General features: G+C 64.6%; 55 protein-coding genes (1 of these 55 running past the window's edge). 29 read left to right on the forward strand and 26 right to left on the reverse strand.

All coding sequences use genetic code 11. The features are described from left to right. The 7 genes from JQ580_RS21255 to JQ580_RS21285 all read left to right on the forward strand — a co-directional run. Positions 1-766: the 3' portion of an ABC transporter permease gene (locus JQ580_RS21255; protein ID WP_162307607.1), read on the forward strand. It extends 176 nt beyond the left edge of the window; 766 of the gene's 942 nt are visible here — the last part of the coding sequence; its start codon lies beyond the left edge, outside the window; it ends in the stop codon at positions 764-766. A gap of 20 nt (positions 767-786) precedes the next feature. Beyond that, positions 787-1674 (forward strand): ABC transporter permease, encoded by an 888-nt coding sequence (locus JQ580_RS21260; RefSeq protein WP_212282179.1) that lies wholly within the window; start codon positions 787-789, stop codon positions 1672-1674. Positions 1675-1827: 153 nt separating this feature from the next. Then, positions 1828-3477: an ABC transporter ATP-binding protein gene (locus JQ580_RS21265; RefSeq protein WP_212282180.1), complete on the forward strand. Its 1650-nt coding sequence runs from the start codon at positions 1828-1830 to the stop codon at positions 3475-3477. 253 nt (positions 3478-3730) lie between these two features. Continuing rightward, entirely contained in the window at positions 3731-5236 is a 1506-nt protein-coding gene (locus JQ580_RS21270; protein WP_212282181.1) for a M81 family metallopeptidase, read from the forward strand. A gap of 13 nt (positions 5237-5249) precedes the next feature. Continuing rightward, positions 5250-6422, forward strand: coding sequence for a M20 aminoacylase family protein (locus tag JQ580_RS21275; protein WP_212282182.1), 1173 nt, complete (start codon positions 5250-5252; stop codon positions 6420-6422). Continuing rightward, positions 6415-7836 carry an amidase gene (locus JQ580_RS21280; RefSeq protein ID WP_212282183.1) on the forward strand — a complete coding sequence of 474 codons (1422 nt, stop codon included), beginning with the start codon at positions 6415-6417 and terminating at the stop codon, positions 7834-7836. The genes JQ580_RS21275 and JQ580_RS21280 overlap by 8 nt, the downstream gene beginning before the upstream one ends. Before the next feature lie 180 nt (positions 7837-8016). After that, a complete protein-coding gene (locus JQ580_RS21285; protein ID WP_212282184.1) occupies positions 8017-8907 on the forward strand; it encodes a crotonase/enoyl-CoA hydratase family protein in 891 nt (296 codons plus the stop codon). Between the two features lie 158 nt (positions 8908-9065). On the opposite strand, the gene JQ580_RS21290 is transcribed toward JQ580_RS21285, so the two are convergent. The 3 genes from JQ580_RS21290 to JQ580_RS21300 all read right to left on the reverse strand — a co-directional run bounded on the left by JQ580_RS21290 (position 9066) and on the right by JQ580_RS21300 (position 11491). Further along, positions 9066-10043, reverse strand: coding sequence for an NADPH:quinone oxidoreductase family protein (locus tag JQ580_RS21290; protein WP_212282185.1), 978 nt, complete (start codon positions 10041-10043; stop codon positions 9066-9068). Continuing rightward, complete coding sequence (locus JQ580_RS21295) at positions 10043-10651, reverse strand: 2-hydroxychromene-2-carboxylate isomerase (RefSeq protein WP_212282186.1); 609 nt, start codon at positions 10649-10651, stop codon at positions 10043-10045. The genes JQ580_RS21290 and JQ580_RS21295 overlap by 1 nt, the downstream gene beginning before the upstream one ends. A gap of 138 nt (positions 10652-10789) precedes the next feature. Next, a complete protein-coding gene (locus JQ580_RS21300) occupies positions 10790-11491 on the reverse strand; it encodes a glutathione S-transferase N-terminal domain-containing protein (protein WP_212282187.1) in 702 nt (233 codons plus the stop codon). A gap of 131 nt (positions 11492-11622) precedes the next feature. Here JQ580_RS21300 and JQ580_RS21305 point away from each other — a divergent pair, with 131 nt between their 5' ends. The 3 genes from JQ580_RS21305 to JQ580_RS21315 are packed head-to-tail and all read left to right on the forward strand — an operon-like array spanning position 11623 to position 13542. Next, positions 11623-12645, forward strand: coding sequence for a methionine synthase (locus tag JQ580_RS21305; protein ID WP_212282188.1), 1023 nt, complete (start codon positions 11623-11625; stop codon positions 12643-12645). Further along, positions 12645-12818 (forward strand): hypothetical protein, encoded by a 174-nt coding sequence (locus tag JQ580_RS21310; protein ID WP_212282392.1) that lies wholly within the window; start codon positions 12645-12647, stop codon positions 12816-12818. Before JQ580_RS21305 ends, JQ580_RS21310 begins: the two co-directional genes overlap by 1 nt. 4 nt (positions 12819-12822) lie before the next feature. Then, on the forward strand, positions 12823-13542 hold the full coding sequence (locus JQ580_RS21315) for a hypothetical protein (RefSeq protein ID WP_212282189.1): 720 nt from the start codon (positions 12823-12825) through the stop codon (positions 13540-13542). On the opposite strand, the gene JQ580_RS21320 is transcribed toward JQ580_RS21315, so the two are convergent. From JQ580_RS21320 to JQ580_RS21330, 3 genes are all read right to left on the reverse strand, one after another. Then, complete coding sequence (locus tag JQ580_RS21320) at positions 13487-14113, reverse strand: hypothetical protein (protein ID WP_212282190.1); 627 nt, start codon at positions 14111-14113, stop codon at positions 13487-13489. The genes JQ580_RS21315 and JQ580_RS21320 overlap by 56 nt on opposite strands. Positions 14114-14220: 107 nt before the next feature. Next, the gene (gene gpt / locus JQ580_RS21325; RefSeq protein WP_212282191.1) at positions 14221-14748 is read right to left on the reverse strand and encodes a xanthine phosphoribosyltransferase; all 528 of its coding nucleotides are present in this window, start codon (positions 14746-14748) and stop codon (positions 14221-14223) included. A 36-nt stretch (positions 14749-14784) separates the two neighbouring features. Beyond that, the gene (locus JQ580_RS21330; protein WP_212282192.1) at positions 14785-15522 is read right to left on the reverse strand and encodes a competence/damage-inducible protein A; all 738 of its coding nucleotides are present in this window, start codon (positions 15520-15522) and stop codon (positions 14785-14787) included. 222 nt (positions 15523-15744) lie between these two features. On the opposite strand from JQ580_RS21330, the gene JQ580_RS21335 reads away from it, so the two are divergent. From JQ580_RS21335 to JQ580_RS21360, 6 genes are all read left to right on the forward strand, one after another. Continuing rightward, positions 15745-17163: a circularly permuted type 2 ATP-grasp protein gene (locus tag JQ580_RS21335; protein WP_212282193.1), complete on the forward strand. Its 1419-nt coding sequence runs from the start codon at positions 15745-15747 to the stop codon at positions 17161-17163. Positions 17164-17167: 4 nt separating this feature from the next. Next, on the forward strand, positions 17168-18112 hold the full coding sequence (locus JQ580_RS21340; RefSeq protein WP_106951947.1) for an alpha-E domain-containing protein: 945 nt from the start codon (positions 17168-17170) through the stop codon (positions 18110-18112). A 167-nt stretch (positions 18113-18279) separates the two neighbouring features. Beyond that, positions 18280-19128, forward strand: a complete 849-nt coding sequence (locus JQ580_RS21345) for a transglutaminase family protein (protein ID WP_212282194.1) — start codon at positions 18280-18282, stop codon at positions 19126-19128. A 68-nt stretch (positions 19129-19196) separates the two neighbouring features. Beyond that, positions 19197-19604, forward strand: a complete 408-nt coding sequence (locus tag JQ580_RS21350) for a carboxymuconolactone decarboxylase family protein (RefSeq protein WP_212282195.1) — start codon at positions 19197-19199, stop codon at positions 19602-19604. A gap of 135 nt (positions 19605-19739) precedes the next feature. Continuing rightward, entirely contained in the window at positions 19740-20498 is a 759-nt protein-coding gene (locus tag JQ580_RS21355) for a proteasome-type protease (RefSeq protein WP_015685167.1), read from the forward strand. A 24-nt stretch (positions 20499-20522) separates the two neighbouring features. Then, on the forward strand, positions 20523-21281 hold the full coding sequence (locus JQ580_RS21360) for an SDR family oxidoreductase (RefSeq protein ID WP_212282196.1): 759 nt from the start codon (positions 20523-20525) through the stop codon (positions 21279-21281). Between the two features lie 243 nt (positions 21282-21524). Here JQ580_RS21360 and JQ580_RS21365 read toward each other — a convergent pair whose 3' ends face one another. After that, positions 21525-22763: an MFS transporter gene (locus JQ580_RS21365; RefSeq protein ID WP_212282197.1), complete on the reverse strand. Its 1239-nt coding sequence runs from the start codon at positions 22761-22763 to the stop codon at positions 21525-21527. Between the two features lie 153 nt (positions 22764-22916). On the opposite strand from JQ580_RS21365, the gene JQ580_RS21370 reads away from it, so the two are divergent. Then, complete coding sequence (locus JQ580_RS21370) at positions 22917-24185, forward strand: NupC/NupG family nucleoside CNT transporter (RefSeq protein ID WP_212282198.1); 1269 nt, start codon at positions 22917-22919, stop codon at positions 24183-24185. Between the two features lie 96 nt (positions 24186-24281). On the opposite strand, the gene JQ580_RS21375 is transcribed toward JQ580_RS21370, so the two are convergent. The 3 genes from JQ580_RS21375 to JQ580_RS21385 form a co-directional block, all read right to left on the reverse strand. After that, positions 24282-25415: a rhomboid family intramembrane serine protease gene (locus JQ580_RS21375; protein WP_311982472.1), complete on the reverse strand. Its 1134-nt coding sequence runs from the start codon at positions 25413-25415 to the stop codon at positions 24282-24284. A 439-nt stretch (positions 25416-25854) separates the two neighbouring features. Next, entirely contained in the window at positions 25855-26277 is a 423-nt protein-coding gene (locus JQ580_RS21380) for an MgtC/SapB family protein (protein WP_212282199.1), read from the reverse strand. Positions 26278-26597: 320 nt separating this feature from the next. Beyond that, positions 26598-27125, reverse strand: coding sequence for a cupin domain-containing protein (locus tag JQ580_RS21385; RefSeq protein WP_212282200.1), 528 nt, complete (start codon positions 27123-27125; stop codon positions 26598-26600). 219 nt (positions 27126-27344) lie between these two features. On the opposite strand from JQ580_RS21385, the gene JQ580_RS21390 reads away from it, so the two are divergent. Continuing rightward, complete coding sequence (locus JQ580_RS21390) at positions 27345-29474, forward strand: O-linked N-acetylglucosamine transferase, SPINDLY family protein (RefSeq protein ID WP_212282201.1); 2130 nt, start codon at positions 27345-27347, stop codon at positions 29472-29474. 8 nt (positions 29475-29482) lie between these two features. On the opposite strand, the gene JQ580_RS21395 is transcribed toward JQ580_RS21390, so the two are convergent. Beyond that, positions 29483-29770: an usg protein gene (locus tag JQ580_RS21395; protein WP_212282202.1), complete on the reverse strand. Its 288-nt coding sequence runs from the start codon at positions 29768-29770 to the stop codon at positions 29483-29485. Positions 29771-30146: 376 nt separating this feature from the next. Between JQ580_RS21395 and JQ580_RS21400 the strand changes: the two genes are divergently transcribed. Together JQ580_RS21400 and groL are read left to right on the forward strand one after the other, a co-directional pair. Continuing rightward, the gene (locus JQ580_RS21400) at positions 30147-30461 is read left to right on the forward strand and encodes a co-chaperone GroES (RefSeq protein WP_212282203.1); all 315 of its coding nucleotides are present in this window, start codon (positions 30147-30149) and stop codon (positions 30459-30461) included. Positions 30462-30504: 43 nt separating this feature from the next. Beyond that, positions 30505-32145: a chaperonin GroEL gene (gene groL, locus JQ580_RS21405; RefSeq protein ID WP_100176750.1), complete on the forward strand. Its 1641-nt coding sequence runs from the start codon at positions 30505-30507 to the stop codon at positions 32143-32145. A 77-nt stretch (positions 32146-32222) separates the two neighbouring features. Here groL and lepB read toward each other — a convergent pair whose 3' ends face one another. Further along, positions 32223-32972, reverse strand: coding sequence for a signal peptidase I (gene lepB, locus JQ580_RS21410; RefSeq protein ID WP_212282204.1), 750 nt, complete (start codon positions 32970-32972; stop codon positions 32223-32225). Positions 32973-33145: 173 nt separating this feature from the next. Next, positions 33146-33985 carry a LysR family transcriptional regulator gene (locus JQ580_RS21415; RefSeq protein WP_212282205.1) on the reverse strand — a complete coding sequence of 280 codons (840 nt, stop codon included), beginning with the start codon at positions 33983-33985 and terminating at the stop codon, positions 33146-33148. Positions 33986-34114: 129 nt separating this feature from the next. On the opposite strand from JQ580_RS21415, the gene JQ580_RS21420 reads away from it, so the two are divergent. The 3 genes from JQ580_RS21420 (at position 34115) to JQ580_RS21430 (ending at position 36808) form a co-directional block, all read left to right on the forward strand. Further along, positions 34115-34708: a cysteine hydrolase family protein gene (locus JQ580_RS21420; RefSeq protein WP_212282206.1), complete on the forward strand. Its 594-nt coding sequence runs from the start codon at positions 34115-34117 to the stop codon at positions 34706-34708. Between the two features lie 11 nt (positions 34709-34719). After that, positions 34720-35349, forward strand: a complete 630-nt coding sequence (locus JQ580_RS21425) for a glutathione binding-like protein (protein ID WP_212282207.1) — start codon at positions 34720-34722, stop codon at positions 35347-35349. Between the two features lie 109 nt (positions 35350-35458). Next, a complete protein-coding gene (locus tag JQ580_RS21430) occupies positions 35459-36808 on the forward strand; it encodes a caspase family protein (RefSeq protein WP_249134333.1) in 1350 nt (449 codons plus the stop codon). Positions 36809-36948: 140 nt separating this feature from the next. Here JQ580_RS21430 and JQ580_RS21435 read toward each other — a convergent pair whose 3' ends face one another. From JQ580_RS21435 to JQ580_RS21465, 7 genes are all read right to left on the reverse strand, one after another. Beyond that, positions 36949-38385 (reverse strand): NAD-dependent succinate-semialdehyde dehydrogenase, encoded by a 1437-nt coding sequence (locus JQ580_RS21435; RefSeq protein ID WP_212282208.1) that lies wholly within the window; start codon positions 38383-38385, stop codon positions 36949-36951. Between the two features lie 95 nt (positions 38386-38480). Beyond that, positions 38481-39146 (reverse strand): ATP-binding cassette domain-containing protein, encoded by a 666-nt coding sequence (locus JQ580_RS21440; RefSeq protein ID WP_106951930.1) that lies wholly within the window; start codon positions 39144-39146, stop codon positions 38481-38483. Then, entirely contained in the window at positions 39147-39848 is a 702-nt protein-coding gene (locus tag JQ580_RS21445; protein ID WP_212282209.1) for an ABC transporter ATP-binding protein, read from the reverse strand. After that, a complete protein-coding gene (locus tag JQ580_RS21450; RefSeq protein ID WP_212282210.1) occupies positions 39845-40588 on the reverse strand; it encodes an ABC transporter ATP-binding protein in 744 nt (247 codons plus the stop codon). Before JQ580_RS21450 ends, JQ580_RS21445 begins: the two co-directional genes overlap by 4 nt. Continuing rightward, on the reverse strand, positions 40585-41628 hold the full coding sequence (locus JQ580_RS21455; protein ID WP_212282211.1) for a branched-chain amino acid ABC transporter permease: 1044 nt from the start codon (positions 41626-41628) through the stop codon (positions 40585-40587). Before JQ580_RS21455 ends, JQ580_RS21450 begins: the two co-directional genes overlap by 4 nt. Positions 41629-41631: 3 nt before the next feature. Next, positions 41632-42576: a branched-chain amino acid ABC transporter permease gene (locus JQ580_RS21460; protein ID WP_249134334.1), complete on the reverse strand. Its 945-nt coding sequence runs from the start codon at positions 42574-42576 to the stop codon at positions 41632-41634. An 83-nt stretch (positions 42577-42659) separates the two neighbouring features. Beyond that, a complete protein-coding gene (locus JQ580_RS21465; RefSeq protein ID WP_249134335.1) occupies positions 42660-43955 on the reverse strand; it encodes an ABC transporter substrate-binding protein in 1296 nt (431 codons plus the stop codon). A gap of 134 nt (positions 43956-44089) precedes the next feature. On the opposite strand from JQ580_RS21465, the gene JQ580_RS21470 reads away from it, so the two are divergent. Further along, complete coding sequence (locus JQ580_RS21470; RefSeq protein WP_106951925.1) at positions 44090-44923, forward strand: MurR/RpiR family transcriptional regulator; 834 nt, start codon at positions 44090-44092, stop codon at positions 44921-44923. Between the two features lie 22 nt (positions 44924-44945). Continuing rightward, complete coding sequence (locus JQ580_RS21475) at positions 44946-45770, forward strand: SDR family NAD(P)-dependent oxidoreductase (protein WP_212282212.1); 825 nt, start codon at positions 44946-44948, stop codon at positions 45768-45770. Between the two features lie 61 nt (positions 45771-45831). Here the strand turns inward: JQ580_RS21475 and JQ580_RS21480 are convergent, their stop codons facing one another. Continuing rightward, positions 45832-46923, reverse strand: coding sequence for a DUF2778 domain-containing protein (locus JQ580_RS21480; protein WP_212282213.1), 1092 nt, complete (start codon positions 46921-46923; stop codon positions 45832-45834). A gap of 658 nt (positions 46924-47581) precedes the next feature. On the opposite strand from JQ580_RS21480, the gene JQ580_RS21485 reads away from it, so the two are divergent. Then, entirely contained in the window at positions 47582-48100 is a 519-nt protein-coding gene (locus JQ580_RS21485) for a FecR domain-containing protein (RefSeq protein ID WP_212282214.1), read from the forward strand. 131 nt (positions 48101-48231) lie between these two features. Further along, positions 48232-50118 (forward strand): CHASE2 domain-containing protein, encoded by a 1887-nt coding sequence (locus JQ580_RS21490; protein WP_212282215.1) that lies wholly within the window; start codon positions 48232-48234, stop codon positions 50116-50118. Between the two features lie 8 nt (positions 50119-50126). Here the strand turns inward: JQ580_RS21490 and JQ580_RS21495 are convergent, their stop codons facing one another. The 4 genes from JQ580_RS21495 to JQ580_RS21510 all read right to left on the reverse strand — a co-directional run bounded on the left by JQ580_RS21495 (position 50127) and on the right by JQ580_RS21510 (position 53710). Then, the gene (locus JQ580_RS21495) at positions 50127-51629 is read right to left on the reverse strand and encodes a glycosyltransferase family 39 protein (RefSeq protein WP_212282216.1); all 1503 of its coding nucleotides are present in this window, start codon (positions 51627-51629) and stop codon (positions 50127-50129) included. A 6-nt stretch (positions 51630-51635) separates the two neighbouring features. After that, the gene (locus JQ580_RS21500) at positions 51636-52769 is read right to left on the reverse strand and encodes a glycosyltransferase family 2 protein (protein ID WP_212282217.1); all 1134 of its coding nucleotides are present in this window, start codon (positions 52767-52769) and stop codon (positions 51636-51638) included. Positions 52770-53011: 242 nt separating this feature from the next. Then, positions 53012-53215 carry a hypothetical protein gene (locus tag JQ580_RS21505; protein WP_094895576.1) on the reverse strand — a complete coding sequence of 68 codons (204 nt, stop codon included), beginning with the start codon at positions 53213-53215 and terminating at the stop codon, positions 53012-53014. Positions 53216-53329: 114 nt separating this feature from the next. Continuing rightward, entirely contained in the window at positions 53330-53710 is a 381-nt protein-coding gene (locus JQ580_RS21510) for a hypothetical protein (RefSeq protein WP_212282218.1), read from the reverse strand. Positions 53711-53811: 101 nt separating this feature from the next. Here JQ580_RS21510 and JQ580_RS21515 point away from each other — a divergent pair, with 101 nt between their 5' ends. Together JQ580_RS21515 and JQ580_RS21520 are read left to right on the forward strand one after the other, a co-directional pair. Next, complete coding sequence (locus JQ580_RS21515) at positions 53812-54648, forward strand: DUF72 domain-containing protein (protein WP_212282219.1); 837 nt, start codon at positions 53812-53814, stop codon at positions 54646-54648. A gap of 8 nt (positions 54649-54656) precedes the next feature. Further along, positions 54657-55118: a DUF488 domain-containing protein gene (locus JQ580_RS21520; RefSeq protein WP_212282220.1), complete on the forward strand. Its 462-nt coding sequence runs from the start codon at positions 54657-54659 to the stop codon at positions 55116-55118. A gap of 107 nt (positions 55119-55225) precedes the next feature. Here the strand turns inward: JQ580_RS21520 and JQ580_RS21525 are convergent, their stop codons facing one another. Beyond that, on the reverse strand, positions 55226-56140 hold the full coding sequence (locus JQ580_RS21525) for a PhzF family phenazine biosynthesis protein (RefSeq protein WP_212282221.1): 915 nt from the start codon (positions 56138-56140) through the stop codon (positions 55226-55228). Positions 56141-56241: the final 101 nt, after the last annotated feature.

The following is a 56241-nucleotide window of genomic DNA, read 5'->3' on the forward strand; positions in this document are numbered from 1 at the left end:
GCCCCTGATCGTGCAGTTCATCACCTGGGTGAACAAGCTGCTGCACGGCGATCTCGGGACCTCGCTGATCTCCAACCTGCCCGTCATGAAGATGATCGGCCAACGCGTCGAGCCCTCGATCTCGATCGCGCTGTGCACCATCATCCTTGCCGTGATCGTGGCGGTGCCGCTGGGCGTGATCGCGGCATGGAAGCACGGCACCTGGATCGATCGCTTCGTGATGGGGCTATCGGTGCTCGGCTTCTCGGTGCCGGTGTTCGTGGTCGGCTATGTCCTGATCGAGGTGTTCGCGCTCGAATTGCGCTGGGTGCCGGTGCAGGGCTTCAAGAGCATCAGCGCAGGCTTCGGCGCGTTCTTCGAACGCATGATCCTGCCGACCTGTGCCCTCTCTTTCATCTATATTGCCCTGATCGCGCGCATGACGCGCGCGGCGATGCTGGACGTGCTCGGCGAAGACTACGTCCGTACCGCACGTGCCAAGGGCATCAACGAGGTCGCCGTGATGATGCGGCATGCGCTGCGCAATGCCGCCGTGCCCGTCATCACCGTGATCGGCACCGGTTTTGCGCTTCTGATCTCGGGCGTCGTCGTCACCGAGAGCGTGTTCAACATCCCCGGCATCGGCCGTCTCACCGTGGATGCGGTGCTGGCGCGCGATTATCCGGTGATCCAGGCGATGATCCTGCTGACGTCGCTGATTTATGTCGTCGTCAATCTTCTCATCGACGTCGCCTACACCCTGCTCGATCCCCGGATCCGGTACTGAGGCAAGGATTAAGGACAACCATGTCGGTCGATACCCTTCCCCAGTCGTCCATCCCGATCACGTCGCCGCTGCGGCCGCGCTTCGGATTCCTGACCTCGACGCCGATCATCGCCACGGCGACGGTCCTGCTCACGCTGATCGTGCTGATCTCGATCCTCGCGCCGCTGATCGCGCCCCATGATCCGATCCAGCTGGCGCCATCGCAGCGATTGAAGCCGGCGTCCGCGCAGTTCCTGCTCGGCACCGACGCCTATGGCCGTGATCTGGCCTCGCGCGTCCTCTATGGCGGCCGCATCTCGCTTCTGATCGGTATCGGCTCGGCAATCCTCTCGATCGTCATCGGGCTCGCGATCGGCCTCGTCTCCGGCTTCTTCAAGCTGGTCGATGCGGTGCTGATGCGGGTCATGGACGGCTTGATGGCGATGCCCAGCATCCTGCTCGCGATCGCCGTGGTCTCGCTGTCCGGCGCCAGCATCTGGACGGTGCTGATCGCGATCACCATTCCCGAGATCCCGCGCGTGGCCCGCCTGGTCCGCTCGGTCGTGCTGTCGGCGCGCGAGGAGCCTTATGTGGAAGCCGCGATCTCGGTCGGCTCGTCCCTGCCGAAGATCATGTGGCGCCATCTGGTGCCGAACACCATCGCGCCGCTGATCGTCCAGGGCACTTATGTCTGCGCCAGCGCGATCCTGACCGAGGCGATCCTCTCCTTCCTCGGCGCCGGCATCTCGCCGGAAACGCCGACCTGGGGCAACATCATGGCCGAGGGCCGTCAGTACTTCCAGATCAAGCCGTCGCTGATCTTCTGGCCGGGCCTTCTGCTCTCGATCGCCATCCTCAGCATCAACCTGATCGGCGATGCCGCCCGCGACGCCCTCGATCCGCGCATGAAGCAGCGGGAAGGCAAGTGAGACAATCCAACATTGTCATTCCGGGTGCGCCTCCTGGCGCGAACCCGGAATCCATTTCATCACGTGTGCTGCGGCCCGATGGATTCCCTGGTGCGCAATTGCGCACCGTAGCTCGCGACTTTGTCGCGCCCCGGGATGACGGAGAAAATTGACGTGACCAACACCATCCTCGACATCAACAACCTCGTGGTCTCCGTCGGCAAGAAGCCGGGCGGACCGAAGATCATCGACGGCATTTCGATCCAGGTCCGCGAGCGTGAAACGCTGTGCCTCGTCGGCGAAAGCGGCTCGGGCAAGTCGGTGACCTCGCTCACCACGATGGGCCTGTTGCCGAAGGGCACGCTGGTGCCCACCGCCGGCAGCGTCAAGCTGGTCGGCGAGGAGATCCTCACCGCGACCGACCGCCGTCTGCGCCAGCTTCGGGCCACGCAGATGGCGATGATCTTCCAGGAGCCGATGACCGCGCTCAATCCGGTGGTGCCGGTCGGCCGCCAGATCGACGAGGTGCTGCGCGCGCACACCAGTCTCGACGCCAGGGCGCGCAAGAAGCGCATCCTCGACATGATGGAGCAGGTTCGCCTGCCCCAGGTCGAGCGCATCTTCGCCTCCTATCCGCACCGCCTCTCCGGCGGCCAGCGCCAGCGCATCATGATCGCGATGGCACTGGTGCTGGAGCCGAAGCTGCTCATTGCCGACGAGCCGACCACCGCGCTCGACGTCACCACGCAGAAGCAGATCCTGACCCTGATCCGCGACCTCCAGCGCGATCACGGCACCGCGGTGCTGTTCATCACCCACGACATGGGCGTGGTGGCCGAGATCGCCGACCGCGTCGCCGTGATGCGGCAGGGCCGGCTGGTCGAGACCGGCCCGCTCGAGACCGTGCTGCGCAACCCGACCATGGAATACACCCGCAATCTGCTCGCGGCGGTGCCGAGCCTGGTGCCGCGGGCGCCGCGCGAGGACAGCCGCGAGCCCGTGGTGCTGGAAGCCAACGAGCTCAGCAAGGTCTACAAGGAGCGCGCGTTCTTCGGCAAAGGCCGCGAGGTCGTCGCCGCCGACAAGGTGACGCTGACGCTGCGCAAGGGCCGCACGCTCGGCATCGTCGGCGAAAGCGGCTCCGGCAAGTCGACGGTGGCGCGCTGCATCGTCCGCCTGATCGATCCGACCTCCGGCGGTGTGCGCCTCGCCGGCCGCGAGATCGCCGACATCTCGCGTCGCCTGCTGCAGCCGCACCGGCAGAAGATCCAGATCGTGTTCCAGGATCCCTACCGCTCGCTCAACCCGCGCATCACCGTCGGCGAGAGCATCGCCGAAGGCCCGATCAATTATGGCGTCTCGCATGCCGACGCGATGAAACGCGCCCGCGAACTGCTGGAGCTGGTCGGCCTGCCGGCCGACGCCGTGTCGCGCTATCCACACCAGTTCTCTGGTGGCCAGCGCCAGCGTATCGCCATCGCGCGCGCTCTCGCGCTCGATCCCGACGTGCTGGTCGCGGACGAGGCCGTCTCGGCGCTCGACGTGTCGGTGCAGGCACAGGTGCTGGAACTCCTGGACGAGATCCAGAATCGGCTCGGCATCGCGATCCTGTTCATCACCCACGATCTGCGCGTCGCAGCACAGATCTGCGACGAGGTCGTGGTGATGCAGCACGGCCGCGTGGTCGAACAGGGCCCCGCCGCCGAAGTGCTGACGCATCCGAAAGAGGACTATACAAGGGCTCTGCTGGAAGCAGCACCGGGCCGCGGCTGGGACTTCGCGAACTTCCGGCCGGTGTCGGAAGGTGTGGCGGCGAGCGCCTAAATCTCAGTCGTCATTCCGGGGCATCGCGAAGCGATGCGCCTGGCATCCATCGAACCGCAGAGTTTGCTGGACATGGATTCTCGGGTGCGCAATTGCGCACCCGAGCGCGCGCCGAGGGGTGAACGCCGGAATGACGGCGGAGCAGCATTCCTAAAACGTCTTGACCCTATGCGCGGCGCGAGTGCGTCCCGCCTTGCTCTCTCCGCAGGGCCAAGGCTAACGTCCCCCCTCTTTGCTCACCGGACCAGAATTGATGACACGCATCGCCGTCGGCGGCTTCCTGCACGAGACCAACACCTTCGCCCCGACCAAGGCAACCTTCGCCGATTTCCAGCACGGCGGCGGCTGGCCGGCGATGACGGAAGGTGCCGACGTCCTGAAGGTGATGCGCCGCATCAATGTCGGCCTCGCCGGCTTCGTCGACAGCGCAGAGGCCAACGGCTGGGAACTCGTTCCGACGATCGCCTGCGGCGCAAGCCCGTCGGCACACGTCACCAGGGATGCCTTCGAGCGTATCGTCAAGGTGATGGTCGACGGCATCGCAGCCGCCGGCCCGCTCGATGCGGTCTATCTCGACCTGCACGGCGCCATGGTGACCGAGCATCTCGATGACGGCGAAGGCGAGATCCTGGCGCGGGTGCGCCGCGTCATCGGCAAGGACGTTCCGCTGGTCACCAGCCTCGACCTGCACGCCAACGTCACGCCCGAGATGATGGAGCACGCCGACGCGCTGATCGCCTACCGTACCTATCCCCATGTCGACATGGCCGAGACCGGCCGCGCCTCGGCGCGGCATCTCGCTCTGTTGCTGAATACGAAGCAGCGCTTCGCCAAGGCGTTCCGGCAATTGCCGTTCCTGATCCCGATCAGCTGGCAGTGCACCAACGACCAGCCGACCAAAGGCATCTACGAAAAGCTCGCCGCTCTGGAGACCGACGCGGTTCCGACGCTGTCTTTCGCACCGGGCTTTCCCGCCGCCGATTTTCGCGACTGCGGCCCGAGCGTGTTCGCCTATGGCAGGACGCAAGCGGACGCCGATCGCGCGGCCGATGCGATCGTCGAGCTGATCGAAAGCCACGAAGACGATTTCGACGGCAAGATCTGGTCGCCCGACGATGGCGTGCGGCACGCCATGGAGCTTGCGAAGGGCGCGAGCAAGCCGATCATCATCGCCGACACCCAGGACAATCCCGGTGCCGGCGGCGATTCCGACACCACGGGCATGCTGCGCGCACTGGTCCGCAACAGAGCGAGTGCGGCGACCGGCGTGATCTACGATCCGGCCTCCGCCAAGGCCGCGCATGACGCCGGCGTCGGTGCCACCGTGACGCTGTCGCTCGGCGGCAAGTCCGGCATTCCCGGCGACGAACCCTATACCGAGACCTTCGTGGTCGAAAACCTCTCCGACGGCCGCTTCATCGCGCCCGGCCCGTACTATGGCGGCCGCGAGATGGAGATGGGCCCCTCCGCTTGCTTGCGCATCGGCGACGTCCGCGTCGTCGTCTCCTCGCACAAGGCGCAGCTGGCCGACCAGGCGATGTACCGCTATGTCGGCATCGAGCCGACCGAGCAGAAGATTCTGGTCAACAAAAGCTCGGTGCATTTCCGCGCCGATTTCGAGCCGATCGCTGCGAGCCTGATGATCTGCGCCGCGCCCGGCGCAATGCCGGCCGACACCGCCACCCTGCCCTGGACGCGCTTGCGGCCGGGCATCCGCATCAAGCCGAACGGCTCCGTTTTCACGCCTCCCTCACGCTAACTGGACAGAACACATGCCCACGATCGATCGCATCGACGGCTACGCCGACGAGCTCACCGCCATCCGCCGCGACCTGCACGCCCATCCCGAGATCGGCTTCGAGGAAGTGCGCACCTCCGGCATCGTCGCCGACAAGCTGAAGAGCTGGGGCATCGAGGTGCATCGCGGCCTCGGCGGCACCGGCGTGATCGGCGTCATCAAGGGCAAGGGTTCCGGGAGCAAGCGTATCGGCCTTCGTGCCGACATGGACGCGCTGCCGATGGAAGAGAACACCAATCTCAAATGGAGCTCGAAAATCCCCGGCCGCTTCCACGGCTGCGGCCATGACGGCCACACCACCATGCTGCTCGGCACGGCGCGCTACCTCGCCGAGACCAGGAATTTCGACGGCACCGTGCACCTGATCTTCCAGCCGGCCGAGGAAGGTCTCGGCGGCGCCCGCGCGATGATCAAGGACGGCCTGTTCGAGAAGTTCCCCTGCGACGAGCTGTACGGCCTGCACAACGCGCCCGACCTCAACCACGGCGAGATCGCGATCCTGCCGGGACCTGCGATGGCCAGCGCCGACTTCTTCGACCTGCGCATCACCGGCTACGGCGCGCATGGCGCGATGCCCGAGCGCTCCAAGGACGCAGTGATCATCGCGACCACGCTGGCGCAGGCAATCCAGACCATCGTGAGCCGCAACGTCGAGCCGCTGCAGGCCGCCGTCATCTCGATCACGCAGATTCATGCCGGCTCGGCCTACAACGTCATCCCGGGCGATGCGCATCTCTGCGGCACCATCCGCACCTTCTCGAAGGAGGTCCGCACTCTGATTGCGGAACGCATCCGCACGATCTGCGCCGGCATCGCGAGTGCCTACGAATGCGTGATCGACGTCGACATCCGCGACACCTTCGACGTGCTGATCAACCAGGTCGAGCAGTCCAAGGTGGTCGAGGAGGTCGCGCGCACCATCGTCGATCCCGCCAACGTCATCACCCGCGCCCAGCCCAAGATGGGCAGCGAGGATTTCGCCGACATGCTGCAGACCATTCCCGGCGCCTATTTCTGGGTCGGCCATGACGGCTCGGTGCCCGTGCACAATCCCGGCTTCGTGCTCGACGACAAGATCCTGCCGATCGGCGCCAGCATGTTCGCCCGCATCATCGAGACCCGCATGCCGGTCGGCGCTCATGCCTAAGAAGAGCGCTGAAGAGGCGGTCACCTCGCTGCACGATCTGTCCGCGGTCGATCTGATCGCGGGCTATCGCGCCAAGCAATTCTCGCCCAGCGAGGTGCTGGAGGATTTGCTCTCGCACGTCGCTGCGTGGGAACCGCATCTGAAGGCGCTCTATGCATTCGATCCGGACGGCGCGCGCGCGGCCGCCAAGGCCTCGACCGCGCGCTGGACCGGCGGCGAGCCATCCGGCGCGCTCGACGGCGTCCCCGTGACGGTGAAGGACAACATCGCGACCAGGGGCGTGCCGGTACCGCTGGGTGCCGCCAGCGTCAAGCTCGTCCCGGCCGAGAAGGACGCCCCGCCCGCCGCGCGCCTGCGCGAGGCAGGCAGCATCATCTTCGCCAAGACCACGATGCCCGATTACGGCATGCTGTCCTCCGGGCTCTCCTCTTTCCACGCACTCGCGCGCAACCCCTGGGACCTCTCCAAGAATCCCGGCGGCTCCAGCGCGGGTGCCGGCGCTGCGGCGGCAGCGGGCTATGGTCCCCTGCATCTCGGCACCGACATCGGCGGCTCGGTCCGCCTGCCCGCGGGCTGGTGCGGCCTCGTCGGATTGAAGCCGAGCTTCGGCCGCGTGCCGATCGATCCGACCTATGTCGGGCGCGTCGCCGGTCCCATGACCCGCACCGTCGACGATTGCGCGCTGATGATGAGCGTGATCGCAAAGCCCGACCGGCGCGACGGCATGAGCCTGCCGGCCGAGCCGTTGAACTGGAAGGGGCTGGAAAAATCGCCACGCAAATTGCGCATCGGCCTGATGCTCGATGCCGGCGTCGGCCTGCCGGCTGAAAAGCCGGTGCGGGAGGTGGCGGTGAAGGCCGCAAAGGCGTTCGAGTCCGCAGGCGCCGTCGTCACCGAGGTCGACGGTATCCTCACGCGCGAGATGCTCGATGGTCTCGACAACTTTTGGCGCGCGCGGATGTGGGACGATCTGTCGAAGCTGACGCCGGCCGAACAAGCCAAGGTGCTGCCCTATATCTTCAAATGGGGCGAGTCCGGCGCCAAGCTGTCCGGCGTCGACGTCATCCGGGGCTTCAACCAGACCATGGCGATCCGCGCAGCGGCCGGAAAGCTGTTCTGCGAGCTCGACTATGTGATCTCGCCGACCGCGCCCAACGTGAACTATCCGGCGGACTGGGCCTCGCCCACCAACGATCCGATGAGGCCGTTCGAGCACATCTGCTATACCGTACCGTGGAATATGTCGGAGAACCCCGCGGTCTCCATCAACGGCGGCTTCGACGCCGCGGGGTTCCCCATCGGCGTGCAGATCGTCGGTCGCCGCTTCGACGACATCGGCGTGCTCGGCTTGGCCAAGGCGTTCGAGGGGCTGCGCGGAGCGCAGAAGCCCTGGCCCAGGCCGCCGACAAAATAACTGCACCGTCGTCATTCCGGTTTGCGCCCACTTGGCGCAAGCCCGGAATCCATTCGTCGGCACTACTGATGTCGAAAGATGGATTCCCAGGTGCGCAATCGCGCACCGGAGCTCGCGCTTCGCGCGCCCCAGAATGACATGCTAAAGAGGTCCACAAAGATAAAAGGAAGGAAACCACCGATGGCGTATGAGACGATTGAATACGAGGTCGCCGAGCAGATCCTCACCATCACCCTGAACCGGCCCGACAAGCTCAACGCCTTCAACGCGCAGATGCAGGCAGAGCTGATCGACGCATTCGAGGCCGCCGACAAGGACGACAACGTCCGCGCCATCATCGTCACAGGCGCCGGCCGCGGTTTTTGCGCGGGAGCGGATCTGTCCTCCGGTGCCGATACGTTCGACCGCGATGCGCGGCGCGGCCCCGTGAAGCGCCTCGCCGACGGAACGGTGGACTACAGCGATCCCCAGGTGCGCGACGGCGGCGGCCAGGTGACCTTGCGCATCTTCAAGTGCCTGAAGCCTGTCATCGCTGCCGTGAACGGACCCGCGGTCGGCATCGGCGTCACCATGCAGCTCGCCATGGACATCCGCATCGCCTCGGACGCCGCGCGGTTCGGCTTCGTCTTCTCCCAGCGCGGCATCGTGCCGGAGGCCGCCTCGAGCTGGTTCCTGCCGCGCATCGTCGGCATCTCGCAGGCGCTGGAATGGTGCTATTCGGGTCGTGTCTTCCCGGCCCAGGAAGCCCTCGCCGGCCGTCTCGTCAGCAAGGTCGTCGCCCCCGATGACCTGCTGCCGACCGCCCGCGCGCTCGCCAAGGAATTTGCGGCGAAGACCGCGCCGGTATCTGTCGCGCTGATCCGCCAGATGATGTGGCGCATGATGGGCGCCGACGATCCCATGGAAGCCCACAAGGTCGACAGCCGCGGCATCTACGCCCGAGGACGTTCCGACGACGTCAAGGAAGGCGTGGTGTCGTTCCTGGAGAAGCGCCCGGCGCAATTCAAGGACAAGGTGTCCAGCGACATGCCGGACTATTTCCCGTGGTGGACGGAGCGGGAATACAAGTAGGCTTTGTAGGGTGGGCAAAGGCGCTCTTGCGCCGTGCCCACCATCCATCAGTGATGGCAGAAGTGGTGGGCATGCTTCACTTTGCCCACCCTACGGCACGTCAACAAGGCACCGTCACTCCATCACTCGAGTCCCCGCCTTCGCGGGGAATGACGGCCTCACTCCATCACCAGCGCCACGCGCCCGATCGCCTTGCGGTCGAGCAACAACCGCATCGCCTTCGCATAGTCTTCCAGCGGCAGACGGTGTGAAACGTTGGGGCGCAGCTTGCCCTCCTCCGCCCATTGCAGCAGCGCCTTCAGGCGCACCTCTCCCAGCGCAGGGTTTTTTCGCACCGCTTCGCCGGCGCGCACGCCGAGCACGCTGGCGCCCTTGATCAGCAGCAGATTGGTCTTGGCCGAACCGATGCCGCCGGTGAAGCCGATCACCAGGAGGCGCGCGCCCCAGGCGATGCAGCGCATCGAGTCTTCGAAAACCTGGCCGCCGACAGGATCGAACACGACGTCCGCGCCGCGACCGTCGGTGATGCGCTTGACCGCATCGCGAAACGGCTCACGGTCATAGCGGACGATATGATCGGCGCCGCGCGCCCGGGCGATGGCGAGCTTCTCGTCGCTGGAGGCGGTCGCGATCACGGTCGCGCCCAGCATCTTGCCGATCTCGACGGCGGCAAGACCGACGCCGCCACCGGCGCCATGGACCAGCAGCACCTCTCCCGGCTCGATCCGGCCGCGATCGATCAGCGCATGATAGGCCGTGCCATGGCCGGCGAGATAGGTCGCAGCCTCGGCGTAGTCGAACGTCGAGGGTTTTGGCGTGAGCTGGGACGGCGTGACCACCGCTTCGTCGGTGAACGCGCCGTGCCGCATCTTGACGATGACCTTGTCGCCGACGGCAACACCGCTCGCCTCCGTGCCGATTTCGGCGACATCACCGGCGGCTTCCATGCCCGGCGTGAACGGCAGCTCGGGCTTGAGCTGATATTCGCCAGCGGCCATCAGCACGTCGGGAAAGTTCAGGCCGGCGGCGCGGATCTTGACCCGCACCTCGCCCGGCTTCAGGGCGCGCGACGGAAACTCTTCCAGCCGCAAGGTTTCGGGCGCGCCAAGCGCGCGACAGACGACGGCGCGTACCATCAGGCCGCGCTCGCCTTGCCGCGCAGCAATGCCTCGCGGATCAGCGGCAGCCGGTCATTGCCGAAATACATGTCGGTCTTGTTGACGAAGATCGTCGGCGAGCCGAAGCCGCCGCGGGTGACGACCTCTTCCGTATTCGCCTTGAGCTGATCCTTGATCGCTTGCTCCGAGATGCCGGCGAAGAATCTTGCCTCGTCGAGGCCGACCTTCTTGCAGATCTCGGCGAGCACCGCGTCCTGCGAGATGTCCTTGTCCTCGCCCCAATAGGCCTCGAACACTGATGTCGCGAACGGCACCATGTCTCTGTCTAGCCAGATGCACCCGCGCATCGCCTTGACGCTGTTCACCGGAAACACCGTCGGCGGCATCTTGATCGACAGGCCGGCCGAGCGCGCCCAGTCGGCGAGGTCCTTCTTCATGTAGCGCGCCTTCAGCGGTACCGGCTTCTCGCGCTGCGCGTAGACGCTGGGGTTGACCGTGTTGAAGATGCCGCCGACCAGGATCGGCCGCCAGACGATCTCGACGTCCAACTCCCTGGCGAGCGGCTGGATGTTGTGGAAGGCGAGATAGGTCCATGGGCTGGAGCAGTCGAAGAAGAATTCGATCATGGCGTTTCCTTTGTGCTCTCGTCATTCCGGGGCGCGTCCTCTTGGGCGCGAGCCCGGAATCCGTTTCGCAGCATTCGCTGAAGCTCGATGGATTCCGGGCTCGCGACTTCGCCGCGCCCCGGAATGACGGCGTGGCCGTCACTTCTTTCCCAGCAGCTCCTTAGCCTTCTGCCCGAACATGATCTTGCGTGATTCCTCGTTGAACGGCTCTTTCACGAACTTGCCGATCGCCAGTCCCGCCTGTACTTGAGGCCTGGCGCGGACCTCGGCATACCAGCGTTTGATGTTCGGGAAGTCATCGAGCGTAAAGCCCTGCGCCTTGTGGGTCATGGTCCACGGGAAGCAGGCCATGTCGGCTATGGAATAGTCGCCGGCGACATAGGCCCCGGTCTTCTCCAATTGCCGGTCGAGCACGCCGTAGAGCCGCGCCGCCTCGTCACGGTAACGCTCGATCGCATAGGGGATCTTCTCTGCCGCATAGAGCGCGAAATGCCCGTGCTGGCCGAGCATCGGCCCGAGGCCGGCCATCTGCCACATCACCCACTGGATGGTGGCGGAACGTCCGCGCAAATCGGCGGGCAAGAAGCGTCCGGTCTTCTCCGCAAGATAAATCAGAATGGCGCCGGTCTCGAACACCGGGAACGGCCCGCCGCCGTCGGCGGGTGCGTGATCGACGATCGCGGGGATGCGGTTGTTCGGGGAGATCGCCAGAAAGTCGGGGCTGAACTGCTCGCCGGTACGGATGTTGACGGGCTTCACGACGTAGGGAAGCCCGAGTTCCTCCAGCATGATCGAGATTTTCCAACCGTTCGGCGTCGGTGCGTAATGGAGGTCGATCATGACCTTTCCCTTGGTATTTCCCTTGGCATTTCCCATTGCCGCGCTGGAAGAGAGAGCGACTTTCGTTGTTCTGTACCTCGACGTTAGGACATGGCAGGAAGGGGCGCAACACAACCCGCCGGAGGGCCGCCATGCTGTTTCCAACCACGATCGCCGGCTCCTTGCCGAAGCCGGAATGGCTCGCCGAGCCCAACATGCTCTGGGCGCCCTGGAAGGCGCAAGGCGACGAGCTGCTCCGCGCCAAGCGCGATGCCACGCTGATCTGGCTGAAGATCCAGGAGGACGCCGGCATCGACATCCTCACCGAGGGCGAGCAGGCCCGGCAGCATTTCGTGCACGGCTTCCTGGAAAAGATCGAAGGCATCGATTTCGCCCACAAGGTCGAGATGGGCATCCGCAAGGACCGCTACAAGGCGATGGTGCCGCAGGTGGTCGCCCCGCTGCGGCTCAAGGATCGCGTCCACGCCTTCGAGGCGCGCGTGGCGCGCACGCACACCAAGCGGAAACTGAAGTTCACCCTGCCCGGCCCGATGACGATCATCGACACCATTGCCGACCGCTACTACGGCGACCGCGTCAAGATGGCGTTCGCGTTCGCCGAGCTGCTCAACGAGGAAGCCAAGGCCCTGCAGGCCGACGGCGTCGATTTCGTGCAATTCGACGAACCCGCCTTCAACGTCTACATGGACGAGGTCAACGATTGGGGCATCAAGGCGCTGGAACGCGCCGCGCAGGGACTGACCTGCACCACCGCCGTGCACATCTGCTACGGCTACGGCATCAAGGCCAACACCGACTGGAAGGAGACGCTGGGCGCGCAATGGCGGCAGTATGAGCAGATCTTTCCGGCGATCGACGCCAGCCCGATCCAGCAGGTCGCGATCGAGTGCCGCAATTCCAAGGTGCCGCTCGACCTGCTCGCACTCCTGAAGAACAAGGTCGTGCAGGCCGGCGTGATCGACGTCGCCAGCGACACCGTGGAGACCGCCGAGGACGTCGTGAAGGTGATCGACGCCGTGTCGAAATTCGTACCCAAGAGCAACATCATCGCCACCACCAATTGCGGCATGGCCCCGATGCGGCGCGAGATCGCCGAAGCCAAGCTGATGGCGCTCGGCGCCGGCGCGGCGCTGGCGCGAGAGAGACTGGGGTGATGATGCGAACGGCATGCGCCATCGAAGCACCTGCGGCGATGGTGGAGCGTGCGTCGAAGGCTGCAGGCTCGGCGAACGAGGCCGGATTGACGCGTTGCCGCCAGGTCATCCGCGAAAGGGCGGTGCGCGACGCGCGGACGACGGTCGACGAGCAAGGGCGGCCAGTGCGGTAGCGGCATGACACTTGTCCTCGGCGCAAGCTTGCTCATCGGCGGGATATTGGTCATCTGCCTCGTCGTCCTGGACGTCCGATTCGTCTTGGGAATCATCCGGCTCGTCCCGGAGACCATCCGTTTCGTCCTGGAGAACCGGGCTCTCGCTCGACACACGGCTACCAAACCCGGTGAGGATCGGCCTGTCGATCCCCCGCTCCTGCGGTTCGGCCGCCTAATGGGCAAGGAGGGGTGGACCCGATACAGCGGCGTGTACGTCATCAGTGCGTACGCGGACGGCCTCTGGGTCACCACCGGAGGACGCGACCGCGGCATCTTCGTGTCATGGGAAAATATTGCGGTCACCAGGACGTGGGACATCTTCGGTCAAGGTGCCGAACTCGATATCGGAGCTCCCGTAACCCTTGATGTTCCGAGCTACGTTGCCGACGCGCTTGCAGGTTTAGCGATGAACCGCTGGCCGGAGAGCGGCCCCATTCGCGTGGTCACATGGCGCGATGTCGCGCTGAGCCTGCTGTGGTTTTGGGCAGTGGGATCCCTGCTGGGTGCAGCATTTCTCGGTGCGTTCTTAACTCTGATTTCCTGGCTGGATGGACGCGGGGCGTCTCTCCTGGTCCCTTTCCTCTTTCCTTCGATCCCGTTTGGCCTCGTCTGCATCGTCCTATTTTTTATCGACTGCCGCGCTCTGCGGTCGGGTGCAGCGCGGGCCGATAGCCGGCGTTGAGCGCGCGCAGCGTCGACGGCGGTGTCAGCAGCATCGGCTGAGACAGCTCGCGTGCACCGCTGACGTAACCGGCCGCGGACCACAACAGAGCCCTGCCCTGCACCACCAGAAAACTTTCCTCGCCCTGCTGCACCATCGCGCCGTCGGGCAATTGCGCCAGCGGCATGGGCAGCGCGTGCAGCCGCTTCTTGCCGCGATCGAGACGCTCGCGATGCAGTTCGGCGTCCATCGCCTTTGCACTCACCTTGCTCGCGCCATTGCCACTCTGCCATGCCGCGCGGAAGCGGTTGGCATCGTCGCGGCGGCAGAAGAAGCAGGGTCGGTGTCCCGCGGCGAAGGCGGTGGCTTCGTCGAGAAAGAACAGCTCGGTCCAGCTCCGCCGCGCCATCACCGGCCGCCGCCAGCCGCGGAATTCGCACAGGCAGGTGATCCAGGCCGGCGACGACCAGCGCTTGTTCAGCAGCGTCTTCGTCGCGGGATCGTGGATGATGCCGCGATTGCCGGTGAACAGGCCGCGATGCGGGGTGGCGACGATGTCGCCGGTGGGCGTGACTCGGTTCTGCAGGGGCATGGCTGCCTCCACCGGTCATTGCGAGGAGCGCGGCGACGAAGCAATTCGTACTAGGTTCGCGAATGCATTGCTGGATTGCTTCGCTTCGCGCGCAATGACGAGCGTGATCACGCCGCGCCGTCGCGCAGCGGCGGGTGGTAGGACAGCGCGGTATCCCAGGGAAAGAAGATCCAGGTGTCCTGCGAGACTTCCGTGATGAAGGTGTCGACCAGCGGACGTCCCATCGGCTTGGCGTAGACGGTGGCGAAATGCGCGTCGGGCAGCATCTTGCGCACCATCCTGCCGGTCTTGCCGGTGTCGACGAGGTCATCGACGATCAGCAGCCCCTTGCCGGTGCCGCCGCCGAGCTTCATGGCCTGTTCCGAAATGCCCTTGAGGACCTGGAGCTCGCCCTGCTTGTCGTGGTCGTAGCTGGCGATGCAGACCGTATCGATGACACGCACGCCGAGCTCGCGCGCCACGATCGCCGCCGGCACCAGGCCGCCGCGCGTGATCGCGATGACCGCATGGAACGGGCCGACCTCGTTGAGCCGCCAGGTCAGCGCCCGGCAATCGCGGTGGAACTGGTCCCACGAGACCGGGAAGGCCTTGCCCGCCCGCTCCTGTGCGCTCAGTTCCGGTGCTTCACCAGCCATTGTCGTCTCCTGCTTCGCCTGCCGGCAAATTCCCTGCTAACGGGTGATGTTCAATCCCGCCAGCATTTCCTTCACCGCGGCCATGGCTGCCGCGAGCTTGTCCGCATCGCGCGAGCGCACCACGAGGTTGGTATTCGGCTTCTGCTCCTCGTCCATGAAGGGATAGCTGCCGATGATGGTGTCGGGATGGGCGGCGGCAATCGCGCGCAAGGGGCTGCCGATGTCGCCTTCGCGCGCGTTGGCGCGGACCGATTCGGAGAGCATGCGCACGCCGGATTTCAGCTTGGGCGAGACGATGTCCATCATCGCCTGCATGATCGAGGGCACGCCCGCCATCACGATGACATTGCCGATCTTGAAGCCGGGGGCGAGGATGGTGGCGCTCTGGATCAGCTCGGCACCGTCGGGAATGCGGGCCATGCGCAGGCGGGCCTCGTTGAGATCCTGCTCGCTCCAGCGCTCCTTGAAGCGGGCGACCACCTCCGGGTGATGGTCGATGCCGACCCCGAACGCCTTGGCGACGCTGTCGGCGGTGATGTCGTCATGGGTCGGGCCGATGCCGCCGGTGGTGAAGACATAGGTGTAACGATGCCGCAGGGCATCCAGGGCAGCGATGATGTCGGACTCGTCGTCGGAGACGACCCGGACTTCCTTCAGGTCGATGCCGATATTGGTCAGGTATTCGGCGATGAAGCCGATATTCTTGTCCTTGGTCCGGCCGGACAGGATTTCATCCCCGATGACCAGAATGCCCGCCGTGACGATCTCGCTCATGCCTTAAGTCCCTCACCTCTGGTCTCGACTTTGCCGAGGTAACGCGTTGAAGTCACGCGGTTTTGCTACCGAAATAAGCAGTCCTCAGCCATTTTTTCAGGCAGGCTGCCAAGCATCCCCGGCAAATGCCCTCTCTCCATGCTTATCGCGCTGGCCCGCCCCTTGCTACCTCCTCAAAGTCATGCACTCTTGCCGCATGGCCAGGGAGACACGTCGGAATCTATGGCAGTCGCGTTTGACGAAATGAATATTCCGGGTGGGGACCTCCGCCCCGCCTATCAGGAGCTGGCACGCTGGCTCAAGGAGACGCCTCCCGAGGCGCTCGAATATCGCCGCCAGGAAGCCGAGCTCCTGTTCCGCCGCATCGGCATTACCTTTGCGGTCTATGGCGATTCCGAATCGACCGAGCGCCTGATCCCGTTCGACGTCATCCCGCGGATCATGTCCGGCAAGGAATGGGGGGTGCTCGAAAAGGGGCTGAAGCAGCGCGTGAAGGCGCTGAACATGTTCCTGCGCGACGTCTACCATGGCCGCGACATCCTCCGCGCCGGGATCGTGCCTGAAGATCTGATCTTCCAGAACCCGGTGTTCCGGCCCGAGATGAACGGCCAGCAGGTACCGCACGACGTCTACGTGCACATCGCCGGCATCGACATCGTCCGGGTCGATTCCAACGACTTCATCGTGCTGGAGGACAATGCGCGGACGCCGTCCGGCGTGTCCTACATGCTCGAGAACCGCGAAATCATGATGCGGTTGTTTCCGGATCTGTTCGCCCGCCACAGGGTGGCGCCGGTCGAGCGCTATCCGGACGAGTTGCTCTCGGCGCTCCGCTCCGTCGCGCCGCTCAGCGCCTCGGGCGAGCCGACCGTCGCCCTGCTCACCCCCGGCGTCTACAACTCGGCCTATTACGAGCACTCCTTCCTTGCCGACAAGCTCGGCATCGAGCTGGTCGAGGGCCGCGACCTCATCGTCAAGAACAACGAAGTGTTCATGCGGACGACGGAAGGGCTGAAACGGGTCGACGTGATCTATCGTCGCGTCGATGACGACTTCCTCGATCCCCTCACCTTCCGCCCCGATTCCGCGCTCGGCGTGCCCGGGCTGATGTCGGCCTATGCGGCCGGCAACATCACGCTCGCCAACGCCGTCGGCACCGGCATCGCCGACGACAAGGCGATCTACTCCTACATGCCTGACATCGTGAAGTTCTATCTCGGCGAGGAGCCGGTTCTTAAGAACGTGCAGACCTGGCGCTGCCGCGAGTCGAAGGACCTCGCCTATGTGCTGGATCATTTGAGCGAGCTCGTCGTCAAGGAGGTGCACGGCTCCGGCGGCTACGGCATGCTGATCGGGCCCGCCGCGACCAAGGCAACGATCGAAGCGTTCCGCGAGAAGCTCAAGCGCGAACCTGAAGGCTTCATCGCGCAGCCGACGCTGGCGCTCTCGACCTGCCCGACCTGCACCGCGTCCGGCCTCGCGCCACGCCACGTGGATCTGCGGCCGTTCGTGCTGACCGGCAGCAAGAGCACCACGATCGTGCCGGGCGGGCTGACGCGCGTCGCGCTGAAGGAAGGCTCGCTCGTGGTGAATTCAAGCCAGGGCGGCGGCACCAAGGACACCTGGATTTTGGACGAGTAGAGAGATGCTGTCGCGTACCGCCGAAAACCTCTACTGGCTCGCCCGCTACGTCGAACGGGCCGAATATCTCGCGCGCACCATCGATGCGACGCTACGGGTCACCGCACTTCCCGCCGCCTATATCGGCAAGACCAATGAATGGGACTCGGCGCTGCTCACCGCCGGCGTCGCCGCCAGCTTCTATCAGACCTACGAGGAAGCCAACGAGCACAACGTCGTCGACTACCTCTCGTTCTCCGTGGACAATCCGTCCTCGATCCGGAACTGCATCGAGGCGGCGCGGCTGAACTCGCGCTCGGTGCGCACGGCGCTGACGAGCGAGATGTGGGACACGATCAACTCGGCGTGGATCGAGCTTCAGGCGGTCTGGAGCAAGGGCACCTCGACGCGCGAGGATTTGGCAAAGTTCCTGCGTTTCGTCCAGGAGACCTCGCTGCGCTTCGACGGCTCGGCCTACCGGACCATGCTTCGCAACGATGCCTACTGGTTCTCCCGGCTCGGCCTGCATCTGGAGCGCGCCGACAACACCGCGCGCATTCTCGACGTGAAGTATCACGTGCTGCTGCCCGAAGAGGAGCACGTCGGCGGCCCGCTGGACTTCTACCAGTGGAGCTCGATCCTGCGCTCGGTGTCGGCGCTGACGGCCTATCACTGGGTCTATCGCGAAACGCTCAAACCGTGGCTGGTCGCGGATCTGCTCATCCTCAACAGCACGCTGCCGCGCTCGCTGGCGAGCTGCTACGACAATCTCGTGCGCAATCTCGACCAGATCGGCGTTGCCTATGGCCGCCAGGGCCCGGCCCAGCGCCACGCCCGCGGCATCCGCAACCGGCTCGAACACAGCAATATGAACGACATCTTCCAGCATGGCGTGCATGAATTCATTCAGGAATTCATCACGGACAATTCCAGGCTGGGCGAAATCATCACGAAGCAGTATCTGATCTGATGTCCCTCGACTGACGGAATAGGGTACCGTCATGGCCGGCTCGTCCCGGCCATCCACGTCCTTGCTTTCGCGCGACGAGGAGGAACGTGGATGCCCGGGACGAGCCCGGGCATGACGATCTTCTTTGCGGCGACAGTCGGGCCCAACAACGAACGACACGGTCCACCATGCGCCTGCGAATCCTGCACACGACGACCTATCGCTACGAGCCGCCGGCCACCAGCGTGATCCAGATCCTGCGCATGACCCCGTGCAGCCATGACGGGCAATATGTTGCGGAATGGCAGATCGACGTCTCCACCGACACCAGGCTCGATGCCCACGAGGACGCGTTCGGCAACGTCACCCATGTGCTGTCCTGCGGGCCCGTCGGCGACATCAAGATCACCGCCGAGGGCTTGATCGAAACCCACGACACCGGCGGCGTGCTGCGCGGTACCGACGAGCGCTTCCCCGCGGGCATGTTCCTGCGCACCACCGACCTCACCTCGGCCAATCCGGCGATGATGGCGGTCGCGCGCCAGTTGCGCAGCGAGGCCGAGAGCGACACGCTCGGCTTCCTGCACACGCTGATGACGGAGATCAGCGATCACATGACGTTCGACGAGGACCCGACCAACAGCGGCACGTCGGCCGCCGAGGCGTTCACGCTCAAGCGCGGCGTCTGCCAGGACTATGCGCACATATTCATCGCCTGCGCCCGCACCAGCGGCGTGCCGGCGCGCTTCGTCTCCGGCCACTTCCTGCGCTCGGACGGCACGGTGCATCAGAACGCCGGCCATGCCTGGGCTGAAGCCTATGTGCCCGATCTCGGCTGGGTCGGCTTCGATCCCGCCTACTCCATCTGCGCCACCGATGCCCATGTCCGCGTCGCGATCGGGCTCGACTATCTTGGCGCAGCCCCGGTGCGTGGCACCCGCTATGGCGGCGGCGCCGAGACGCTGACGGTGGCGGTCAAGGTCGAGCAGGCCAGCCGCGGCGGGCCGTCGCAATCGCAATCCCAGCGACAGAGCTAGCACAGCCGTCCGAACGCACCGGCCGTGCTACACTCGCGGGGATCAGACCTGTCCCTGCGAGGTACTCCATGGCAACCGTCAAGCTGCTTTCGGACGATGAGCTCTCTTCTGAGGCGCGCGCCGTCTTCGACGATATCCGCAAGGTGCGGAAGTCGGATTTCGTCAACAATTTCTGGCGCGCGCTGGCGCATGATCCGAAGACGCTGCGGAGGACGTGGGAGAGCATCAAGGAGGTCATGGCTCCCGGCGCGCTCGATCCCAAGGTCAAGGAGATGCTCTATGTCGCGGTGTCGATCGCGCATGGCTGCAGCTACTGCATTCACTCCCACACCGCCGCCGCGCGGTCCAAGGGCATGACCGAAGCCGAATACGCCGAGATGCTCGCCATCGTCGGCATGGCCGCGGAGACCAACCGGCTGGTCACCGCACTCGGCGTGCCGGTCGACGAGGCATTCCTGGTCGACGCGGCCGATTAGGTGCTGTCTCACGCTGTCATTCCGGGCTCGCGACTTTGTCGCCCCGGAATGACGACCTCCCCGCGGGAATCGGGGGTTGGACCTGCCCCCTGAAATTGGCTAGTAATTCCGCGCAAACGCCTTCGGGGACTGGAAATGACCTATTGTTGCGGAATCCTGGTTCGGGACGGTCTGGTGATGATCGCCGATACCCGCACCAATGCCGGGCTCGACAACGTCTCGACCTTCCGCAAGCTGCATATCTTCTCGAAGCCCGGCGACCGCATCATGGCGATCGCCAGCGCCGGCAACCTCGCCATCAGCCAGTCGGTGCTGTCGACGCTGACCGAAGGGCTGGAGGATCCCACCACGGGCGAGATCGAGACGCTGATGAACGCGCCGACCATGTTCCAGGCCGCCCAGCGCATTGGCCGGGCGATCCGGGCCGTGCACGCGACCGAGGGCCCGGCGCTGAAGTCGGAAGACGTCTCCTTCGACGTCTCGTTCCTGTTCGGCGGCCAGATCAAGGGCGCGCGCATGCGGCTGTTCATGGTCTACACCGCGGGCAACTTCATCGAGTGCACAACCGATACACCCTACTTGCAGATCGGCGAGCACAAATACGGCAAGCCGGTGCTCGACCGCGCCATGCATTACGACGTCGAGCTTTACGAGGCGCTGAAGACCGGCCTGATCTCGATGGACTCGACCATGCGTTCCAATCTCGGCGTCGGCCTTCCCATCGACGTGCTGGTGGTGCGCGCCGACGCCTGCGATGCCGACCTCAACCACCGCATCGAGGCTGGCGAGCCCTACTTCCACGACCTGCGCTCGCGCTGGTCGGCGGCGCTGCGCGCGGCGCACCAGAACATTCCGCGGCCGCCCTACAAGAACGAAAAAGAACCGAAGACCTGACAGCATGAGAAAAGGCAGGAAACGATGAGTGAAGCAAAGAAGATTGCGCTGGTGACGGGCGCCGGCACCGGTGTCGGGCGCGCCGCGTCGCTGGCCTTGATGAACATCGGCTTCACCGTGGTGCTGGTCGGGCGCCGGCTCGACATGCTCGAGGAGACCGCAAAGCTCGGCCCCGCCGGCAAAAGCCTGTGCGTCACCGCCGACATGACCAAGCCGGACCAGATCGCCGCGCTGTTCGACAAGGTGAAGGCGACCTATGGCCGCCTCGACGTGCTGTTCAACAATGCCGGCATGGGCGCACCCGCCGTGCCGTTCGAGGATCTCAGCCTCGAGCAGTGGCAGGCGGTGGTGAACACCAACCTCACCGGCCCGTTCCTGTGCACCCAGCACGCCTTCCGTATCATGAAGGACCAGAGCCCGCGCGGCGGCCGCATCATCAACAACGGCTCGATCTCGGCGCATGCGCCGCGCCCGTTCTCGGCGGCCTACACCTCGACCAAGCACGCCATCACCGGCCTGACCAAGGCGAGCAATCTCGACGGCCGCATGTACGACATCGCGGTCGGCCAGGTCGACATCGGCAATGCGGCAACGCCGATGACCGACCGCATGGTCAACGGCCCCGGCGTGCTGCAGCCGGACGGCACCACCAAGCACGAACCGCGCATGGACGCCAAGTCAGTCGGCGATGCCGTCGCCTACATGGCCGGCCTGCCGCTCGACGCCAACGTGCTGACGATGACGGTGATGGCGACCAAGATGCCGTTCGTCGGACGCGGCTGACGCTAAATTTGCGAAAACAACCCCATGCACAGTAGGGATCTCATTGATTCCTCTGTGCTTTTTCCGCAGCTTTTTGAGACGATTCAGCTCTCTGGTCTCGTGTCCCGAACGGGGCGCGGCATGCAATGACGCGCTGCTGAGCCGTGGCCCATGCCCTCCGCGATCTCGTGGATGGCCTTCCGGGTCTTGGCTCTGCGCCGCAACGCAAATGCGTTGCCGCTTGTCCGGGACACGAGCCTTCCCCTACTCCAGGCTTTCCACCTTCCGCAGGCTCGGAAACAGCTTCATCCACAACAGCGCCACCGCAACCGTGGCGACGCCGCCGAGCACGGCGGCCGGCATGGCGCCGAGCAGCGCGGCGGCCACCCCGCTTTCGAACTGGCCGAGCTGGTTCGAGGCGTTGATAAAGAGGAAGTTCACTGCGCCGACCCGGCCGCGCATCTCGTCGGGCGTGGACAGCTGCACCAGCGAGAAGCGGATCACGACGCTGATCGTATCGGCGGCACCGAGCACGGCGAGCGACAGCACCGACAGCCACATCCAGGACGAAAGCGCGAACACGATGGTGGCGAGGCCGAACACGATCACGGCCTGGAACATGCGCAGGCCCACGTGCCGTGAGATGGCGTAACGCGCCAGCACCATGGTCATCAGGAGCGCGCCGACTGCGGGCGCGGCGCGCAGCACGCCGAGCCCGACCGGGCCGGTCTGCAGGATGTCGCGGGCATAGATCGGCAGCAGCGCGGTGACGCCGCCGAACAGCACCGCAAACAAATCGAGCGAGATGGTACCGAGGATCGCCGGATTGCTGCGGATGAAGCGGACTCCGGCAAAGATGTTGTCCGAATCCGTTCCCTCCTTCGCGACGGCCTGCGGGCGCGGCCGGATGAAACCGGTCAGGATCATTCCCAAAATCCAGAACAGCACCATCATGGCATAGGCCAGATGCGGAGCGACCGCATAGGCGAAGCCGCCGAGCGCGGGCCCCGTGATGGTCGCGACCTGCGCTGCGCCGCTGGAGACGGCGGTGGCGCGCTGCAGCGAGCCCTGCGGCGCGATCAGCGGCAGCAGCGCCGCCGTGGTCGGGCTCTCGAACGCGCCTGCAATGCCGAGCACGAAGGTCGCGATGAAGATCTGCACCTCGCCGACTGCGCCGAGATAGGTGATGATTGCGAGATAGAGCGCGGTCGCGGCCTCGGCGAACTGGCAAAGCTGGACCACGCGCTTGCGCTCATAGCGGTCCGCGGCATGACCGGCGACGAACACCAGGAGCGCGGTGGGCAGGAACTGAACGAGGCCGACCATGCCGAGATCGAAGGCCGAGCCGGTGAGATCGTAGATCTGCCAGCCGATCGCGACCGCCGCGATCTGGCTGGAAAAGCGCGACAGGCTGCGCGAGAGCACGAAGAACAGGAAGGCGCGGTGGGTCAGGAGTTGGCCGGCGGTCACCGGCGGATTCACGGCTGCTGGCTGCTCTGGCATCGCCTGTTGGATCACCCCTGAGCGTCGCTCTCTTCGATGCCTCCCGCGTGGCTGACGCAGACCGGCTTGTCAACAGCGGGACGGCCAACACCATTCCCGGCATTGCCTTTGCAGCGCAGGCGCGGCCATAATCATTGAGGGTTTGGGGACATCATGCTGCGCCTGCAATCGGCACTCGGCATTTTCGCATTGCTGTTGATCGCCTTCGCGCTGGCGGAGAACCGGCGCGCCGTGTCGCTGCGACAGGCGGGCATCGGCCTCGTCGCCACCTTCGTCACCGCGATCGTGCTCATCAAGCTGCCGGTCGTCGCGCACGCTTTCGGCGCCATCAACGACGCTGTCGGTGCGATTTCCGCGGCCTCGCGTGCCGGCTCCGCGTTCGTGTTCGGCTATGTCGGCGGCGGCACCGTGCCTTTCGACGTCAAGGTGCCCGGCGCCGATTTCATCCTGGCATTCCAGGCGCTGCCGATCGTGCTGGTGATGAGCGTGCTGACGACGTTGCTGTTCTATTGGCGCGTGCTGCCGCCTGTCGTCCGCGGCATGGCCTGGCTGCTCGAGCGAACGCTCGGCGTCGGCGGCGCGGTGGGCCTCTCGACCGCCGCCAATATCTTTCTCGGCATGGTCGAGGCGCCGCTGTTCGTGCGGCCGTATCTGAATCAGATGACCCGCAGCGAATTATTCCTGGTGATGACCGGCGGGATGGCTGGCATCGCAGGCACCGTGCTGGTGCTCTACGCGACGCTGCTGGCGCCCCTCATTCCCGATGCGGCCGCGCATTTCGTCATCGCCTCCGTGCTGGGCGCGCCGGCCGCGATCCTCGTCAGCCTGATCATGGTCCCTGAAACCTCCGACAGGCGCACCGGCGGAACGCTTGAGGATCCCCGCGTCGCAGGCAACCCCGAGATGGAGGTTACCAGCACGATGGATGCGATCGTGAAAGGCACCGGCGCGGGGATCGAGCTGCTGATCAACATCGTTGCCATGCTGCTGGTGCTGGTGGCGCTGGTCTATCTCGTCAACGCCATGCTCGGCCTGCTGCCGAATGTCGGCGGCGCCGCGATCTCGTTGCAGCGCCTGCTCGGTCTCGTGATGGCGCCGGTGTGCTGGCTGATGGGACTGCCTTGGGATCAGGCGATCACCGCCGGCAGCCTGATGGGCACCAAGACGGTGCTCAACGAATTGATCGCCTATGTCGACTTCTCGAAGCTGCCGCCCGACACGCTCGACCCGCGTTCGCGCCTGATCATGCTCTACGCCATGTGCGGCTTCGCCAACTTCGCGAGCCTCGGCATCATGATCGGCGGCCTGGGCGTGATGGCGCCGGAGCGGCGCGAGGAGATCAACGCGCTCGGGCTGAAGTCGATCGTATCGGGGACGCTGACCACGTGCGTGATGGGCGCAGTGGTGGGAGTGCTGGCTTGATGCCGTAGTCAGAATGAGCGCAGCGATATCCGGGATCAACTTCGCTTCTGGGAGACGTTCGCGGATGCCGCTGCGCCGGTCCGGGCTACGAACCGGTCATTCCGGTCGACTGCACAATTTCGACTTCTGCAAGATGCGGCGCACCTCGGCCAGCTTGGCACGGCAGGGCTCGACCGCCATGGCCTTCGCCTCGCTGGTTCGCCCCTGCGCCCACAGCAACACCGCCATCAAGCCCTGCGCACCGGAGCGCACCGGCCCACCCGCCACATCTGAAGCAGCGAGCGACAGGGCGGTCCGCGCCTCCGTCTCGGCGGCACTGAGGTTTGCTTGTTCCAGGAAGAAGACTGATCGGAACACGTGGGCCCGCGCATCTCTCGGGTAGCGGGTGACGAGATCAAGCGACCGGTTGACCATCTCGTCAGCCTTCGCCGGCACCTCCGACGCGCGGATATAATGCAGGGCATCGGCCATGTAGGACGCATAATGGACGGCGGCGAAGCCGGCACAGATCAGTGACCCAAGGGATGCTGCAAGCAACGTCATGCCTGCGCTCCGCGGCAGGCTGTCATAGGACCAAAAGGCGAGCCAAGGCGTGACCGCAAGCGCGGCGCCGGCCACCGCACCCCCCGCATGGGCATAATAATTGACATTGCCCGAGGCACCGAAGGCCAGCGGCAGTAATGCGGGCACACCGAAAAAGAGCGACGTCTTCAATCGCGATAGGGTTTGATCGGCGTCCGCTTCGGGCTCGAAGCTCGCGACGAACAGTGCGGCGATGAGCCCGGTAATGGCACCGGACGCGCCGACGCCCACCGTGCCGGGGCCATTGCCCAGCAGAGAGCCGACCTCACCTGCCACTGCACTGACGACGAAGATCAGCGCAAACCAGCCACGGCCGATCAAGGACTCCAACCTGACGCCGACGATGAACAACGCAACGCAGTTGCTGATGAGGTGCCATCCGCTGCCGTGCAGCAACGGCGCAAGGCCGATCCTCCACCACTCTCCTCGTCCGACAACGAGATCGTACCCGGAGGCGCCCTGAGCGATCAGCGAGCGGACATCGAGGTCGCCGTCCCGCGCAACGTCGATGGCCAGACTGCGTTGCAGGGCGAAGATCAGCAGCAGGCCGAAGATCAGGCCAATGGTGAGAAAAGGGATATCGGCCAGAAGCTTGTTGTCGCCGAAAAGCGTCCCCTCGCTGGGAAAGGGCCGAGCGGGTTCACCCACGATCCGGAGCGATCGGCGCGGCGGCGGGTCGAAACGACGCTCTCGAGGGAGGCGGCGCGACGCCACGTCGGCCAAAAGTGTTGGTCGCCATGAAAGCATTCCTGCGTTCTCACAGCTTTGAGTTGACGGGAGAGGTCTTTTCGACTGGTTAGCGGTCACGCTGCTGGCCAGCTGAAACCATCCGGCTGGTAATTGCGCAGTTTCTCAGGTCGGGTGCTTTTTAGCGATCGTAACGGAAATGCTGACGCGCGCTTGATGGGGCGCGGTGGTGGGGGTGCCGTCGTAGGTTTCTCCGGCGTCATTCCGGGGCGCGACGACGTCGCGAGCTCAACTGCGCAACTGAGAATCCATTGGGCCGCGTGTAGGACGTGAAACGGTTTCCGGGCTCGCCCCGAGAGGCGCGCCCCGTAATGAGGGGAGAGCCCGTAGCCGGCCCCGATCAGAGGTCTCCCTCTTCCTTGGCCAGCGTCAGCAATCGAAGCGTCAGGAACGTGAACACCGCGATCGTCACCGCGACATCGTAGGCACCGAGCCCGACAGAGACGCCGATTGCACCGGTGGCCCACAAGCTTGCGGCCGTGGCGGTGCCGTGTACCGAATTGCCCTGCTTGAGGATCGCGCCGCCGCCGATGAAGCCGATGCCGGTAATGAGGCCCTCGATCACCTTGGCCATGCCGTCAGGCGAATGCACCAGGAGACTTTCGCTCGCCTGCACGAAGCCGCAGCTCGCCAGCGCGACCAATGGAAAGGTGCGCAGGCCCGCGCTTCGCGCGCGCTTCTCGCGATCCCACCCGATCGGAACGGCAAGCGCAAAAGCGGCCGCCAGCGCAACGACATGAACGCCGATGTTGAACCTGTCCAAAAGCAAATCCCCGAAACGAAAGCCGCCATCAATATCAAGCCGGCTGCAACGCGGGCAAACAGCTGATGGTTTCCTGACGGGCGAATATGTCGCATGCGGCGTGCAGGGATGCGTTTCGCGGGGCGCGCGCAGCCTGGATTGGCGCAGGCCTAATCCGAGAAGATCGCCTGCCAAATGCACTGTCCCGGATTGCGCTGCATCCGGGCTGCGAACCGGTTCGTCATTGCGAGCGAAGCGAAGAAATCCAGCAATGCGTCCGCGGAGATGGTCTGCATGGCGTCGCTCGCATTGACGGCGGAGGCGGAGAGCGACGACGGCGCCTACGCTTTCAACTCGACGGTCTTGAACTCCGCCGGCAGGATCACCTCCAGCAGTTCGACGTCATCCGAATAGTCCAAAATCATGTGCTTGATCTTCGGCGGTTGGGTCCAGGCGCTGCCTTCCTTCATCAAGGTCTCGCCCTGCCCGTCCATGTAGGTCTTCACCCAGCCCTTGAGCACGTAGACCATCTGGAAGTCGACGTCGTGAAAATGCAGCTTCGACACCTCGGCCGGATCGCAAGGACCTTGCAGGCGGATCACGTGCGCTTGCGCAAGACCGCGGCTGGCGTCGGCGATGCCGAGGTCACGGTATTTCGCGTAAGCGCGCAGGCCATCGGCCTTGAAGTCTTCCTCGCGGTGATGGCTGATCGCGATGCGTTGCCGGGGGCGTGCGGGCTTCTTCGGAGGCACGATCGGTGCCTTTGCCTTCACTGCTATGCGCGCTGGAGATCGCGCTGCGGCCTCTATAACGCTGCGCTTCTTGACTGCGGTTTTCGTTGCGGGTCTTGATGTCTTTTGCTTGGCCATTGTCTGCCTCCCTGATCTGAGCCGGCCCGCAGGACAGGCACAACCCGAAGGCAGACTATCCAGTCCCGGGTCAGGCGGCAATTGCCGGGCGCAGGCCTGACATCACGATGAGCCCGATCGATCGTAGCTTGTCCGAAGCTGTCGTAGCGCGCGGCCGTCGTCTCGTATTCGTTTTCCCGCTGAATTAATCTCGAAGGGAGATTCTGGGGGAATGAATTCATGGGCAACAGCGTAGGCCAGCGTGCATTTCAAAATGCCCGGCTTCAGAAACGGCAAAAGGCCGAAGTGCTGCCGCTGCTCGGGCACGCGCTTCAGCTCCACAAGATGGGGCTTCTTCCCGAGGCCCGGGCTGCCTATCGCCAAATCCTGCAGCTCGCGCCCAACCAATTCATGGCGCTGCACATGCTCGGGGCTCTGGAGTCCGATGCCAAGAACTATGATCAAGCCGAAATCCTGCTGAGCCGAGCGGTCGCCGCGGATCCGCGATCTGCCGATGCTCATATGAGCCTGGGCCTCGCGCTCAACGGGTTGCGGCGACACGACGAGGCTTGCGCGAGCTATCGAAGGGCCCTCGCCTTGCGGCCCAACCACGCCGCGACCCTCTCCAATCTCGGTAACGCGAGCGTGGCCCTCGATCTCCACGAGGAGGCGCTGCACAGCTATGACAAGGCGATCGCACTGAACGCAAACCTTGCCGAAGCCCATAACGGCCGGGGTTGGGCGCTGTGCCGTCGGCGCAACTATGACGAGGCCATCGCAAGCTTGAACCGCGCGCTGTCGATCAAGCCCGACTATGCCGCGGCGCTGGCGAACCGCGCGACGGCGTTACGGGAGCTTCAGCGATTTGACGAAGCGCTGGCAGACGGCAACCAGGCCATCGCGCTCGCTCCCGACGACGCCAATGGCTGGCTCGCCCGGGCCAGTGTCCTGCTCCAGATCCAGCAGATTGCCCAGGCGTCGCACGATTGCGAGCAGGCGCTCGCGATCGATCCCGATTCCATTCAAGCTCACCTGGTGCTGGGGCTTTGCCTCGCCGGACTTGGCCGGGTCGACGAAGCCCTCGCCAGTTTCGACAGAGCCCTCGCCATCCAGCCCGACCTGCAGAGCGCGATCTCCAACAAGATCTTCACGCTCGATTTTGCGGGGGACGCCACCGTCGAACGGCATCAGCAGGCGCGCCGGGTGTGGTGGGAGCGTGTCGGCGCGAAAATCGCTTCAGAGGCGGTGGCACCGCATGACAACAGCCGAGATCCGGATCGCCGCCTGGTGCTCGGCTATGTCTCGTCGGATCTCAATGCGCATTCGGCCGCGTTGATTTTCAAGCCGGTCCTTCAACACCACGACCGCACGCAGTTCGAGGTCGTGTGCTACGCCTGTTCGTCGAAAGTGGATGCGACGACCAGCGAATTTCAGGGGATTGCCGATCGCTGGCGCGACGCCTCGCAATGGACCGAAGATCGCCTCGCCGCCGAGATCCGCGCTGACGGCATCGACATCCTGATCGATCTGTCCGGCCATACCAGAGGAAACCGTCTCGGCGTATTTGCGCGCAAGCCGGCACCCGTGCAGGTCCATGGCTGGGGTCACGGCACCGGCACCGGCCTGCCGACGATCGATTATCTGATCTCGGACCCGGTCGCGATCCCCCTTGAGGTTCGTCATCTGTTTGCCGAGACCGTGGTCGACCTGCCGTGCTTCGTCACGCTGGCGTCGCTGCCGATCGAGATTCCACGGGCGCCAACGCCGGCGATCTCGAACGGCTTCGTCACCTTCGGCGTCTTCAACCGCATCAGCAAGATTTCGGACGAGGCCGCGCAAGTCTGGTCCAGGATACTCCAGGGGGTGCCGGGTTCGCGACTGTTGGTCAAGGATGTTGCGCTGGACGACCAGCTGGTCCGCGAGAACCTGCTCGCGCGGTTCGAGGCTAGCGGGTTGCCGGCCGAACGCGTCGAGTTGCTCGGCGCGACCTTGCGAAGCGACCATCTGGCATCATTCAATCGCGTCGACATCTGCCTCGACCCCTTCCCGCAGAACGGCGGTGTCAGCACATGGGAAGCCTTGCAGATGGGTGTGCCGGTGGTGGCCAAGCTCGGCAACAGCCTGCCCAGCCGTGCTGCCGGCTCCATCCTCACGGCACTCGGCCTGCCGGACTGGGTCACGGACAGCCATGAGGCGTATATCGACATCGCAACCCGCCGAGGCTCGGATATCAGCGAGCTCGATCGGTTGCGCCGCGAATTGCCCGAGAAGATCCGGACCGCAGCCGCCAGCAACCCGGTCTCATACGTGCGCGCAGTCGACGACGCCTATCGCGCGATGTGGAGACGCTATTGCGGCGCCGGCGCCTGATTGCCGTCTCAATGCAGCCGGAACACGCCATCCATGGCGCGCAGCTCGGCCGGCTTGATCAGCTTGGAGTGCGCGACGGTGACTGAATAAAGGGGACCATCGAGCTTGTCCTGCCAGAACGCCAGGAAATCCTTCAGCGCCGGAAATTTCGGAAACATGTCGTAGTCCTGCCAGACGTAGGTCTGGAGCAGCGAGGGATGATCCGGCATCCGATAGAGGATTTGTGCCGTCGTCAGCCCGTAACCCAAAAGCTGCTTCCGAAAATCCTCGGAAACGCCCCCACTCCGCACGCCCATGCCAACCTCCTTTGCAGGAGCGCATTCGCGGGGGGCTTGGTCGGTGTGCGCCTTACGAGCCACCCGGTACTGATGCGCTCACATGAGAGAAATGTGACGCAAACTGACAACCCATCTCAAGCCTAAAAGTTTAACAAGCTGTTGAAATTCAACGCGTTAGCAGCAGATGCGGCACCGTGCTAATACGGCCTCGCCGTCGGTTAACGATGGAAATGAGATTCTGGCAGACCGCGCTTCCGAGTGCTTATTTTTCTGCTAGAAGCCCTTGCCCCCGCAAAAATCCTGGCTTATCTCAAGCTGGCCCGCCTGGCACTCGCCGGCGGCGACTGCTAACAATCTGAAATCATCAACCCGAGCAATTGCTTAGGAGGACTGCATGAACTTCCGTCCGCTTCACGACCGCGTCGTGGTCAAGCGCATCGACGCAGAAGAGAAGACCGCTGGCGGCATCATCATTCCCGACACTGCCAAGGAAAAGCCTTCGCAGGGCGAAGTCGTCGCCGTCGGCCCCGGTGGCCGCGACGAAGCCGGCAAGCTGATCCCGATCGACCTGAAGGTCGGCGACCGCGTGCTGTTCGGCAAGTGGTCCGGCACCGAGGTCAAGATCGACAATGTCGACCTGCTGATCATGAAGGAAAGCGACATCATGGGCGTTCTCGACGCTCCCGCTTCCAAGAAGAAGGCGGCCTAAGAGCCCCTCTCTCACCCAGCTAAACACCTAAGGAAAAATCCAGATGGCAGCTAAAGAAGTCAAATTCTCCGTCGACGCGCGCGACAAGATGCTTCGCGGCGTCGACATCCTCGCCAACGCGGTGAAGGTCACGCTCGGCCCCAAGGGCCGCAACGTCGTGCTCGACAAGTCGTTCGGCGCTCCCCGCATCACCAAGGACGGCGTCACCGTCGCCAAGGAGATCGAGCTCGAGGACAAGTTCGAGAACATGGGCGCGCAGATGGTGCGCGAAGTCGCCTCCAAGTCCGCTGACGCGGCCGGCGACGGCACCACCACCGCGACCGTGCTGGCGCAGGCGATCGTGCGCGAAGGCGCCAAGTCGGTGGCCGCCGGCATGAACCCGATGGACCTCAAGCGCGGTATCGACCTCGCGGTCGAGGCCGTCGTTGCGGACCTCGTCAAGAACTCCAAGAAGGTCACCTCGAACGACGAGATCGCCCAGGTCGGCACCATCTCGGCCAACGGCGACGCGGAGATCGGCAAGTTCCTCGCCGACGCCATGAAGAAGGTCGGCAACGAGGGTGTCATCACCGTCGAGGAAGCCAAGTCGCTCGAGACCGAACTCGACGTCGTCGAGGGCATGCAGTTCGACCGCGGCTACATCTCGCCCTACTTCGTCACCAACGCCGACAAGATGCGCGTTGAGATGGACGACGCCTACATCCTCATCAACGAGAAGAAGCTCTCCTCGCTGAACGAGCTGCTCCCGCTGCTCGAGGCCGTGGTGCAGACCGGCAAGCCGCTGGTCATCGTCGCCGAAGACGTCGAAGGTGAAGCGCTCGCGACCCTGGTCGTGAACCGCCTCCGTGGCGGCCTGAAGGTCGCGGCCGTCAAGGCTCCGGGCTTCGGCGATCGCCGCAAGGCCATGCTGCAGGACATCGCGATCCTGACCGGCGGCCAGGCGATCTCGGAAGATCTCGGCATCAAGCTCGAGAACGTCACGCTCAACATGCTCGGTCGCGCCAAGAAGGTGATGATCGACAAGGAGAACACCACGATCGTCAACGGCGCCGGCAAGAAGGCCGACATCGAGGCGCGCGTGGCGCAGATCAAGGCGCAGATCGAGGAAACCACCTCGGACTACGACCGTGAGAAGCTCCAGGAGCGTCTTGCCAAGCTCGCTGGCGGCGTCGCGGTGATCCGCGTCGGCGGCGCGACCGAGGTCGAGGTGAAGGAGCGCAAGGATCGCGTTGATGACGCGATGCATGCGACCCGCGCGGCTGTCGAGGAAGGCATCGTCCCGGGCGGCGGCGTCGCCCTGCTCCGTGCTTCCGAGCAGCTCAAGGGCCTGCGCACCAAGAACGACGACCAGAAGACCGGCGTCGAGATCGTGCGCAAGGCGCTGTCGGCTCCCGCTCGCCAGATCGCGATCAACGCCGGTGAAGACGGCTCGGTGATCGTCGGCAAGGTGCTCGAGAACAAGACCTACGCCTACGGCTTCGATTCCCAGACGGGCGAATATGGTGACCTCGTCAAGAAGGGCATCATCGACCCGACCAAGGTGGTCCGTACCGCGATCCAGAACGCAGCTTCGGTTGCGGCCCTGCTGATCACCACGGAAGCCATGGTCGCCGAACTGCCCAAGAAGGGCGGCGCCGGTCCGGCGATGCCCCCGGGCGGCGGCATGGGCGGCATGGACTTCTAAGCTCCAACCATCTCAAGGACTACGAAACCCCGGCAGCGATGCCGGGGTTTTTTGTTCGGGGGGACGCTCTCTCCTCGTCACTCCACCTTCCCCAGCCGTTCGAAGCGCGGTTCGCCGTCTTCATCGAGCGACCAGAAGATGCGCGTCACCTTGCCGACGAGGTTGTCCATCGGCACGAAACCGAACGCCGACATCATGCGGCTGTCGGTGGAATTGTCGCGGTTGTCGCCGAGCGCGAAGACGTGGCCCGGCGGCACCGTGAAGACGCTGGTGTTGTCCAGATAACTGTTGTCGACGCAGTCGTACGTCACGTAGCTCGCACCGTTCGGCAGCGTCTCGCGCCAGCGCTTGACCGTCGCATCGTCATCCACCCCGCAGGCAGAACCGGCTGGCGCCTCCTTCAGCGCAACCCGCGTCACCGGCTTGTCGTTGAGGAAGAGCCGGCCCTGCCGCACCTGGATGCGGTCGCCGGGCAGGCCGACCACGCGCTTGACGTAGTCGGTCGAATTGTCTTTCGCCGTGCGAAACACGACGATGTCACCGTATTCCGGATCGGCGGCAAAGACGCGGCGCGAGATCCAGGACGACGCGAACGGCAAGGAATAACGGCCGTAGCCATAGGCATATTTCGCGGCGAAGACATAGTCGCCAACCATCAGCGCCGGCACCATCGAATTGGAGGGGATGCTGAACGGCTGATGCAGGACGAAGCGGAACAGGATCAGCGGCGACCACAGCACCGGGACCAGCAGGATCAGGATGACGATTACTTTCCACTCCCGCGATCGCGCCCCCGGCGGCCGGATGGTGTCCTGAACAATCGTCATGCGCCTGCCCTGATCAAAGCAATGGTCATCGCGAGGTTACGTAACCTTCGCGCGCGTGCAATCCCACGTCCGTGATTTTGGTCGCACAGACCCGGTTCCGCGTTCATGGCAAACGCCTACAACGGATGTGTGAAAGACCGCCCTTGGACGGCCTTCCAGTTTCATGGGCGACGTCAGGGGCGCGAAATATCCTGGAAACACGCCCTCACCCAGTCGATCGTCACGCGTGTCGCGGGATCGCGCTTGAGGTGGTTCTGCACGAGCAGCCAGACGTCGCGCCGCTTCGGCAGCAGCGTCGCGCGCAGGCTGCGGTCGGCGAGCAGGTCTTCGCAACTGTGCTCGGGCAGCACGCCGACGACCTGATGCGACTGGATCATGATCCTGATGATGCGGACATTGTCGGTGACGCAGCGCAGGTTGGTCAGCCGCTTCGCCCGCAGGAATTGCTGCTCCGGAATCGTGTCGAGCTCGTCCGGATACACGCACGCGACCGGCTCGCCGCCGATGCGGTCGGCGGGCTCGAAGAAATACAGCCTGACATCGCCGAGCTTGGAGATGGTGAAATCGCCCTTCTCCGGCTTGCGCAGGCGAATGGCGAGGTCGGCCTGCCAGCGCGAGAATTTGACGTTGCCGCTGGAGGTCAGGAATTGCAGGGTCAGGCCGGGATGATCGCGCAGGAAGCTGCTCGCGTGTGGCGCCAGCAACTCTTCAGCGACCGCATTGGTCGAGGCGATGCGCAGGCGGCCGACCGGGCCGGACTGGCTTTCCTTGATGCGGTCGATCGCCGCGGCATGGGCGGCCATCGCGCCGACATGCTCGAGCACCGCCTCGCAATGGCGCGTCGGCCGCCGCAGCCCGTCCACGGCGTCGAACAGCGGCACGCCGAGATCGCGCTGGATGCGCGCGAGGCGGCGGCCGACGGTGGTCTCGTCGATGCGCAGCCGCGCGCTGGCGCCGGCATAGGTGCCCTCGTCCCTCACGGCGGCGATGATGCGCAGATCGTCCCAGTTCATGGCGGCAAGCCTAGCAGGCCGCGCCGTCGCCTGCAATTCTGCAGCCGTAAGCTGCAATAGTCCTGCACAATGGCAGGCCCATGCTGCGCTAGTGTCGTGTCATCCGACAAGCCCGGAAGGCCCGCCAACATGATCGCTCCCAAGACCCTGCTCGAACTCTCCGGCGCCGATCTCAATCCGCCGAAGCTCAACGAGGCCTGCCTCGTGCTGATCGACATTCAGAACGAATATTGCGCCGGTCCGCTGGCCCTGCCCGATGCCCAGCCCGCGATCGCCGCGGCGGCGCGCCTGCTCGCGCGGGCCCGGGAAAGCGGCGCTGCGATCATCCATGTCGCGCACAAGGGCCGCGCCGGCGGCCTGTTCGATCGCGAAGCCGCGCGCGGCGCGATCGTCGATCGCCTGACGCCGCTCGAAGGCGAGCCCGTCATCGAGAAAGCGCTGCCGAACGCCTTCGCCGGCACCGATCTGCAAGCCCGGCTTGCCGCAGCCGGATGCAAGAACATCATACTCGCCGGCTTCATGACCCACATGTGCATCTCCTCGACCGCCCGCGCCGCGCTCGACCTCGGCCTGCGCACGACGATCGCGGCCGATGCCTGCGCCACCCGTGACCTGCCGGATGGCCGTGGCGGCACGCTGGATGCCCGGACGATTCACGATGTCGCGATGGCCGAGCTGTCGGACCGCTTCGCGGTCATCGCGCCCAGCGACGCACTGGCGTGACGGAGCATACGATGCTGCAACTCTATTTCTTTCCGATGGCCTGCTCACTCTCGAGCCGCATCGCGCTGATGGAGGCCGGTATCGAGGCGCAGTATCACCTCGCCCATATCTGGACCAAGAGGATCGTGGACGATGGCAGCGATTTCCGCGGCGTGTCGCCGAAGGGCGCGGTGCCGGTTCTGGTGCTGGAGAACGGCGAACGGCTGACCGAGAGCGCGGCGGTGCTGCAGTACATCGCAGATGTGAATCCGAAGCCGGGCCTTGCGCCGGCGTTCGGCGATCCCGATCGCTATCGCCTGCAGGAATGGCTGAGCTTCGTCGGCGCCGAGATCCACAAGGCGTTCCTGTTTCCGGCTTTCTGGTACAAGGATGAAGGCTCGCTCGCCAAGCCGCGTGCGAGGATCACGCAGACCTTGTCGGTGCCGGCAGCGCATCTGGCGGAGCGCGAATTCCTCGTCGGTGACGGCTTCACCGTGGCGGATGCGCATCTCACCTGGGCCCTGCTGCTGCTCCGTCCCGCGGGCGTCGACATCGCACAATGGCCGTCCCTGTCGGACTATCTCGCGCGCATCCAGGCGCGGCCGGCGGTGCGGGAGGCGGTCGCAACGGAGTTGGCACTGCGCAAAACGCTCGCGGCGTGACAGGATGCCACGGCTGCTCAATTTACACGGGCGATCGCGAGGGCATTGAAGTCGGGGCGCCATGCGCTAATCTGACGGGATATTTTTCATTTTTTCCCGGACGGCTTCCATGCGCCCCTTTTTTAGAAGACACCTGCCCGGATTCTGTTTGGCTCTCCTCACCTACTGCCTTGGCCTTGGTCCCGTCTTTGCGGAGACACGGGTCGCGCTGGTGATCGGCAACGGCGCTTATGCCTCGACGGCGCAGCTTCCGAACCCTTCGCACGATGCCGAAGACGTCGCGGCCTCGCTGAAGCGCAGCGGCTTCGAAGTGATCCAAGGCATCGACCTGCGCCAGGCCGACATGCAGGATATGACCATCCGCTTCGCGCGCGCCGCGAGCAGGGCCGACGTCGCCATGTTCTATTACAGCGGCCATGCGATGCAGTACAACGGCGTGAACTATTTGATGCCTGTCGACGCGACGCTGACCGATGAGGCCGACCTCAAGCGCTTCGTGCGAGTCGACGACATCATCAACGATCTGCAGCAGGCCAAGAACCTGCGCATCCTCGTGCTCGATTCCTGCCGCGACAATCCGCTGGCGGAAACCCTCAAACGATCTACGACGCGGGCCGCCTCAGTCGGGCGTGGCCTGTCGAAGGTCGAAGCACCGCGCGGCACCATCGTGTCGTTCTCGACGCAATCGGGACAGACTGCGGCGGACGGCGTCGGCCGCAACAGTCCCTATACGGCGGCGTTCCTCAAGCACATCGAGCAGCCGCAGGAGATCGGCGACGTCTTTCGCGACATCAGCAGCGACGTCTACGATTCCAGCGGCAAGACCCAGCTGCCGGAACTGTCGCTGTCGATCATCGGCAAGTTCTACCTGAACGGACCGGTGTCGGTCACGATCGCACCCGGGCATCCGCAAGCCGCGCCGCGGGCCGACCCCTGCGCATCCGCGGAGGCACACTGGAAGGCTGCCGAAACCATCGGCACCGTCAGCGCCTTCGAGGATCATCTGACACGATTTCCCGGCTGCAGCTTTGCCAGTCTCGCCAAGGCGCGGATCGAGGCCCTGAAGCAGAAGGTGGCGCTGGCGCCTGCGAGCAACAGCCGGACCGGCAGCAGCAAGGATTTCGACGGCAACTGGGACGTGATGCTGAACTGCCCGCCTTCCGGCAAGGCGCAGGGCTACACCAGGCCCCTCGCCGGCACCGTCACCAACGGCGTGTTTCACGCCGAGGCACAGGTCAGAGACGGCGCCAATCGCCTCGAGATAGACGGTCAGATCCCGGCCGACGGCAAGACGACCCTGAGCGCGCGAGGGACAACGGGGGCTAGCGCCTACACGCTCAACGACCTTGCGCCCGGTTCTCCCTATGCCTTCACGATCGATGCGCAGTTCGATCGCACCCGCGGCAGCGGCAAGCGCAACGAGGCGCGTCCCTGCAACCTGATCTTCGTCAAGCGCTAAGGCGCGATGAGTTTCGGATAAAACAGCATCGCGCTTTAGCTGATTGTTTGCGCATAAGCGTTTCGGACAACCGCTGCGCACTTTTCCGGATCATGCTTTAGGCTGCGCGACGATCGCGCAGCCTGGTGCCCGACGATCGCTCACACGCCCGTCTGGGTGATGAACTTCATGTTGAAGTACGCTTCCATAGCCTCGGTGCCGCCTTCCGAGCCGTAGCCGGAATCCTTGATGCCGCCGAACGGCACTTCGGGCAATGCCAGGCCGAAGCTGTTGATCGACATCATGCCGGCCTCGACCGCCGAACCGATCGCGGTCGCGGTCTTGGTCGAGCTGGTGAAGGCGTAGGAGGCAAGACCGAACGGCAGCCGGTTCGCTTCCTCGACCACTTCGTCGAACGACGAGAAGCGCGAAATCAGAGCCAGCGGGCCGAACGGCTCCTCATTCATGGCGCGCGCATCCTTGGGCACGTCGCTCACCACGGTCGGCTCGAAGAAGTAGCCCTTGTTGCCGACACGCTTGCCACCGGTCTCGAGCTTGGCGCCCTTGCCGACCGCGTCCTGCACCATGCCTTCAATCGCGGTGACGCGGCGTGGATTGGCGAGCGAGCCCATCTTGGAGTCGGGATCGAGGCCGTTGCCGACCTTGAACGCCTTGGCACCGTCGACGAACTTCTCGACGAACTCCTTGAACACGTCGTCCTGCACAAGCATGCGCGTCGGCGAGATACAGACCTGACCGGCGTTGCGGTACTTCGCAGCCGCCAGGATCTTCGCGGCCGAAGTAACGTCCGCATCCTTGAACACGATCGCCGGCGCATGGCCGCCGAGCTCCATGGTGGCGCGCTTCATATGCAGGCCGGCGAGCGCATTGAGCTGCTTGCCGACATTGGTCGAGCCCGTGAACGAGATCTTGCGGATCACCGGATGTGGAATGAGGTATTCGGAGATTTCGGCAGGAACGCCGTAGACCAGATTGATGACACCGTCGGGGACGCCAGCGTCCGCGAACGCACGGATGAGTTGCGCGGGTGAGGCCGGGGTTTCCTCAGGCGCCTTGACGATGATTGAGCAGCCGGCGCCGAGCGCGGCAGACAATTTGCGCACGACTTGGTTGATCGGAAAATTCCAGGGCGTGAAGGCGGCGACCGGGCCGACAGGGTCCTTCATCGCGAGCTGGTAGATGCCGGGCCCGCGGGCGGGGATCACCCGGCCATAGGCGCGCTTGGCTTCCTCGGCGAACCACTCGATCACGTCGGCTGCGGCCATGGCTTCCATCTTGGCTTCGGCCAACGTCTTGCCCTGCTCCATGGTCAGGAGCAGCGCGATCTCATCGTTGCGCTCACGCATGATCGCGGCAGCCTTGCGCATGATCCGGCAGCGCTCGAACGGCGCGACATTGCGCCAAACCTTGAAGCCAGCGGCGGCCGCAGCCAGCGCCTCGTCGAGGTCGGCCTTTTCGGCATGCGCGACGGTGCCGATCACTTCTTCGGTCGCGGGATTGACGACCTCGATGACCTTGCCCGATTGGGCCGGACGCCATTTGCCGTCGATGAAAAGCTCAGTGTTCGCGTAAGCCAACGGTCTCTCCCTGTTGTTGCTTATCGTTGGAATTGAAGTGGGTGGACGATGGGACCCCATCTGGCAAGACCCTTAGCACAGGGCGCCCCGTCACCTCACGCGTCAAATTTACCTGCAACGCTGCCCTGACAAAGGGCGTCTGCGGCCCGTGTCATTTCCGGCCCGAGATAGGTGCGGAAACTGGGCTCGGCGACCAGCCCGCGAAAATCCGCGATCTGTGCCACTCCGCCACCGGCCACGAACAGAAATCGCTCGGCAATGTCGGCGAGGATGTCCAGGTGCCAGGCCGCCGTCGGATGCATGCAGAGGATCACCAGCCTGCCCTCGTCCCGCAGCTTGCGGAAGAAATCGAGCATGAAGCCGATATAGCCGTCCTGCAGGTTGAACTGCGGCTCATCGAACAGATGAACCAGCGGCATCTTCGTCGGCGACGGCGTCAGGAAGGCGGACGGGATACGCTTGCGAAAGCGCCTGACCTGATAGGACTGGTGGTAGTGAATCGCAAGCCGATCACGCTCCCGATATTTGACGCCGTGGATGTCGGTGCCGGCGACCAGCACGCGGCCCGAGGTCGGCGCATTGGAGCCGGTCATCATCTCGAACAGGGTGGTCTTGCCGGCGCCGTTCGGACCGACCACGCCGACGATGCCGGGCTCGTCCAGCGACAGGTTTGCCTGCAGCGTGAATGTCGGGCGCCGGATGACGCGGCCCCTAGTGTAGACCTTGCGAACGTCATCGAGAACGAGCATCGGTGCGGCCACTTATTGGACTCCCAGCAAGCGCTGACGAAGGGCGCGATCGTCGCGCAGCAGCGCGGCTTCGCCGGTCCAGACAATCCGGCCGCGGTCGATCACCGCAGCATGATCGGCGACCGACAGCGCGATCTCGGCATTCTGCTCCACGACCAGCGAGGCGATGCCCTCGTCCTTCATCCGCACGATGGTCGCGAGCACGTCGCCGACGATCTTCGGCGCAAGGCCCTGGCTGGGCTCGTCGAACAGGACCAGCCCGGGCGAGCCGACCAGGGCGCGCGCAATCGCAACCATCTGCATCTCACCGCCTGACAGGTTTTCGCAGTCACGTTCCATCAGATATTCGAGCGGCGAGAAGATCGCAGCCGCCTCCTTCACGGACCAGTTCCGAAACCGCGTTCGCTTCTGCGCAATCGCCAGATTGCGTGCCACCGACAAGGTCGGACACAGCCGTCGGTCGTCAGGCACCCAGCCGATGCCGGCACGCGCGATCTCGTGAGTTGGATTGCCCGTGACGTCGTGCCCGTCGAAGCGAACGGCGCCACGGCGCGGACGCGTCAGCCCGAGGATGGAGCGGAGCATGGTGGTCTTGCCGGCGCCGTTCGGACCGAGCAGCGCACACACCTTTGCGTGCTCGATGGCCAGCGAGGCGCCGAACAGCGCCTGGGTCTCGCCGTAGAAGGTATCGACACCATCGACTTCGAGGATCATGCGAATTTCCCGAGGTTGGAGCGCCGAACCCAATCGTTCCGTTGCAATTCGTGCGGCGTGCCACGCGCGACCACCTGGCCCCAATGGATCACCGAGATGCGGTCGGCGAGGGAGAACAGGAATTCCATGTCGTGCTCGATGGCGACGATGGTCAGCTTGCCCTTGAGGCGAGCAATCAGGGCAGCCAGCCGCTGCACGCCGTCGGAGCCGAGGCCGGAGGTTGGCTCGTCCAGGCAAAGCACGCGCGGCGCCTGCGCCAGCGCCACCGCGATCTCCAGCGCGCGGCGATCGCCATAGGACAGGTCCTTCGCACGGACATCGCCCTTCTCCACAAGCCCGACCGCGGCGAGCGCCTCGGAGGCCTGCTCGGCAAATCTGCGATCCCCTGCCACCGCATGGACGAAATCGAGGCCGCGCGCACGAAACTCTGGCAAGCCCATCATGACGTTGTCACGGGCGGAGAATTCGTCGAACAGCGTCATGATCTGGAACGAGCGGGCGATACCCTTGGCGGCGATGCGGTGCGGGCTGAGGCCCGTGACGTCCTCGCCGCCGAGCCGGACCTTGCCACGGCTCGGCTTCACGCGTCCGGTCAGCACGTTGAAGAAGGTGGTCTTTCCCGCACCGTTCGGTCCCATCACACCGTGAAACTCGCCGTCGGCCACCGCGAGATCGACGCTCTCCAGCACCACGCGATCGCCAAAGCGGACATGCACGCCCGCGGCCTCCAACATGCTCATCGCCCGCCTCCGACCAAGAGACGCATCGCGGACGTGCCACGCTGGCGCAGGGCATTCAGGGAATGCTGCTGCAGGGCGGCCGAGATCGCGCCGGCGATGCCCTCGGGCCGGAACAACACGATCGCGATGAACAAGAGGCCGAAATAGAGCATCCAGGCATTGGTCAGCGCGCCGATCACATCGCGCGCGGTGAGGAAGAGGAACACGCCGATCACCGGCCCCCAGAAGCTGACAAGGCCGCCGCCGACCAGCGTCATCATCACGACGTAGCCGGACTGGTGCAGGCTCATGACATCGGGAAATGCGGCAAGCTGCGCCATCGCGAACAGCCCTCCGGCAAAACCGGACACGGCGGCCGACAGCGCGAAGATCGATGCCTTGTAGAGCCACACATTATAGCCGAGATGGGCCGCGCGGGTTTCGCTCTGCCTGATGGCGGCGACCACCCGACCATAGGGCGAATGCACCAAGCGCCACAGCGCAGCAACACCGACGGCGAACGCCGCGAGGACAAAATAGTAGAACGCGACGTTGTCGGTGAGGTCGAACGACACAAGCCCGAAATTGGCCGGCAACCGCTTGATCTTGAGCAGACCGTCCTCGCCGCCGGTGATCCGGTGCGACTTGATCGCCAACGTCCAGAAGATCTGGCCGAAGGCGATCGTCATGAATGCATAGTAGATGCCCCGCCGGTGCGAGATGAACAATGCCACCAGCGCGCCGGCGAGCCCCGCGGCCAGCGCGGCCGCCACGAGGCAGATCCAGAGGTTTGCGACAATGTCGAATTGGCAGAGCCCGAATGCGTAGGCGCCGATGCCGAAATAGGCGCCATGCCCGAACGACGGAAGGCCAGCCGTGCCCAGCACCAGGTTGAATGCCATTGCGTAGAGCGACCAGATCAGGATCTCGATTCCGAGATAAGGATAGAGTCCGATCCTGGTGATCCATAGCGGCACCGTTGCAAGCACGAGCCAGAGCACCAGCATCGTCGGCGTGACGAGGCGTGCGGCCTCGGATGAAGACTTCGATCCCACCATCATTCCCTAGGCCTCGAGCACACTCTTCTTGCCCCAGAGGCCGCGCGCGCGGAACGTCACGACGACAACGAGCAGGATATACATCGACAACAGCGACCATTCGGACGCGTAGGCACCGGCAAGGCCGACGCAGAGTCCGACCAGCAATCCGGCCACGACGGCGCCCCAGAAACTTCCGACGCCGCCGAGCACGATCACCAGAAACGCGGGGATGACGGCATCGACGCCCATATGCGGGCGGATGCCCCAGATCGGCGCGACGATGATGCCCGCGATTGCAGCCAGCACGGTGCCGAAGACGAAGACCAGCAGCCGCAATCGCGACAGGTTGATGCCAAGAGCGCGGACGATTTCGCTGTCATGCGCACCGGCTTTCACGGTGGCGCCGAACGAGGTCTTCTCGATCAGCAGCCAGACCAGGCCGATGATTCCTGCCGCGATGCCCGCCGCGTAGAAGCGATAGGTCGACCAGATCAGATCACTGAAGATGAAGCCGCCATTGATGGCGGAGGGTACCTGGAGCACGTAGTCCCGCGTGCCCCAGACAAGGCGGATCATCTCCTCGATCACCATCGCAGCGCCGAACGTCAGGAGCAGACCATAAAGCGGGTCCTTGCCGTAGGTGCGGCGCATGCAGAACTCGATCAGCATGCCGACGAGGCCGACGATGACGGGCGCAATGATCAGCGTCGCGACGTAGCGCCAACCCAGTGGGAGCGTGAGCCATATCCTGGCAAGATCGGCCGGCAGTGGCGGACGCGGTCCGGTGAGCTGCATGGCGACATAGGCGCCGAGCGCGAACAACGAGCCATGGGCAAGATTGATCTGCTCCATCAGCCCGACGATGAGCATGAAGCCGAGCGCGATCAGCGCGAACAGCAGGCCGAGTGTGAGTCCGTTCAGGAGATGCGGAAGGAGATCGAACAAGGTTTTGGCTTTCGCAACAGGCATTTCCGAACCCCGGGGCGCGGATGGCCCGGGCGAACGGCGCGCGAGGCAGCGCGCCGCTCGGTCTGCGACGTGACGCGCCGTCTCTAGGAATCGACGGTCGGTACCTGCTCATAAGGCGTGAGCTTGCACTTGCCGGGTGCGGCGTCGTCGGCGGCCGATTTTGGCTCGGTCCAGCTGATGATCTCGAACAGGTCCGTATTGTCCGCCGGTTTGGCGTTTCGCCGCGCCAGATAGATCGTCTGCTGCATCTGGTGTGTCACGGGATCCATGTAGGCGTCGAAATGCTGCATGCGATCGGTGGCCGAGACCTTCAGGTTCTCGAGCTCTTTGATGATCTTGACGTTGTTGGTCGACCCCGCCCGCTCGATCGCGCGCAGCAATTCGCGCGTCGACATGTAGCCGTTGTAGGAGACGTTGCCCGGCACCGGGATCGGACCATCCTTGTTGGCCGCCTGCCATTTCTTGACGAAGTCCGCGACGCCGGGCAGCTGCAGCTTGTGATACCAGGTGGTCCCGAACACGCCGAACAGGCTGTCGGGCGCGCCCCACACGTCGGGCCAGTCCTGCTGGTTGTTGATCCAGGCGGGCTTGCCGTCGAGCTTGAGCTGCGCCACCTGCTCGCGCAGCGCCTTGATGTCGTCTCCGCCGATTGCGGTTGCCACCACGTCGGGCTTCGCTTGCTGGATCTTCAGCAGATAAGCGGTGAAGTCGCGGGTGTTCTGCGGAACCAGGAGATTGTCGATGATCTTGCCGCCGGCCGCCTCGACCTGCGCCTTGGTCGCAGCCGACGTCGTGTGCCCCCAGACATAGTCGTTGGTCAGCAGCATCCAGTTCTTGCCGATGGAATCGACCGAGTTCTTGACCGAGGCCTTGGAGAAATTGGTGCCGTTGCCGTCCCAGACGAATTTGACGCGCGAGCAGTTCTCCCCCGCCTCGCTCGGCGCGGAGGAATTGGTGTTCATGTAGATCACGCCGTATTTGCTCGCGACCTGGGTGATCGCGTTGGCGACGCCGGAATGCAGCGCGCCGATCAGGATGGTACAGTCCTCGCGGGTGATGAACCGCTCGGCGACACGGCTACCGGTTGCCGGCGTCGTCTCGGTGTCCGCGGTGATGAACGTCACCTGTCGCCCGAGCACGCCGCCTTTGGCGTTGAACTCGTCGATCGCCATCTTGATGCCGCGGAAATCATCCTGGCCGCTGTTGCCATATTGACCGCTGGCATCGCAGGTCAGGCCAAGCTTGATCGGCTTGGCCGCGCCTTGGGCCCACGCGTAATTCTCTTTCCACGGCCCGAAGAAGCTGCCGGTGCCGCCGATGACACTGGCCATCAGGCTGCCCTTCAAAACGCTCCGCCGTGAGATCTGACGCCCTCTCATCGTTTCCTCCCGTTTTCAAAGTCTTTTGCCTTTTTATGCGATTAGAATATTCATTCCATTTATGTTGTAAAGTAGAATATTTGATCCAAACGCTGAAATGCCGTTAAACAAGTGACCGACCTGGAGACCGACCTATGAACAAGGCGTCCGGCGCCATGAGTTATGACGAGCTGCGCGGCGCGATCGCACAGCGTCACCGGGCGCTGTCCGGCCGGCTGCAGCAGATTGCCGAATTCGTGCTCGATCACCCGACCGACGTTGCGCTCGGCACCGTCGCCGAGGTGGCGCAACGCTCAGGTGTGCCGCCGTCGGCGATCGTTCGCTTCGCTCACGCGCTGGGCTTCGGCGGTTTCACCGAGATGCAGCAGGTGTTCCGCACCCGCCTCGTCGCCGGCGTGGCGCCGAGTTACAAGGCACGGCTCGCCCGCATGAAAAGCGAGGAGAAGTCCGTTCTCGGCCGCCAGCCGGCGGCGGTGCTGTCGCGCTTCGTCTCGGAAGCGCAATCGTCGCTGGTGACGCTGAGCCAGTCCGTGCATGCGCGCGAGCTCGATGCGGCGACCGCTATCCTTGCCAAGGCGCGCGACATCTATCTGCTCGGCCTCGGCGGCTCGTTTCCGGTCGCGACCCACCTCGCCTATGTCTTGCGCAAGCTTGGACGTCGCGTCGTCCTGCTCGACGGCACCGGCGGCAGCATTCATGAGCAATCGCACGCAGCGACCGTGGACGACGCGCTCGTGGCGATCAGCTTCCGCAATTACTATCCGGATACGGCACGGCTATTTCCGGAACTCGTCGCACGCGGCGTCCCCGCGATCTCCATCACCGACAGCCTGTTGAGCCCGATCGTCGAGGGCGCGCGCGTGGTGTTCGAGATTCAGGACATGCCGGAGCCGGCGCTGCGCACGCTGGTGGCACCGATGTGCCTGGTGCAGGCGATGGCGATCGGCCTCGACCTCGCAGCAGACTGACCTTTCATAGCAGGAGAAGATCATGGCATCGCATGACGGAACGAAAATTCTTGCCGGCAAGGTCGCGCTGGTGACCGGCGCAGGCCGCGGGCTCGGCCGCGCCTTTGCGGAGAAGCTCGCCGCGCTCGGCACTGATGTCGCCATCCACGGCATGCGCGAGAACGGGCCGGCGGAATATGGCGAGGGCACGACGCTGACCGCGGTTGCCGCAGAGATCGGCCAGCAATTTGGCGTGCGCAGTCAGCGGGTGCTTGGCGATCTCACCAAGGGCGAGGACATCGCGCGCGTGATCGCCGAGGCGGAGGCGGCGCTCGGCCCGATCGACATTCTCGTCCACAATGCCGGCGGCGATATCGCGGCAGCCGGCGGTAAGCCCGATCCCAACGACGCGGTCTACACCAAGGAGGCCGATGTGCGTGCGGTGCTGGAGCGCAATCTGCTCTCGACCATCCTGACCTGCCAGGCGGTCGCGAAGGGAATGATGGAACGGAAACGCGGCCGGATCGTCACGCTCGGCTCGGTCGCCGCGTTCAAGGGGCGCACCCAGGGTTCGATCTACGCGGTGTCGAAGGCCGGCGTGACCCACTACACGCGATGCCTTGCCGACCAGCTCCGCCCCTACGACATCGCCGTCAACTGCATCGCGCCCGGCGATACCCGCACCGGCCGCTTCCTCGGTACGCGCGCGGTGGATCCTGACCGGATGGTCGAGACCGGCACGCTCGACCGCATCGCCACCGTCGACGAGGTCGCCCGCGTCGTCGAGTTCTTTGCCGGCCCCATGGGCGCCTTCGTCTCCGGCCAGGTGCTGAGGATCGATGGCGGCGGGCAGTGCTGGCCGGGCTGAGGCCGAAACGAAAAGGGCCGCTGCGAAGCGGCCCTTTCAGATCATCTCGAATAGGCTGAGCTCACTCCACCCGTGCCAGCACCGCGAGCTTGCGAATGCCCTTGTTCTTGTAGGCATCGAGGAACGCGTAATAGTCCTTGAAGGACACGCAGCCGTTGGAATCGCCGTTCGGCCCGAGCATGAACGTGTGTGCGAGCAGGCCGTCGCGGCCGTAGATCGCGCTCTCGCCGCCGATCGGGGTCAAGCGCAATGCGGGCACGCCGTGGAACAGCGCTTCGCGCGGCTTCAGCGTGTAGATGTGCGGTGGCGTCACGCCGCGCATGCGCGTGCGCTGGGAGCGCGGATCGTCGAGATTGGAGCCGAGGCCGGAATGCGCCTCGAGCTTGGTGCCGTCGGGCAGATACACCGTCTTGGCCGTGATATCGTAGACCGCGGTGTCCCGCTCATAAGGCGGCGCGCCGCCGAACATCGGGTTCTGTTCCTTCGGCGCGATGGACGCGGTCACGCTGGCATCGGCCGACGCATAGGCCAGCAGCCCGCCGGACGGCTCGCGCTTGCCCCAGAGTTTTTCGACCATCGACTGCCGCGGACCGGTGATCGACATCACCGCGGCCTTGGCGCGATCGGCGAACGACTTCTTGGCTTCGGGCGCCGGCACGATCTGCGCCGGATCGGCCGAGGCCAGCTGAATCTGGGCGTCCGGATCGCGCTTGGACTTGTCAGCCGTCTTGTCGGTCGCCTTCTCGGCCATCTTGGCCGGGGCCGACGGCTTCAGCGCTTCCGCGACCTTCGCGATCACGCTCTGCTTCGGCGCGTCCTTGGCCACGGCAACCTGGGTCGCCGGCGCCACGCTGGCGGCGTTCGATTCCACGCCTTGGGTCGCAGCCGCAGCGAAGCGCTCGTTGAACATCTCACGCGAGATCGGGGCGGCGACCTGCAGCCGGTCGGGCAGGAGCGCAAAAGCGTCCTTGATGGCGTCGCCGGCCTCGCGCAGCGCGACCTTGGGCGTACGCTTGAGCACCGGTGCGTCATAGCCGGTGCTGCCGACGGTCGGATAGACGCTCGCGCCAAAGACGTTGCTGTAGATGGTCCAGCCGGCGCCCATCACGACGCAGCCGATGGCCGCGGCGCCAAGCCAGTTGGTCGTCGTCATTTTCCGGGAAGAATTCCGCGAATTTCTCTTGGACTTCCGTGCCGCGTTACTCTGCGCAGCGATACTCGTACTCATTCGCCTTGCGTCCAGGACGGTGTCACTCAGTCCCCCTTCAAAGTGCCGCTGGTCACGATCCGGGAACAGCATTTCGCAGAGGGTCGGAGCGTCATTAAGGCGACTTTTAGTTAAATGCGGATTAAGTTCGGGCGGATCTGAGGCAATTGGCCAAGTCGTCCCATTTCGAGAAAAAAGCCCGCGGAACTACGGACTTAGTCGGGTCTGTTAACCATAATTCTCGGCCGGATCGGCGCAGCAGGCTGGCTCCTCCGGACACCTCTCTAGGGCCACCCAACCAAGTCGTTTTCGTGGCCTTCGATGCCCGCAAGATAGCGGTGGAGCATTGCGCGAGGCTGGTGCACTGGCCTTCCCGACGGGGCGCGAGTGACGCAAGCAAGGCCGGCAAGGTCAGGCGCAACACACAGCGCGTTCGGACGGTCACGCACTCGCGCCCCTGACCGAAAGTTGATCGCACCTCTCTGGAAAAGGGCGGGCTGAGAAAATAGCTGGTGGAGCGGCACTTTTCAGCAGCCTCTGCGTGTGATACGGTGCCGTATCAACATCGCCTTGAATTGTGCCGGGCATGCAAACGGAGGCTGGCATGAGAAGGTTCGCGCGCGTCGGATATTTTGCTCTGGCGTGGTCGTCGTTGATGGGATTCGCAGCCGCGCAGCCTGCCAATGCAGCTTGCACATCGTCGGCCTCGGCCGCGGGCACGAAAACCTGGCGCTGCGACAACGGCATCACCATCGTCGCGGAAAGCGGTGCCAGATTTGAACTAAAGGACGCCAACCGCGACGGACATATTGACTCGGTCGAGTTGAGCAGCAAAGCCCTGCTGGTCGAAGTGCCCAGGAAGCCCGGCGGCAATCCGTTCAAGGTGCTGACGCCGCAGGCGATTGCCGCGGTGCGCGGCACCCGTTGGGCCGTCGATGTGGCTGAGGCCAAGACCTCGGTCTTCGTCGCCGACGGTCGTGTCGGCGTCACCCGCAGGGCACGTGGGCGCGGCGTCGTTCTGGGCCCCGGCGAAGGCGTCGACGTGGAAGTGACCGGGCCCTTGACGGTGAAGCAGTGGGGCCAGCCGCGCATCGACGCCCTCATGGCAAGACTTGGCCAATAGGACTTGGCCAATAGGACTTGGTCGATTGGACTTGATCGATTGGACTTGGCCAACACGGCTTGGTCGATAGGGCTTGGTCGATAGACCTCGGCCCGCAGACCCCGAAGAAAAGACGATTGCAGTACGACATAATGACGAGACGCGTTCAAATCCTGGCGGCACTCGCCCTCACCGCACTGTGGGGCGCGGGCATCTATGCCGCGCACGCAGGCGGCCATCTCCGCTTTCTCGACCGCCTGGAAGCAACGCTGACCGATTGGCGAACCCAGGTCCGCGGCGTGCAACGTCCGCCCGATCTCGTCACCATCGTCGCGATCGATGACACCGTCGTGAAGCGTGGCGGCAGCTATCCGCTGCCGCGCGCCGATCTCGCCCGCGTCGTCGACACCATCGTGCAGTTCAAGCCGAAGGTCGTCGCGATCGATCTTCTGCTGGTGGACCGCAGCGCGGCGATCGGCGACGCCACGCTGGCCAACACGCTCGCCACCGGCCCCATGGTTCTCGCCGCCGCCGCGATCTTCCCCTCCGCCAGCGAGACCGTGGAGGCCGGCAGCGCAGGTCCCCTCGCCGTGCTGCCGCAAGCCGAACGTTTCCTGCTGCCGCTGCCTGCGTTCGCCGACCATGCCGAGGTCGGCATCGTCAATGTCGCGACGGGACAATCGGGCTCGCCGCTCTCGGTGCCGATGCTGTTCCGGACCCGCGACAAGGTCGAACTGTCGTTCCCGCTGCGGGTGGCGACGCGCGCGCTCGACAAGCCGCTGACGATCGCGCCGGATCATCTCATGCTCGGCGACCGCGTCGTGCCCACCGACACCGACTTCGCGCTGCCGATCACCTATTACGGCCCGCGCCGCACCATCCGCACCGTGAGCGCGCAGAGCATTTTCGACGGCACGCTCGATCGCGCGGCGATCGAGAACCGGATCGTCGTGATCGGCGCCGCGGTCGCGGGCGGCGGCGATTTCTATCCCACGCCGTTCGATTCCCTGATGCCCGGCGTCGAGGTTGTCTCGACCGCGATCACTCATCTGGTCGCCGGCGACGGCATCGTGCGCGACCGCAGGGTCCGTATCGCCGACGCGCTCGCTGCCATCCTGCTGCCGATGCTGCTGGTCGGCCTGCTGGCGTGGCGGCGCAGCGCACTCGGCATCATGGCCGCGGCCGTTGTGATGATCGCCTGGGCCGGTCTCAATGCGTTCGCGTTCACGCATGGCGTCTGGCTGAATGCAGCAACCACACTCGCCGCCGCGGTGCCGCCGGTTGCGATCTTTGCCGGCGTGCAGCTGTGGGCCGGAGGCCGCCGTACGCAATATCTCGCCGCCAAGAGCAGGTCTCTCGCGCAATTCCAGGCACCGGCCGTGCAGGAATGGCTGGCGCGCGATCCGAACTTCCTGTCCAAACCGGTCCGGCAGGACGCCGCAATCGTCTTCATCGATCTCTCCGGTTTCACGTCGTTGAGCGAACGGATCGATCCCGACGCGCTTCAAGAAATCCTGCAGGCGTTTCACGCGCTGATCGACAAGGTCGCGGTCGCTTGCGGCGGAATGATCACCGGCTTTCTCGGCGACGGCGCCATGTTTCTGTTCGGTCTGCCGGGTGCGATGCCCGATGATGCCGCGCGCGCCCTCAAATGCGCCATCGACCTGCATCGAGGTGTCGAACACTGGATCGCCTCGCTGCCGTCAGCGATCGGCGGTCAGCTCGGCTTCAAGATCGGCGCGCATTTCGGCGAGATCGTCGCCTCCCGCCTCGGCGAAAGCCATCAGCACATCACCGCGACCGGCGACACCGTCAACGTCGCGAGCCGGCTGATGGAAGTCGCCGTCCAGAACGATTCACGGCTCGCCCTGAGCAATACGCTGCTGGACACGGCCGACTTCCACGGGTCTCCCGACGGCGTCCTGTCGGGCCCCCTGCTCGCCCGGATCCGTGGCCGCTCCGGCGTCGTGACCGTGTGGTTCTGGCGCGACCGGGACGGGCCGAGCCAGCCTGCGGCCAGGGCCGAGATGATCGATTAGGGCCGCTACTACCTTGCTTCCGGCGGCGGCGAACGGTCCAGCACGTCGCCCTTGGCGTCCTCCAGCAGATCGACGCTGTAGGTCTCGACCACGAGCGGGCCGCGCTTGCGCTGCAATTGCGCGACCTGCGTGACCTTCGCAAAGAGGTCGTTGAGGACGGGATGACCATCTGGCCGCAGCTCATCGACATAGAGCAGCTTGCCTGCCAGCAACTTTGCATCGGGCTCGCCCATGTTGACCCAGCGGATGCGCTGGTTCTGCTGCACCACGCAGGTGCCTGATGGCAAGTAGAAGGCGAGCCATCCCGTGGTGCCATAGTCCTGCGCGAGCACGCACGTCGCGCCGTAGCGTACGCGCATTGCTTCGATTCCCGCGGCGAGCTCGCGCCAGCCAACGCCGACGCTGCGCACGGTGGCATCGCGGCGATATCCCGAGAGCCAGCCGGTGTTGGCTTGGACGATCAGCGCCGCAAACATCACGATGCCGACAGGCGCGGCCCAGCGCAGGCAGAAATCCACCAGGCGCCGCGCGCGCGGCTTCCACTGCGCGAGGTTGGCGGCAGCCGCAGCGGCAACAACGAAGGGCGGATAGACCGGGGCGAACCAGTTGGCCTCGACGCGCGCATGCAGCGAATGCCAGACGAAATAGGCGACGATGGTCCAGAACATCGCCTCGATCAGCACGCGCGAGGCCAGTGCGCCGGCGCGCTGCCAGGTCAGCGCGTGCAGGCCCATCGCACCGAGGATGAAGACCAGCGGGGTCGCGAATGCGATCTGGGTCGGGATCAGTTCGGCAATGAAGACGGGACGGAAGTCCTCGATTTTCGCGCGCCCGAGCTGCTTTGCGAACGAGACCCATTGGTGATCCGCATTCCAGAGGATCACCGGCGAGAACAGCGCCAGCGCAACGAAGCCGCCGAGATAGGGCCACGGCGAGACAAACCAGCGGCGCAGCTTCGGCACGCAAGCGAGCCAGATCAGAATCCCGGCGCCAAAGAACATCGCCGTGTATTTCGACAGCAGCGCCGCCCCGACGGCCGCACCGACCGCGAGCCACCAGACGCCGCGGCCGGTCTCCAATACTTTTGCGAGGAAGAACAGCACGAAGCTGGATGCGACCAGAAGCGGCGCATCCGGCGTCACGATCAGCGTGCCGACGGAGGCCATCATGGTGACGTTGAGCAGGATCGCGCTGGTCGCCGCCACGCGCGCGCCCCCGAACAGGATCGCAGCGGAGCGATAGACCGCATAGCTCATCGGCAGCGCCAGCAGGACCGAAACGAGGCGGACACCGAGTTCGGTATTCCCGGCGATTATGGTGCCGGCGCGGATCACATAGGCGACCATCGGCGGATGGTCGTAATAACCCCCGGCGAGGTTGTTCGACCACATCCAGTAATAGGCTTCGTCGAAAGTGATCGGAGTGAACGCGGCCGCAACCAGCCGTAACGCCACAAGCGCCAGAATCAGCAGCGCGGTGTTGCGGACGATCCGCGCGTCAGCCCCGCCCATCTCGCGCTATTTCTTGCGCCAGACGAACAGGCCTGACATCGCGTAGTTCCACACCACGCCCATCAGCGCACCGGCCATGCCGGCCAGCCACCAGATCGGTTCCTGGTCATAGACCGAGAAGGCGACGCCGACATTGGCGAGCAGGCCGACGCTGCACACGATGTAGAACGCGATGAGGCCACGCAGCAGCGCAAAGCCCTTCAGCCGCTGGTCACGATAGGTGAGGAAGTTGTTGAGGATAAAATTGCTGGTCATGGCGACGATGGCGCCTGCGGCCTGCGCTTCCGCGAACGGCACCTTGAACAGCTGAAGTCCGATGAACAGCGTGGTGAGATGCACCACGAGGCCGATGCCGCCGACCATCGCGAACAGGATGAAGCGCAGCGAGACGATGTCGTTGCTCAGTTTGGCCAGCACGAGGCCGAGGAAGTCGAGCGCGACCATGGAATCGAGCTTGCTCTCGCCGTGCTGGCGGGCGCCGAACGTGTAGGGTACCTCGACCGCCCGCAAGCTGCCGTGCGCGGTCGCGACGACGTCGAGCAGGATCTTGAAGCCGTGCACGGAAAGCTTCGGCGCAAGCTGCTCGAAACGATCGCGGCGGATCATGAAGAAGCCGCTCATGGGATCGGCGATCTCGACCCGCAGCATCTTCCTGGCGAATTCCGTCGCCAGCGCGCTGGCGCCGGCGCGCTGCTTGTTGAAGCCTTCGGTCTTGTAGCCTTCGATGTAGCGGCTGCCGACCACGAGGTCGGCCTCGTCGCTCGCAAGCAACAACAGCATCTTCGGCAGTTGCGTCTCGTCGTGCTGGAGATCGGCATCGATCACGGCCACATAGGGGGCGCTGGACGCCAGGATGCCCTCGATGCAGGCGCCGGACAGGCCGCGACGGCCGATGCGGCGGATACAGCGCACGCGGCTGTCCTGCTGCGCCAGCGCGCGCACGACGTCCCAGGTGCCGTCGGGCGAATTGTCGTCGACGAACACGACCTCCCAGGCGACGCTGCCGAGTGTCGCCTCCAGCCGCCGGTACAGCACAGCGACATTGTCGCGCTCGTTGAAGGTCGGGACGATGACCGACAGTTCCGGCCCCTCAAGAGCCTGCAGCGGAGTGTCGGAGTTCGGTCTGATCGCTTCATTCATGACGGCAGCGTATATCCGCCGCGTCCTGCGCTGCCAAGCCGGTGGGTCTCTGGGAAATAGCCCAAAAGGGGCCCTAAAATGCCAACGACCCCGGAATGGCGGGCTGCGCGTACATCCGGCGCAAGCCTTGAGCTATTCCAAGGTCGTTCCAGCGCCGGAGTTTTCGCTCAACGTCGCCGTTAAAGGCTAGATGGGAATGACAAGATCGCTTCGCAAGGGGCGAAAACGACGATTTTTGTGCCCTATTGGTTCGGCACTTCGCGGATGATCGGCCCGCGCGGCGCGGGCGCGGCAGGGGCTGCGGGTGCCGCAGCGGGGGCCGGCTCGACTTTCGCCGGTTTGGGCGGCTTGCCGTACTGGCCGATCGGCCCGAACACGACGGCGACCGCAAGTACGACCGCGGCAACGATCGCGCCCAAAATGCCCCCTACCGACTCAGACGCCATGGAAAACCATCCCCGCTCAAGATAGGCCTCCTGTTATCACGGATGCGCGCTGAGCCGGAAGGGCTCCGGGGCGCCGAATGAGGCGCCGGCGGCGTCTGCCGTGCTCGCCACACGCTATTTCGCCGGCGGCCTCTGCTTGACGAAGGCCGTCACGATGTCCTTCTGCGCGGCCTCCACCGCCCTGTTGGCGGTGGCAAGATGGGCGCCGGCATCGATATTGGGATATTGCGTGGTGAGATAGTCGAGCAGTGCCACCCGATAATATTGCCGCTCCGAAGGACAAGCGCCCGCGACCGAGCGGCCAAAATCCTGTTGCGACATTCCCTGATTGGTGTCGCGCGAATATTCCCGCGCCAGGCAGTGCCAATAATCGTCGCGGCCCTGCATGGCGAGCTTCTGCGCGCCTTTCGTATCGTCATCATCCGCCATGATCGGAGAAATCATGGCAGCAGATGTCATCACGACGAGCGCCGCTCCCAGCATCAGCATCCGCATCTTTTTCTCCCTTATCGCAGATCACAGGGTGACCTTAGACCGGACGCAGCAACTGGCCAATCACAACTGGTTTGATTAGGATAACGCATCCCTCCACGTCGATGCGAGATCCCTCCGTGGCCAAAGCAAAAACCGCGTCCAAGAAATCAGGCAACATCTTCATCGGCGTCGGCGGCTGGACCTTCGAGCCCTGGCGCGGGGTGTTCTATCCGGAGAAGCTGACGCAGGCGAAGGAGCTGTCCTATGCCGCTTCGAAACTGACGTCGATCGAGATCAACGGCACCTATTACGGCTCGCAAAAGCCGGAGAGCTTTCGCAAATGGGCGAGCGAAGTGCCCGACGGCTTCGTGTTCTCGGTGAAGGGACCGCGCTTCGCGACCAACCGGCGGGTGCTGGCGGAAGCAGGCGATTCCATCAAGCGGTTCTATGATTCCGGCGTGCTGGAACTCGGCGACCATCTCGGGCCGGTGCTGTGGCAGTTTGCGCCGACCAAGAAATTCGACGGCGCCGATTTCGGCAAGTTCCTCGAGTTGTTGCCGCGCAAGCTAGAGGGACGCGCATTGCGCCATGTCGTCGAGGTCCGCCACGACAGCTTCTGCACGCCGGACTTCGTGGCGCTGATCCGGGAATTCGAGACACCTGTCGTGTTCGCCGAACACGGCAAATATCCGGCGATCGCCGATGTCGCCGGCGATTTCGTCTATGCCCGGCTGCAGAAGGGCAATGACGAGATCAAGACCTGCTACCCGCCGAAGCAGCTCGATGCCTGGGCCGAACGCCTGCAGGCCTGGGCTTCCGGCGGTGAACCGAACGACCTGCCCAAAGTCGACAAGGCCAAGCCGAAGAAAGAGCCGCGCGACGTGTTCGCCTATGTCATCCACGAAGGCAAGGTGCGCGCCCCCGCCGGCGCCATGGAATTGATCGCAAGGGTGAGCTGAGGTGGGCCATGGCAAAGGCGAACAAGCTGTTCACCATCGGCTATGAGCAGACGCCGCCCAAGGCGGTGCTGGACGAACTGGAACGGGCCGGCGTCAAGCTCGTGGTCGACGTGCGCGCGGTGACGTCGTCACGGCGGCCGGGATTTTCAAAGAAGCAGCTGTCGGCAGGCCTCGACGAACGCGGCATCGCCTATGTCCACCTCGCTGCGCTGGGCACGCCGAAGGAAGGTCGCCTCGCTGCGCGCAGCGGCCAATATGATTTGCTGGAGAAGATCTTCTCGAAGCACCTGAAGGCACCGGAAACCAAAGAGGCCATGGACGAGCTCTCGGCGCTGGTGAAGAAGGCTGGCCCCGTATGCCTGCTCTGCTACGAGCGCGACCACACCCATTGCCACCGCCAGATAATTGCGGAGATCATCGAGGACCGCGATGCCGTTACGGTGCGGAATTTGGTTGGGCGGCAGGTCTGACAGAATTCTTCGTCATGGCCGGGCCTGTCCCGGCCATCCGCGTTCTTCTTCCCTGTGGCCAACACGTGGATGCCCGGGATAAGCCCTGGCATGACGATGAATGGAGCTCAGCCCTCGCCCGCCAGCCGAAACGTCCCCTCCATCATCTGCACGCATTGCCCACCGACATGCGCCGAGACGACCTTACCATCCTGCTTGCGCACGCGCGTCAACAGAATGCTCGGCCGGCCCATGTCAAAGCCCTGGCCGACCGTGAGCTTGAGTTCGCCATCTCGCACGGGATCGAGGCCGGCGAACAGTGCAGCCGCGGCAACCGTGGCGCTGCCGGTGGCGGGGTCCTCGGCGAAACCGCTGGAGCCGCGCATGAACATCCGCGCCTGGAGATCGCAAGGCGCCTCCGCTGCGCCAACCTCCCGCGTATAGAACCACACGGAGAACGCACCGTCGCGCGGGAGCACCCTGCCGAAGGCGGCCGCATCTGGCCTTGCCCGCTTCAACGCATCGCGCGAATGCAGCTCCGCCACCAGAAAAGGCGTGCCAACGCCAACGACCTGCGGCGCGTGGCGATCGGTCCTGATGTCATCGGCCGTCAATGAGATGCAGGCCGCAACGTCGGCGGTGGAAACGTCCGCCAGTCGCGACAGCGGCTGCGGAGCGGTCAATTCGGTGCTGACCACCCTGCCTTGCTCCCGGCGAATCTCGACCGGCACGAGACCCGCCTTCTCCTCGAACAGCAAACGCGGCTTCGATTCACTGCCGATACTCGCCAGCACGAAGGCGGTACCGACATTCGGATGGCCGGCAAAGGGAAGCTCCCGCACCGGCGTGAAGATGCGCACCGCGGCATCATTGGCCTTGTCGCGCGGCGGGAGCACGAAGGTTGTCTCGGAATAGTTGAACTCGGTCGCGACCGCCTGCATCTGCGCCGTCGAAAGCCCGCCGGCGTCGAGCACCACGGCGAGCTGGTTGCCGCCGAAGGCGCGATCGGTGAACACGTCGACGGTGATGTAGCGCCGCTGCATCGTTTCTTCCTCATGCAAGTCGCGGCCACGACCGGCCGCATCGCGCGCAGTCTACAAGCCGAAAACATCACTCGTCATGCCCCAAAATTCGGAGCAATCGG

It is taken from the genome of Bradyrhizobium sp. SZCCT0148 (assembly GCF_018129985.1).
In the GTDB taxonomy this organism is placed as follows: domain Bacteria; phylum Pseudomonadota; class Alphaproteobacteria; order Rhizobiales; family Xanthobacteraceae; genus Bradyrhizobium; species Bradyrhizobium japonicum_H.

Coding starts and splice junctions, on each gene's coding strand:
- JQ580_RS21455 (WP_212282211.1), bottom strand. CDS start 41,628: ATGATGGTGGGATCGAAGTCTTCATCCGAGGCCGCACGCCTCGTCACG.
- JQ580_RS21485 (WP_212282214.1), top strand. CDS start 47,582: ATGAGAAGGTTCGCGCGCGTCGGATATTTTGCTCTGGCGTGGTCGTCG.
- JQ580_RS21290 (WP_212282185.1), bottom strand. CDS start 10,043: ATGGTACGCGCCGTCGTCTGTCGCGCGCTTGGCGCGCCCGAAACCTTG.
- JQ580_RS21430 (WP_249134333.1), top strand. CDS start 35,459: ATGCGCCCCTTTTTTAGAAGACACCTGCCCGGATTCTGTTTGGCTCTC.
- JQ580_RS21505 (WP_094895576.1), bottom strand. CDS start 53,215: ATGGCGTCTGAGTCGGTAGGGGGCATTTTGGGCGCGATCGTTGCCGCG.
- JQ580_RS21500 (WP_212282217.1), bottom strand. CDS start 52,769: ATGAATGAAGCGATCAGACCGAACTCCGACACTCCGCTGCAGGCTCTT.
- JQ580_RS21370 (WP_212282198.1), top strand. CDS start 22,917: ATGCTGCGCCTGCAATCGGCACTCGGCATTTTCGCATTGCTGTTGATC.
- JQ580_RS21390 (WP_212282201.1), top strand. CDS start 27,345: ATGGGCAACAGCGTAGGCCAGCGTGCATTTCAAAATGCCCGGCTTCAG.
- JQ580_RS21475 (WP_212282212.1), top strand. CDS start 44,946: ATGGCATCGCATGACGGAACGAAAATTCTTGCCGGCAAGGTCGCGCTG.
- JQ580_RS21365 (WP_212282197.1), bottom strand. CDS start 22,763: ATGCCAGAGCAGCCAGCAGCCGTGAATCCGCCGGTGACCGCCGGCCAA.
- JQ580_RS21470 (WP_106951925.1), top strand. CDS start 44,090: ATGAACAAGGCGTCCGGCGCCATGAGTTATGACGAGCTGCGCGGCGCG.
- JQ580_RS21460 (WP_249134334.1), bottom strand. CDS start 42,576: ATGCCTGTTGCGAAAGCCAAAACCTTGTTCGATCTCCTTCCGCATCTC.
- JQ580_RS21280 (WP_212282183.1), top strand. CDS start 6,415: ATGCCTAAGAAGAGCGCTGAAGAGGCGGTCACCTCGCTGCACGATCTG.
- JQ580_RS21510 (WP_212282218.1), bottom strand. CDS start 53,710: ATGCGGATGCTGATGCTGGGAGCGGCGCTCGTCGTGATGACATCTGCT.
- JQ580_RS21420 (WP_212282206.1), top strand. CDS start 34,115: ATGATCGCTCCCAAGACCCTGCTCGAACTCTCCGGCGCCGATCTCAAT.
- JQ580_RS21260 (WP_212282179.1), top strand. CDS start 787: ATGTCGGTCGATACCCTTCCCCAGTCGTCCATCCCGATCACGTCGCCG.
- JQ580_RS21345 (WP_212282194.1), top strand. CDS start 18,280: ATGCGCCTGCGAATCCTGCACACGACGACCTATCGCTACGAGCCGCCG.
- JQ580_RS21425 (WP_212282207.1), top strand. CDS start 34,720: ATGCTGCAACTCTATTTCTTTCCGATGGCCTGCTCACTCTCGAGCCGC.
- groL (WP_100176750.1), top strand. CDS start 30,505: ATGGCAGCTAAAGAAGTCAAATTCTCCGTCGACGCGCGCGACAAGATG.
- JQ580_RS21385 (WP_212282200.1), bottom strand. CDS start 27,125: ATGGCCAAGCAAAAGACATCAAGACCCGCAACGAAAACCGCAGTCAAG.
- JQ580_RS21340 (WP_106951947.1), top strand. CDS start 17,168: ATGCTGTCGCGTACCGCCGAAAACCTCTACTGGCTCGCCCGCTACGTC.
- JQ580_RS21295 (WP_212282186.1), bottom strand. CDS start 10,651: ATGATCGAATTCTTCTTCGACTGCTCCAGCCCATGGACCTATCTCGCC.
- JQ580_RS21395 (WP_212282202.1), bottom strand. CDS start 29,770: ATGGGCGTGCGGAGTGGGGGCGTTTCCGAGGATTTTCGGAAGCAGCTT.
- JQ580_RS21355 (WP_015685167.1), top strand. CDS start 19,740: ATGACCTATTGTTGCGGAATCCTGGTTCGGGACGGTCTGGTGATGATC.
- gpt (WP_212282191.1), bottom strand. CDS start 14,748: ATGGCTGGTGAAGCACCGGAACTGAGCGCACAGGAGCGGGCGGGCAAG.
- JQ580_RS21320 (WP_212282190.1), bottom strand. CDS start 14,113: ATGCCCCTGCAGAACCGAGTCACGCCCACCGGCGACATCGTCGCCACC.
- JQ580_RS21495 (WP_212282216.1), bottom strand. CDS start 51,629: ATGGGCGGGGCTGACGCGCGGATCGTCCGCAACACCGCGCTGCTGATT.
- JQ580_RS21520 (WP_212282220.1), top strand. CDS start 54,657: ATGGCAAAGGCGAACAAGCTGTTCACCATCGGCTATGAGCAGACGCCG.
- JQ580_RS21415 (WP_212282205.1), bottom strand. CDS start 33,985: ATGAACTGGGACGATCTGCGCATCATCGCCGCCGTGAGGGACGAGGGC.
- JQ580_RS21335 (WP_212282193.1), top strand. CDS start 15,745: ATGGCAGTCGCGTTTGACGAAATGAATATTCCGGGTGGGGACCTCCGC.
- JQ580_RS21275 (WP_212282182.1), top strand. CDS start 5,250: ATGCCCACGATCGATCGCATCGACGGCTACGCCGACGAGCTCACCGCC.
- JQ580_RS21490 (WP_212282215.1), top strand. CDS start 48,232: ATGACGAGACGCGTTCAAATCCTGGCGGCACTCGCCCTCACCGCACTG.
- JQ580_RS21310 (WP_212282392.1), top strand. CDS start 12,645: ATGATGCGAACGGCATGCGCCATCGAAGCACCTGCGGCGATGGTGGAG.
- JQ580_RS21525 (WP_212282221.1), bottom strand. CDS start 56,140: ATGCAGCGGCGCTACATCACCGTCGACGTGTTCACCGATCGCGCCTTC.
- JQ580_RS21300 (WP_212282187.1), bottom strand. CDS start 11,491: ATGATCGACCTCCATTACGCACCGACGCCGAACGGTTGGAAAATCTCG.
- JQ580_RS21400 (WP_212282203.1), top strand. CDS start 30,147: ATGAACTTCCGTCCGCTTCACGACCGCGTCGTGGTCAAGCGCATCGAC.
- JQ580_RS21330 (WP_212282192.1), bottom strand. CDS start 15,522: ATGAGCGAGATCGTCACGGCGGGCATTCTGGTCATCGGGGATGAAATC.
- JQ580_RS21270 (WP_212282181.1), top strand. CDS start 3,731: ATGACACGCATCGCCGTCGGCGGCTTCCTGCACGAGACCAACACCTTC.
- JQ580_RS21285 (WP_212282184.1), top strand. CDS start 8,017: ATGGCGTATGAGACGATTGAATACGAGGTCGCCGAGCAGATCCTCACC.
- JQ580_RS21465 (WP_249134335.1), bottom strand. CDS start 43,955: ATGAGAGGGCGTCAGATCTCACGGCGGAGCGTTTTGAAGGGCAGCCTG.
- JQ580_RS21350 (WP_212282195.1), top strand. CDS start 19,197: ATGGCAACCGTCAAGCTGCTTTCGGACGATGAGCTCTCTTCTGAGGCG.
- JQ580_RS21445 (WP_212282209.1), bottom strand. CDS start 39,848: ATGATCCTCGAAGTCGATGGTGTCGATACCTTCTACGGCGAGACCCAG.
- JQ580_RS21360 (WP_212282196.1), top strand. CDS start 20,523: ATGAGTGAAGCAAAGAAGATTGCGCTGGTGACGGGCGCCGGCACCGGT.
- JQ580_RS21480 (WP_212282213.1), bottom strand. CDS start 46,923: ATGACGACGACCAACTGGCTTGGCGCCGCGGCCATCGGCTGCGTCGTG.
- JQ580_RS21315 (WP_212282189.1), top strand. CDS start 12,823: ATGACACTTGTCCTCGGCGCAAGCTTGCTCATCGGCGGGATATTGGTC.
- JQ580_RS21450 (WP_212282210.1), bottom strand. CDS start 40,588: ATGAGCATGTTGGAGGCCGCGGGCGTGCATGTCCGCTTTGGCGATCGC.
- lepB (WP_212282204.1), bottom strand. CDS start 32,972: ATGACGATTGTTCAGGACACCATCCGGCCGCCGGGGGCGCGATCGCGG.
- JQ580_RS21305 (WP_212282188.1), top strand. CDS start 11,623: ATGCTGTTTCCAACCACGATCGCCGGCTCCTTGCCGAAGCCGGAATGG.
- JQ580_RS21515 (WP_212282219.1), top strand. CDS start 53,812: ATGCGAGATCCCTCCGTGGCCAAAGCAAAAACCGCGTCCAAGAAATCA.